This is a genomic window from Pseudomonas luteola NBRC 103146 (assembly GCF_002091675.1).
GTDB classification, from domain to species: domain Bacteria; phylum Pseudomonadota; class Gammaproteobacteria; order Pseudomonadales; family Pseudomonadaceae; genus Chryseomonas; species Chryseomonas luteola.
In genome coordinates this window covers 57,672-115,342 of sequence record NZ_BDAE01000002.1, presented here as the reverse complement: position 1 = coordinate 115,342, position 57,671 = coordinate 57,672, and the positions used below count along the sequence as shown (strand labels likewise).

The window sequence follows — 57,671 nt, the reverse complement described above, 5'->3', positions numbered from 1 at the left end:
CTGGTCGATCACGCCATATCCCAGCAGGATCAGCACAAGGCCACCTGCCCAAGCGATCAGCAGCGGTTTACGTGTCACGGTACAGACTCCTTTCCAGGGTGAGCGGCATTCAGCCCGATACCCGTCCCGTTGGCAATCACGGCGTACCGGGATGCGGCTCCGGGTAAGTACGCGTCACGCTGATCATGTCGGCATAGGGGCTATTCCACAACTGCTCATGGAGCTGGCGAATGCGCTCGGCCATGGCGTGATCCTGCATCACCACCTCCAGGTTGCGGGAGTTATCCAGATAACCGCCGAGCCAATTGCTGGTGCCTACCCAGGCCAGGCGTCCATCGATTTCCATCGTCTTGCTGTGAATCACCCGCGCAAAAGGAATGAAACCGCTCGGATCGGCTGGCAGCGTGACGATCTTGACCTGTACATTCGGTAGCACGGCCAGGCTTTTCAGGTAGTCGATCTCCGGTGCGCCCGTGTTCCAGTGAGACACCATCAGCTTGATGGATACCCCTCGGGCGGCCGCCGCGCGCAAGGCATTGTCGATCACCGGGTAATACGGGCGGGTCTTGTCCGGCCCGTAGGAAAGCGGCGCGTAGTCGAGCAACTGCACACGCACCTCATGCCGGGCCTGAGCGAGCAAACGCGGTAACTCTATCTGGGAGTCACGCACGTCGGGCGGGTTGTAGCGCGCAGGGCTGGCGACCAAGTAATTGCCAGCCGGAGTTGGCTGATCTGAGGAGGTATGCCGGGGCTGAGGTACGGGTTTACCTTCCGCCAGCGCTTCCTGCGCCTGCCAGTCCTGATTGAAGATGGCTTGAACCTGAGCAGCCACCGTGGGATCACTGATCCGCACGCCTGTTTCGTGGATATGCGTCAGAGAGCGCCAATCAAAGTTCTGGCTGCCCACAAAAGCCTCACGACCATCTATCACCAGATATTTGGCGTGAATGATCCCCCCGGTCAGCTGGCCATACGGCAATACATGCAAGGTCAGATTAGGAATGCTGCGTAAGCGGTCCAGCGTGGCAGGGTCCGACATCCGCAGCCCCTTCTCTTCCAGCAGGAAGCGAATCGTCACGCCGCGCTGCCCGGCCGCCTGCAAATGCTCGATCACAGTATCTAACCGTGAGCCCGGCTGGCCGGAGGCATAGAACTGGCCTATGTCGATGCGGTGCTGCGCCCGGTCGAACATCCCGCTCCAGACCTCGACCGGGTTACGCAGGTCATTCGTTGCTAGATCGGTCGCCACCGGCACGGTATGCACCAGCTCGAACCCTGGAATCTTGAAATCGGCCCAACTGAGCGTACTGGCGCTGAGTAAGAAAAACCCAAAACACAGGCGTCGAGCGCCACGGATCGGCAAACGGGACAATACAGGCATGGAGGTCTCAAACAAGAAGGAAAAGACTGGGCGAGGACCGACTGGCCCTCGCCGCAACCGATCAGGCAGTACGGTACTGCGCCATTGGCTCTACAGATTGAACGTGGGCTTCATCCACAGGCTGAGCACCCATGCTGGCGCGAATCAGCAGGATCTTGAGCTGATCGTTGATGCGCTCCAGGCGATCCTGGAAGAAGTTATGAAAGACCACGCAGCCCAGCGCGATGGCAATACCCAAACCGGTTGCAAACAGCGCCGTTCCGATGCCTGCTGAGATCTGACCCGGGTCGGATACACCCGCCGAAGCCAGCGCTTTGAAGGTATCGATAATACCGAGGATGGTCCCGAGCAGCCCCAGCAGCGGCGCTGCGGTCGTAATGGTTTCGATGATCCACAGACTACGGGCCAGCGGTGCGCGGGTTGCGAGGTACTGCGCCTCGATCGTCTCGTCCAGTTCCTTACGCGTTCCTCGCTGCGCCTTCTGCGCCAGTACCGGCCGCACCATGGTAAGCGGCAAGCTTTCGCGGCGGGTAAAGGACTCCGGCAGATCACGGTCGCTACGCACCTTGGCCGTCAGTAATGACTCCAGTTGACGCGCCTGCCTGCGGGTATAGGCAAAGTACAGGCTCCGCTCGATGATGACGAACAGGGCAATGGCGATAGCGCCGTACATAACATAGAAGGTGATGTCATGGAGCAGGTCGGTATTCATATTCAGCACACCTCGTTAAAGAAGGTTCGAAGGTCAGAAACTGGCTTCCAGGGACACCGTTACGGTCCGCTCGACGCCGACGATGTAAGCCGGATCGCCGTCGCGGTAACCGCCGTAGCTCGCTGCGTTGGTCTTGTAGGTGTACACACCGTCCAGATACTTCTTGTCGAACAGGTTGTCGACGTTCAGACGCAGGGTGGCGTCCTTGACGATGTGCTTGTCTACCGGCAGGTATATGCCAGCCCCAAGGTTGAAGATCGTCCGGCCCGGAATACTCTCGTCATTGGTCAGGTCACCGTAGAGCTTGCTCGTGTACTTGGCACCGAAGGTGCCGTAATAACGGCCGTCGTCATAACCGATATTGGCTGCCAGCATGTTCTTGGGCACGTTGGCAAACTGCTTGCCGCTGGTAGGCAGCTCCACCGCAACGCCATTGTTGTAAGCAGTAATGTCGTCCTTCTGCTTGGCACGGGTGTACGTGTAGGAGGTGTAGTAATTGAAGTTGTGCGGCAGCAGGCCGCTCCACTCCAGCTCAAGCCCCATGTTGTCTACGTCACCCGCATTGATATCGGCGTAGTCACCGTTCTCGTCACGCGAGGAAACCTGGCGATCCTTGAACTTTAGATAGAACAGGGTAGCCGACAGGGCCATGTCTTCCTGGGTGTAGCGCCAGCCCAGTTCGTTGCTCCAGCTGGTTTCAGGATTGAGATTGATCGAGCCCTCACCCTGATCGTACAGCACGTAGTTATACGGTATGCGCATGTTACGGGTCAGGTTATAGAAGAACTGGTTCTGCTCGTCGAAGCGGTAGCCGATACCAAAGGTCGGCAGCACCTTGCTGTAGTTCTGGTGACGCTTCTCCGGCAGCTCGGTCAGGCTGCCATGGTTGGTCCCCTTGCGATCGACATCCATGTAGGCCACGCCGGCGTTGAGCGTCCAGTCCGGGTTCATGTACCAGGTATCCTGTACCCAGACCTTATGGGCTGGCGTAACGGTGTAACGGTCGCGTCCCTGGATGATGTTGCCGTTGGCGTCGCGGGTCTCGTCCGAGTCCGACCAGACGCTCTCAGGCTTGCCACTGGACTTGAGTGCAATGAACGGCTGGGTCTGCCGCTGACGGGCGCGTTCGTACCAATAACCGAATTGCAGGCTGTGATCGCCCAGGTCCCAATTCAGCTTGGTCGTGATGCCGGGGCGCCAGGTCTGGGTACGAGACGGCCGATAGTAGACGCCGGTATAGGAGAGTCCATCATTGGCGTAGCTGCTGGCCGTAGGCAGATTGCCCAGGTCGTAGACACCATTGCTGCTGGTTCCGCGGTTGAGCGAATACGCGGTGCTGCCTACGCCGCTGCCGTCCCCCCAGTAATAATAGGGGATGACCGACAGGGACATGTCATCGCGCAGGCGGAATTGGGTATTGAGCACGCCGGTAAAGGTCTTGAACGGGTTCTGTGCCAGCTCGTAGTACTTGGAAATCTTGCCGTTGGAGCCCAGCGCAGGCGGATTGGGGTTAGGATCGTATTTGCGCCCGTACTGGGTGAATTCATTCTTGGTGAGCTGGCTATAGCTGTTGTTGTCCTGCTCATGGTACTTGAGGATCAGGTTGGCCGTATTGCCATCCCCGGCGTCGAAAAAGCTGTTCCATTCCACCTTGTCGGCCCGAACGGCACCGTGGCCTCGCCACATCTGACCTTCGGTATGCGAGGCAGACAGCCAGTTGGACAGGCCATTCCACTCGCCTGTATTCAGACGGGCAAAGGTCTTGTAAGTACCGTTGCTGCCTGCAGTCTGTTTAACAAATGCGCCGGTCTCCTTGGTTGGCCGGACGGTTGTCAGAGTAATGTTGCCGCCACTGGAGCCGATATGCGGACCGTCGGCATCCGAGGCGCCCTGCACCACGGAGATCTGGTCGAGGTTTTCCGGATCGCCCAGCAGGTTGGAATACAGCGCATAGTTGCCCGAGTCATTGATGGGCATCCCGTCAACGGACATGCCGACCTGATCGGAGTTAAGCCCCCGCAGGGTAAAGCGAAAACCCGAAAGGCCCGTGGCGTCTTCGCTGGAAATATTCAGTCCCGGCGTGTACTTGAGCCGGTCAACGGCATTGGCGGTTGCCGTCTGCTTATTCATGGCTTCGCGAGTAAGGGTGGAGCGCGACTTGGGGCTTTCTTCAGGGGTCATGTACCCGCTGCCCAGCGTGGCCTTTCCTTCGACGCCGATGGTGCCGACATCACGCTCACCGGTTTCCTGCGCCATGGCTACACCATGGCAAAGACCAGAGGCAACCAGCGCCAGGTAAATCCTTGTGTACTTCATTGGAATTCCTCGAATCGGATAATCACTGCATGCTGTAACTGAAGGTGGCGGTAAAGCGGAGCTGGTCCTTGCCGGCAAAGGCCTCGGACGGGAACGGCTTGACGCTCTTGATACGGTTCAGGCTGTTGGCGGCTGCACGATTGAGCAGCATGCTGCCAGCCTTGTCCTGTATGCCGGAGTCCAGTACGCGTCCGGCGCAGTCAACCAACAGCCAGATCACGACATCACCGTGTGGCCGCTCAAGCGATGCCTGGCGTCCGGTGGGGTACTGCTTGTAACGATCCAGCTCGGCGCGCAACCCCTGTACGTAGCCGCCTTCCAGTGCCTGGGCATTGACGGTCGGCTTGGGCGGTGTAGCCGGTGCCGGCTTGGCTGCGACCGGAGCAGGTGCCGAAGCAGGCGTCGGCTTGGCTACCAGTTGCTCGACCTTGGCCACGGCAGGCTTGGCCACTGGCTTTGGCTGTGGTTTCGGCTGAGGCTTGGGTTGCGACTTCGGCACTGGCTTGGGCTTAGGTTTGGGTTCCGGCTTGGGCTGCGGCTTGGGAAGTGGTGGCAAGGCAGCCTCCTCTTCCTCCACGACAGGCTCCGGTGGTGGCGCATCAACCGGTTCGGCTACAGGCTCCGGCGGTGTAACGACCGGTTCGGGTTCCTGAACAGGGTCCGGTTCAACCAAAGCCAATTCCACGGCCGACTCGTCGTATACCGGCTGAACTTTCAGCGGCGTACGCTGGGCATACAGGGCAATCAGTACTAGCGCAGCAAGCGCAGGTAGCCAGCCCAACACATGGCGGGAGCGATAGAACGTATACATGGATCAGGACTTGCGCGTGGCGATGGAGACGGAGGTAAAACCGCCTAAACGAAGGGTGTCCATCACCTCGACCAACCGGGCCACTTCCACGCCCTTGTCGCTGTTGACGATGATGGTGGTCTTGCTGTCTGGTTTCTCCTGCGCCTTGAGCGCCACGACCAGGGCATCGACCTGAATGTCCTGACCATCCAGCTGCAGCTCACCGTTAGCGCCCAGCGTCAGGATGGCCTTGTTCTGCGGTTTGAGCTGTTGCGCGCTGCTGGCGCTAGGGAGCTGGGTTTTCATTCCCAATGCCGGGATCACGTTCAGACTGACCAGTACAAAGAAGACCAACAGGAACATCATCACGTCGATCATCGGGATGAGCTCGATATGAGCCTTGCGCTTCTTGGGTTCTTCCCAGGTTCTCATGATGACTGCCCTCCAAAATGATGGGGGCACGCTAACAACCGAAAATGACAGCGGGGTTAAGTATTCTTGACCATTTAAAGCTCTAGATCGGGCTTTTTACTGAATAATCGATACAGCTGTTAACTATCGGATCAGTACAGTGGCCTCTTGCCTTGCTGCATTGGACTGGCCTGTGAGACGGTTCCACTCCCTCATCAAGGAGCAGAATCATGCGAACGCTAGGACTTCTTGCCGGCATGAGCTGGGAAAGCTCGGTCACGTACTATCGCCTTCTCAATCAAATCGCCCGACAGCGCCTTGGTGGTTTGCACTCGGCACCACTGCTTATGTGGTCGGTCGATTTTGCAAAGGTTGCCGAGCTGCAACATCACGGCGATTGGGACGGTTGCGCCAGACTTCTGGTAGACGCAGCACGCCGCCTGGAAACGGCAGGCGCCAAAGGTCTGCTCATCTGCACCAACACCATGCACAAGCTGGCCGAACCTATCCAGGCGGCAATTGATATCCCATTGATTCACATCGCTGACGCGACCGCAAAAGCGTTAACGAAAGCCGGTATGCAACGCCCCGCCCTACTCGCCACACGCTTTACCATGGAAGAGGATTTCTATGTCGGCCACTTGCGCGTCCACGGTCTGGACCCACGTATCCCGGACGCCCCAGGTCGCCAGCAGGTTCACCAGATCATCTATGAAGAGCTGTGCCAGGGCGTAGTTCGGGACGAATCCAGACAGACCTATGTGGCAGAAATCGGCAAGCTGGCCGACCAGGGTGCCGACAGCGTGATCCTGGGCTGTACGGAAATCGGATTACTGCTCAGCCAGAAGGATCTCGCCCTTCCTGTCTTCGATACGACCGAAATTCACGCCGAAGCCGCAATGGATTTTGCTCTAGGTAACGAGACGCTGCCGTAACGCACGGCAGCGTCTGCTCCCTCATTGCTGAAGCACAGAAGCCACGTTGTTCAAGCCATTCTGAACGACGGTTGCCGAGTCATTTCCGCTGTTAAAGTCGCCATTGACCAGACCGCCCTGCACCACCGTTGCCACGTTGCCGCTCAGGCTCTGACTGATACTGGCCTCGTTACCGCCGTTGCTCCAGCTTTGCGTCAGGCTGGCGCTGTTGAAGTCACCGCTTTGGGTGATTTCAGCCATGGCCGTCCCAGTGGGGTTGGCCTGGGTGATGTCGGCCTCATTGTCATTGCCAGTCTGGGTAATCTCGGCCTGCCGGCTGCCCCAGAACTGGTCAATCGAAGCAGTGTTGCGATCACCCTCCTGGGCAATCCGCGCCACACTGTCATATACCATAGGCCCACCACCACCTTGGGCGGCCGCGGCCTGGTTGGCATTACCGGTTTGACTGACATCGATCACGCTACGGTCTGCCTGTTGGCTTAGTGTTGCGCTATTGGTGGACCCTAGTTGATCGAGATTAATGGTGTTGGTAATCCCATCCTGATTAATCGAAACGGTATTCTCATCACCAATGGAACTGCCACGCACCGTGGCGCCGAGCCCACTCTGCGCGCTGGTCAGCTGGTTGGCGTTACCTTCCTGGCGGAAAATGAACGACGCATTCGAGCCTTGATCAACCGTCGCGGAGTTGCCATTACCTACTTGATCCAATGTCATCTCGGAAAGATAACGTGAGGTACTCTGAGTGACAGACGCCAGATTTTCGTTACCGTTTTGGGTAACCGTAGCAACAGCTCCCGAATCGCTACTGCCCTGCTCCAGGATAATCGTATTGTTATCGCCTAATTGGGTAGTCTGTCCAACACCATAGCCGGTCTGAGTCACCTGAGTGGCGTTGCCGTTACCCACGCTGGAAGTATTAACGGTATTGGCGTACCACTGTTGCTGGATGGTATGTGTATTGTTGTTGCCTTCCTGATAGACCGTGGCCTCGGAGCCCTGCCCATCCTGCTGATACAGCGACACGCTGTTGTCATCGCCTGCCTGGGTTACAGTAGCCGATTGTGAGCCGCTGTCCTGATAAAGATAGGCCGTGTTCCGGTTACCGGTCTGGCCCAGATCGATAGTGTTGGAAGAAAACGCAGTGTCCTGAACAGTCTCCGCGACGTTGTCATCGCCGTTTTGGACAATGGCAGATCGGCCGAAACTTCCCGTCTGTGTTTGCGTCGCCTGATTTCTTGCGCCCTGCTGCTCTAGCGTAGCCTCGTTGTTGTCTCCTGCCTGACTCTGGGTAGCGGTATTGCTTTCAGCATAGGCATGGCTGCCAATAACCAACATCAAGGCAACAGCCAAGGGTTTTAACCTGAACATATGCACGTCCCTCAATAGCGTTATTGTTGTTGTCCGGGCCTGTATCTCACAGGATCGGACAGGCGGTAACGCACGCCTGGACTACGGCAGTAATTTTCAGGCCCAGACGCTAGAACAACAGGTGCTGCCTCATTCAGGACAACACCTGCACCGTCGGTTATTGCTGAATAACCGAAGCCACATTGTTCATACCGGTTTGAGAGATAGTGGCTACACGCTCACCGACCACTACTTCGCCATTGAGCAGGCCGCCTTGAGTGATACTCGCTACATTACCTGCCACCTGCTGGGTAATTGTGGCCTCGTCGAACCCTACCGTGTCATGTTGAGTAATCGAGGCCTTATGGTTATCCCCAGTCTGCTGAATGCCGGCTGTTGTCCAACCCTCAATATTGCTGTGATCTATAGTCGCCTGGTTGGCTGCTCCGGCTTGCTCGATAAAACCTCTCGCTAAAGGCCCAAAGCTTTGGTTCAACACAGCGCTGTTTGCCTCTCCTTCCTGAAGGACATAGGCACTGCTGTTAGGCTCGTAATCACTAACGTAATCATCTTGCGTAATGGCAGTCTCGTTTCCTGTTCCGGTCTGACGAACAGACGCGGTATGACCAAGCCCTCTTTGAGAGACAGCTATACGGTTGTTATCACCGTTCTGCTCCAGCCATGCATTCAAGTATGTCCCCACTTGACTGGCTTCTATGACGTTGCCATTTCCAACCATGGCGCCGCCCAAAGAGCCTCGCCAGATGCCTTGGTCTGCAACCAGATCATTGCCAGTGCCATCCTGAACGAACTCAAGCGTTGCCATATCGGAACGTTGAGCCAAGTTGGCTGTATTGCCATCACCTACCTGATTCAGGATCAAGTCGATTTGCCCATACCGCGACGAGGTTTGATAAAGCGTCGCCGCCTGGTTTGTACCCTCTTGGTAGACCTCGATATTGCCCCCGGCGTAGCCTACACTTTGGGTCAGCTCAACCGAATTACCCTCGCCTCGCTGCTCAGCACGCGCAGGTCCGCCTCCATACTGCGTAGTGGTTGCGCTATTTCCATTACCCACACTCGTTACGCTTAATTCATTGCCGTAGCGCAGCTGCTGGATGTTATGGATGTTCCCATTCCCCTCCTGATACAAGCTAGCAACCGAGCCATTTCCGTCCTGTTGGTAAAGCGTTATGTCATTGCCATCTCCTCGCTGCAAAACAGTAGCCTGATGTCCGTATCCCAGGTTCTGTTGATTGAGCAGCGCGGTGTTCTGATTGCCAATCTGTTCAAGCCGCAGACTGTTTTCAGGGGTAGAAGCCTGTGATACCTGCTCGATTTGAGCTGAATTACCGTTACCAGTCTGCACAACTTCCGAGCGACTAAAGTCACCCCTTTGAATCTGGGCAGCGTTATTACCCTCACCGGCCTGCTCCAGAAGAGTATCGTTGTAGTTACCGTCTTGTGTTTGGATAGCAGTGTTATTTGCGGCAAGGGCATAACTGCCTGAGAGTATCAGCAGTGCCATAACCAAGGGCTTGAGCGTAAACATGTAGAAGTACCTCTATGAGGTCACACGAACGGGCGAACTCTGCCTTACCAGCCCAGTACTCAGGGCTGGCGCTAACCATGTCAGCGCCAGCTGCTTACATCACTGCTGGGTAATCCTGGCAATGTTTCCTGTACCGTTCTGTAGGACGGTAGCTGAGTTGCCGTTTACATCTACTGGCGTGGCCTGAGTAATGGCAACCTGATTGGAGAAGCCTATCTGGCTGACCGCAGCCAGGCTGTTGTTGCCAGACTGGTCGATTGTGGCGAGGTTACCGTCACCCTCCTGTACGAGATCTACACGAGCGAAATACAGGTCCTGGGTAATAGCAGCCACGTTGTCATTGCCCGTAGAGCGTCCTGTAATGGTGCCGCTGATACTAAACTGATCAATTGTCAGGTCGTTATTATTGCCCTGCTGGGCAAAATCAACCGTACTAAATCCACCGCTTTGATTGATCGTGGCGGTATTGGTATCACCTTCCTGCGCTAATGCCACACTGGTCGCAGGATAGCGACCTGAGCTTTGGGTAACGGAAGCCAAGTTTTCATTGCCGTTCTGCTGGATTGTGGCTGTACCACCTGAGGAGCCGCCAGTTTGATCCAGGTTGATAACATTGTTATCGCCTGTCTGTATCGCGTCTGCCTGCATTCCGTGCCGTTGTATAGCATTCAGAGCGTTGCCATTACCAACCGTACGGGCTTCAAGCGTATTGCCGCCATAGCCGTTCTGCTCGACATTGTGCGTATTGTTGCTGCCTTCCTGATACAGCGTAGCGACAGCGCCATTACCGCCTTGCTGATACAACGCTACGGTGTTTGTATCGCCCAACTGGGTAACAGTAGCGCTATGCTCTAGATCGAAGCTCTGCTGGTAGACCTGGGCTACGTTGCTATCTCCTGTCTGATAAAGATCAACCGTATTTCCAAGCCCCAGCTGCGTTGTTTCAGCCGCGTTGGTGGTCCCATTCTGAGTAATAGCCGAGCGATGTTCGTTGCCCTCTTGAGTTTGGGTAGCGGTATTGCCTTCGCCCGTCTGCTCCAGTGTCGTTTCGTTGTAATTACCGTCCTGCGTTTGGGTAGCGGTGTTGTTTGCAGCCAGGGCACAGCTGCCGGAGAGCATCATCAATACCACAGCCAAGGGCTTGAGTTTGAACATGAGAGATCCCTCTAGACGTATAAGTTAACCACTAAGGCCCATACCGAGCGCAGGGAATGATCCCTACGCTGGTTAGGTAAATGGGACCGCTACGCTTGGGCAGGCAGTAACAGCCCCAAATGCTCTACTGACTGCTACTGCTGGGTAATCCTGGCCACGTTGCCGGTACCGCTCTGCATGACGGTCGCTGCGCTCCCTTCACCGAACACACCAGCTATACCGGTTTGCGTCAGCGCAACCTGATTGGCAAAGCCCATTTGATTGACGGTTGCGATACTTCCACTACCGGCCTGGTTGATCGTGGCCAAATTGGCATCACCCTCCTGCACAAGGTCTACCTTCGTGTAGTAGTCACCCTGCATGATGCTGGCAACGTTGCTGTCACCGACTGAACGCCCGGAAATGGCTCCGTTAGTGCTGAACTGATCGACATTCAACTCGTTGTTGTTACCCTCCTGGGTAAACTCAACAACATCAAAGCCACCGTGCTGATTGACGTTCGATGTATTGGCATCACCGTCCTGCGTCAGCGTCACTCGCTCGGCGGGGTAGCGGCCGGAGGTTTGCGTTACAGACGCCAGGTTGCTATTGCCGTCTTGGGCAATCGTGGTCCAGCTTCCGCCCATACTGCCAGACTGATCCAAACTGATGAGGTTGTTGTCTCCGGTCTGGATAGTCTGTGCGAATACACCCTCATTTCGTTGAATGGCATCAAGCCTATTGCCGGTGCCTACCGTACGCGCTACCAGCTCTTTGAAACCTTCACCGTTCTGTTCAACGTCATGGATATTGTTGTTGCCCTCTTGGTACAAGGTTGCCACAGAGCCATTACCGTTCTGCTGATACAGCGTCACGTGGTTCGTATCGCCCAACTGGGTAACGGTAGCGCTATGCCCATACATAAAGCTCTGCTGGTAGACCTGAGCTATGTTGCCATCACCCGTCTGGTAGAGATCGACCGCATTTTCAATACCTAGCTGTGTCGTTTCTGCCGAGTTAATGGACCCATTCTGGGTAATGGCGGAGCGATGCGCTGAGCCAGTCTGGGTCTGCGTCGCAGTATTGCCCTGCCCGCTCTGTTCAAGGATAACTTCGTTGTTATCGCCATCCTGCGCCTGGGTGGCACTATGGCTGGCAGCAAAGGCGGTAGTACCAAGGGAGACGAGAAGAATTAATGCCAAAGGCTTGAGCGTAGACATGAGTACTTTCCTTGATTAGTCATAAGGCCAATAAGCTGAGCAAAAGGCAAAGCTGTAAAACCATTAACTACTCATGAAGGCACACGTGAAGGCGTGCCCGGTGACTCCTGTAGCAGTTGATCGGCAGGTTCGATGTCCAGCATCCCCAGCAACGGATCATCCTACTCACCCGTGCGAGCACGTACGGCAACGCCCCACGGTAACAACCTGATCTCCAGCCTGGAGATACGGAGGCGAAGATTCGTGCAAATCCGTCTTTACGAATATCCATCGAACGGTGTAATACGATGAATGGTATTCATCCTAGACACTTGCGCTGGTTTATAAGACAGAACTGTCAGGCACTCGAATCGCCTGGACTGATCTCCACCAACACAATTAAAAACAGGAGCCACCATGCAATTTGTAGTAACCGCCTACGACCATACCGATCCAGAGGCCTTTAATCGTCGACTGGAAAATCGCCAGGCTCATCTGGAAGGAATTCGAGCCATGGCCAAGGAAGGAACATTTATCAGCGGCGGGGCCATTCTGAACGATGAAGGTCGAATGGTAGGCTCGACCGTACATGTCGAATTCGAGAACCGCGAGGCATTGGACCTCTGGTTGAAGAGCGACCCCTATGTCACCGGTCGCGTCTGGAATGAGATCGATGTACGAGAAATCAAGCTCGTTAACATCACCACATGATGCAAAAAGGGCACCTTCCGGTGCCCTTTGCTCTTAGGCGTTTTTCTTTTTGCCGACCGCAATCAGCATAAGCGCACCCAGACAGCCGGACGTAATCGACCCCAGCAGTACACCGATCTTGACCGCATCCACCAGTTCTGGCGAATTGGGGAATGCCAGCAGGCCGATGAAGAGGCTCATCGTGAAGCCGATTCCGCACAGCAGGCCGATCCCGTACAGCTGCTTCCAGGTGGCATGTTCCGGCAGTTCGGCCAGTCCCAGGCGAATACTCAACCAGGCAAACGAGAATACGCCCACCTGCTTGCCAACCAAGAGGCCCAGCGCGATCCCCAGCGGAACCGAGCCCATCACGGAGGCAAGGCTCACGCCATTGAACGAGACACCAGCGTTGGCGAATCCAAAGATCGGAATGACCAGAAACGCGGAGTAAGGGTGCAATGTATGCTCAAGACGCTCCAGCGGCGGATGCTTCGAGCCGGTACGCAGCGGGATGGTCAGGGCCAGCGCTACCCCGGCCAGCGTCGCGTGTACGCCCGACTTGAACACGAAGAACCACAACACGATACCGACCAGCAGATACGGCAGGATTCGCGTTACGCCCAGCTTGTTCATGGCAATCAGCACCAGCAGGGTGACACCCGCCAGTCCCAACATCGGCAGGGACAGATCTGCCGTGTAGAACACCGCGATGATGCACACGGCGAACAGGTCATCGAGAATCGCAAGCGCGGTCAGAAAGATCTTGAGCGATACCGGAATACGCGAGCCCAGCAGGGAGAGTACCCCGAGTGCAAAGGCGATATCGGTCGCCGTGGGAATCGCCCAGCCTTGAAGTAAATGCGCATCGTCATGGTTGAGTGCCGCATAAATCACCGCTGGCACGACAGCACCGCCTAATGCCGCCAGCCCTGGCAGTGCACGCCGTCCCCAGGTGGACAACTGCCCGACCAGCATCTCACGTTTGATTTCGAGCCCGACCAGCAGGAAGAAGACGGCCATAAGCGCATCGTTGATCCAGTGCAGGACACTCATGCCCAGCATGTAGCGCTCCAGGGTGCTGAAGTACACACTGGCCAGCGGCGAATTCGCCACAATCAAAGCAATGGCTGCCACGGCCATCAGAAGCAATCCGCCTGAGGCCTCGCTTGTCAGAAAGGCCCTGTAAAAGGCCTGGAGGCCATTCGAGCCTCGGATCTTGTTGTCTTGCATCTTTTCAACCTCACTCCTGAAAATGTAATCGAAGCCTTAAGGGCTTTTCTCTGATGTGTTGTTATCGGATACGACCACGGCATCCCGCGGCCATGCGCTCCAGAGCGCCTTGAACAGGGTCGCCAGCGGGATCGCAAAAAAGATTCCCCAAAAGCCCAGCGTGCCGCCAAAAAAGAGAATGGCCAGGATAATGGCTACCGGATGCAGATTGACGGCACCTGAAAACAGCAGCGGTGAGAGAACATTGCCATCCAGTATCTGAATGATGGTGTAAGCCAGAATCGCATACAGGAACTGATCGCCCAGACCAAAGCTGAAGCCCGCCACAGCCGCAACGGGCAAGGTCGCGACGGCGGCGCCGATGAAGGGAATCAGCACGGACAGACCGACCACCAGCCCGAGCAGCATGGCGTAGGGCAATCCCAGGATATAAAACGTGGCGTAGCTGACCGCCGCCACGATCACAATCTCGATAACCTTGCCGCGCACATAGTTGGCGATCTGCTCGTCGACCTCCTTCCAGACTCGGGTCATCAGGGTCCGTTTACGGGGAAGTACGGACAGGAAGAAGCCCACCAGCAGGTTCTTGTCCTTGAGCATGAAAAACACCAGGATCGGCACCAGTACCAGAAACGTACCAAAGGCGATGATATTGCCCAGCGAGGTCAACGACAGCCGGACCGCTCGTTGCGCAAGGGCAGTCAGCTCACTGCCTGCCGTCCCGATCCAGCCCTGAATCTGCTCATGAGTAACGACACTGGGATAGCGCTGCTGAAGCTCATCCAAGAGGACCTGAGCCTGGGCAAACATCCGGGGCGACTCCTGCAACAACGTCACCAGCTGATCCCATACCAGCGGGAGCACAAACAACAAGAGGCCCAGGAATATGCCTAAAAAAGACAGGAACATGAGCGATATTGCCCAAAGCCTGGGTACTCTCCAGTGCTCCAGACGGCTGACGCCACCCTGTAGGAGAAAGGCGACGACCAGCGCCGTCAGGAACGGCGCCAGGGGCTTGCCCAACAACATGACCAGAGCAAAGCCCAGGATAAGCAAGACGCTGAGAACCACCGCTTCATCTTGGGAGAAATAGCGGGCAAACCACTGGGTAATGACGCGCCTGATCGCCATGACTAATGCCCTCCACGCTGGGCAGGTTCAGGTCGGCAACCTGAAAAGACAGCGATCAACGGTGAAGTGAATCTGCTTGGGAAGTCGAAGCCCTCAGGAAACAACTGGACGAATGCGGCTCCTGACATGTTTCTCCTTCGTCATCCTGTTTAACGAACACGATCGGCAAGGAAACCATATTTTTCAGCTTACTGCTCAACAGCTGTTTTTCACAAAATGTCCGAGCTAGTGCGTTTAGGCGCTTGAATTCTGATAATTCAGCCATACCACTAGCGCTTGCGGCAGTGTTTGTTGACCTCAGATACCTCCAAGTACTCTGCCTGAAAGAAAGACTTAATGATCCTGAATGCGTGGATAGGTCAAACTTATGAGATTGATGCCCACATTCAATTAAGTCTAATGTGCATAAGCGAGTATCTTATCTCTCGCCAATTCTTAACCCCTGATGGAGATTCAGTGATGTCTTTGATCAATTCCGAGATCAAACCGTTTAAAGCTACAGCGTACAAGGATGGCAAGTTCATCGATCTGACTGAAGCTGACTTCAAAGGCAAGTGGTCCCTGGTTGTTTTCTACCCAGCTGACTTCACCTTCGTTTGCCCGACTGAGCTGGAAGACCTGGCTGACCTGTACCCTGAATTCCAAAAGCTGGGCGTAGAGATCTACGGCGTATCGTGCGATACCCACTTCGCTCACAAAGCGTGGCACGACACTTCCGACGCTATCAAGAAGGTTCAGTACGCCCTGGTTGGCGACCCGACTGCAACTCTGGCTCGCAACTTCGACGTTCTGATCGAAGAAGAAGGCATGGCGCTGCGTGGTTCCTTCCTGATCAACCCGGAAGGCCAGATCAAGCTGTGTGAAGTACACGACAACGGCATCGGCCGCGACGCGTCCGAAATGCTGCGTAAGGTCAAGGCTGCTCAGTACGTTGCCTCCCACCCGGGCGAAGTTTGCCCTGCCAAGTGGAAAGAAGGCGAAGCTACTCTGAGCCCGTCTCTGGACCTGGTTGGCAAGATCTAAACGCCAACACACGGTTATCTGCGCTTAGGAGCCGGCTTCCGGCTCCCTCTAGTGCCCGAACGCCCGGGCGGAACACGTCCGGGCGTTTTTATTCCCGAAATTTGTCGAGAGGTAATGCCTCATGTTGGACGCCAGTCTTAAAACTCAGCTTAAAGCCTATCTGGAAAAGGTTACCAAACCCTTCGAGATCGTCGCGTCCCTTGATGACGGCGCTAAATCTCAAGAAATGTTGGGTCTGCTCCAGGACATCGTCAGCCTGACTGACAAGATCACCCTGCGCACCGATGGCAATGATGCTCGCACACCTTCGTTTGCCCTGAACCGTCCGGGTGAAAACATCAGCCTGCGCTTTGCCGGTCTGCCCATGGGCCACGAGTTCACCTCGCTGGTTCTGGCGCTGCTGCAAGTGGGCGGTCACCCGTCCAAGGCCAGTGCAGATACTCTGGAAGCGATCCGCTCGCTCAAGGGCGAATTCAATTTCGAAACCTACTTCTCGCTGTCCTGCCAGAACTGCCCTGACGTTGTTCAGGCGCTGAACCTGATGGCCGTACTGAATCCGAACATCCGCCACGTTGCGGTCGACGGTGCGCTGTTCCAGGACGAAGTTACCGAGCGCCAGATCATGGCTGTGCCCAGCATCTACCTGAACGGCGAACCGTTCGGTCAGGGCCGCATGGGTCTGGAAGAAATTCTGGCCAAGCTCGATACCGGCGCCAGTGCCCGTGACGCTGAAAAGCTCAGCGCCAAGGACGCTTTTGACGTGCTGGTGATCGGTGGTGGTCCTGCCGGTGCTTCCGCTGCGGTGTATGCCGCCCGTAAAGGTATTCGTACCGGTGTTGCGGCAGAGCGTTTTGGCGGTCAGGTACTCGATACTCTGGCGATTGAAAACTTCATTTCCATCAAGGAAACCGAAGGCCCGAAACTGGCCGTAGCCCTTGAAGAGCACGTGAAGCAGTACGACGTCGACATCATGAACCTGCAGCGTGCCGAGCAACTGATTCCTGCCACCGAGGCGGGCCAGCTGCACGAAGTCAAGTTTGCCAATGGTGCTTCGCTCAAGTCCAAGACGCTGATCATCTCCACCGGCGCTCGCTGGCGTGAAATGAATGTCCCGGGCGAGAAGGAATACCGTAACCGTGGCGTGGCCTACTGCCCGCACTGTGACGGCCCGCTGTTCAAGGGCAAGCGCGTTGCAGTTATCGGTGGCGGCAACTCCGGTGTGGAAGCGGCAATCGACCTGGCCGGTATCGTGGCACACGTGACCCTGATCGAGTTTGACAGCCAGCTGCGTGCGGATGCGGTACTACAGCGCAAGCTGCACAGCCTGCCGAACGTGACCGTGATCACCAGCGCCCTGACCAGCGAAGTGAAAGGCGATGGCCAGAAAGTGGTTGGCCTGACCTACAAGGACCGCAACTCCAGTGAGTTCAAGTCCATCGACCTGGAAGGTATCTTCGTCCAGATCGGTCTGGTCCCCAACACCGAATGGCTCAAGGGCACCGTCGAGCTGTCGCCCCGTGGCGAGATCGTTGTAGATAGCCGTGGCGAAACCTCGCTGCCGGGTATCTTTGCGGCCGGCGACGTAACAACCGTACCGTACAAGCAGATCGTGATCGCGGTCGGCGAAGGTGCGAAGGCTTCCCTGGCTGCATTCGATTATCTGATCCGCCAGGTGTAAGTTTGACTGTGTACCTCTCTGCCGGTACACAGCCTTCTCAAAACGCAGGGTATCTAAGATGCCCTGCGTTTTTATTGCTCGTTGATCAGTCTTTCTGGGTATTGCAGGCCGCAAGGCCTCCCTCGATGGAGACGACTTGGGTGTATCCCATGCGTTGCAGGCTTTCGGCGGCCAACGCTCCCCGGTTACCGCCACCGCAATAGCAGACGATCAGTGTGGCCTTGCTGGCTGCCAGCTCGCCGATGTGCATTTCAAGAATCCCCCGGCTCATGTGGGTCGCGCCGTCCAGGTGCCCCCGTTCGAACTCGTCCCGCTCCCGAACGTCCAGAAGCAGCGCGCCCTGATCGACCAGTTGCTCGGCTTCAACGGGCGAAACCTGTCGAATACGAGACTTGGCGTCGGCTGCAAGTTTGAGAAAATCGTCTGAATGGTTAGCCATAGTGCATCCTCTCTTCTGCAGCCAAGCTGCTCCTTGTCACATGAATACGACGTGCATTAACAACCCTACTGTTGCACAGGCTAGCAGCACTTCCATAACTGTGCGCTTGAACCGGAAGAGCGCTATCGCTGCCAGGAGTGTGATCAGAGCGGAGAGTAGGTCGAACGATCCGCTCAAGCCCTGCGGCCAGAATACGTGGTAGCCGAAGAACAAGGCCAGATTCAGGATTACGCCGACGACCGCCGCGGTAATGGCGGTGAGCGGAGCTGTGAAGCCCACCACATTATGGGTGGACTCCACCAGAGGCCCGCCGGCCAGAATGAAAAGAAACGAAGGCAGAAAGGTAAACCAGGTCACCAGCACGGCAGCCAATGCCCCGGCGGCAAACATGTGCTCGCTCCCTAACGCCGCCAGCCCATATCCGCCTAAAAACGCGACAAACGCCACCACCATGATCAATGGTCCGGGTGTGGTTTCACCCAGGGCAAGACCATCGATCATCTGGCTTGGGCTCAGCCAGCCGTAGTGTGTGACGGCACCCTGATATACATAGGGCAATACCGCATAGGCACCGCCAAAGGTCAGCAGTGCAGCCTTGGTAAAAAACCAGCCCATCTGGGTGAAGGTATGAGTCCAGCCAAACAGATAGACCAAGGTCAGCATCGGCACGATCCAGAGAAATATCCCCATGATTAACAGTTGCGCCAGCCGCGACCAGCGAAAACGGGCATGCGCTGGCGGTGGCGTGTCATCATCGATCAGCGCGGGTCCGAACGAAGCCGCCTGATTGGCATGCCCTCCCCCTACCCTGAACCGCTCCGGAGCGTACCTGCCTCCAATAAAGCCAATAACCGCCGCAGACAGTACGATCAGGGGAAACGGCACGTTGAAGGCAAACAAGGCGATGAACGAAGCCGCTGCAATGGCCCAGAGCCAATGGTTCTTCAAGGTACGTGTTCCGATGCGATGGGCGGCCTGCACAACAATGGCGGTCACCGCTGGCTTGATGCCGTAAAAGATACCTGCCACAACTGGAGCGTTGCCCCAGGCCAAATAGATCCATGACAGGGCGATCAGGATAAGCAGCGAAGGCAATATAAAGAGCGCTCCGGCGATAACCCCACCCCAGGTCCGGTGCATCAACCAGCCAATATAGGTCGCCAACTGTTGGGCTTCAGGTCCGGGCAGTACCATGCAGTAGTTGAGCGCATGGAGAAAGCGTCGCTCGGAAATCCAGCGCCGACGCTCCACCAGCTCCTGATGCATGATTGCTATCTGCCCAGCCGGTCCGCCAAAGCTGATAAAGCCCAGCTTGAGCCAGAATAGAAACGCCTGAAACAGGCCTACCGGGGCAGGAAGCGACAAGCGAGGCTCGGAAGAAGGCATGTTGAATCCTGTCGTTGACCAAGACCCGGTTATATCACTTGCCGCTGTCGCCTACCTCCTCAGCGTACCGGACAGATCCCGTCTCTGTTGATCTCAACCGTGATGTGGACAAGCTCTTCATGGACGGAAAGCTGCTGTTTGAAGTCTTCAGGCGAGGCATCACTGGTCGTGGCGATGCTGACGATGCAGGCGTACTTGCCCTTGCCTACCTTCCAGACATGCAGATCACAGATCTGGGCCTCGATAGGGCTCTCTGCGATCACATCCCTGACCTCCTGTACCACCGGATCGTCCATCTGCGCATCCAGCAGCACACGCCCGGTTTGCTTGATGAGCCCAACGGCCCAGATGGCGACCAGTATGCCGCCTACGATTCCCATGACCGGGTCGAGCCAGCTGGCCCCCCAAAGCATGCCGCCAATCAGCGCGACGATAGCCAGGACGGAGGTTGCCGCATCAGTAATAACATGGATGTAGGCCGAACGCAGATTCAGGTCCTGATGCTCACCGTGGCCATGATGATGATCGTGACCATGGCCATGATCATGCCCGTGAGAATCCTTGAGTAGCCACGCACACACCAGATTGACCAGCAATCCCAGAATGGCGATGGCGATGGCCTGCGTATAGTGAATCGGAGCAGGTGTCACGAGCCTGATCACGGATTCATACAGCATCAACAGAGCGATGCCTATCAGCGCCAGTGCACTGGTATAGCCAGCCAGCACCTCCATTTTCCACGTTCCAAAGGCAAAGCGAGCGTCGGTCGCATACCGTCTGGCCGCCGCATAGGCGAACAGCGAAAGCCCCAGCGCCAGCACGTGGGAACTCATATGCCAGCCATCCGCCAGCAGTGCCATGGAGTTGAAGGCCCAGCCGCCCGCAATCTCGACCACCATCATGATGGCAGTAAAAATCACGGCGCGGCGGGTCTTCTTTTCCGCCAGCGGGTTTCCCTCGTTGAAGACGTGCGGGTGAGAACAGGAATGCTCAAGCGAAGATCGGGACATCGGAATGCTCTATCCAGAAAGGCCAGGAAAACAGCGCTATCGTTTGGACCACAGCATCGCGATTTTCACCCATTTTTCCAGGTCCGGGCCTCGCGAGCCTCAATGAAAAGGCTCGCAGTAGCGAGCCTTCGTTTATTTGCTGGCGAAGTATTCTCGCGTCAGCCGGAGCACCACCGGACTGAGCAACAGCAGCGAGATCAGGTTAGGAATGGCCATCAGACCATTGAGCGTATCGGCCAGCAGCCAGGCGAAGTCCAACTGTGCAATCGCCCCAAAGGGAACAGCCAGTACGAAGATGATGCGGAACGGCAGAATGGTCTTGGTGCCGGCAAGAAACTCCCAGCAGCGCTCGCAGTAATAGCTCCACCCCAGGATGGTGGTAAAGGCGAATACCACCAGGGCGATGGTCAGGATGATGCCGCCAAAACCGGGCAGCGCCGTCTCGAAGGCCGCCGCTGACAAGGCCGCCCCACTCTGCCCGCTCGTCCAGACGCCGGAGCAGATAATGGCAAGACCCGTCATGGTGCAGATGATTAGGGTATCGATAAACGTTCCGAGCATACCGATCATGCCTGAGCGTACGGCGCTGTTGGTCGTACCGGCTGCCTGGGCGATACCGGCGGTGCCCAACCCGGCTTCGTTGGAGAAGACGCCACGCGCTACCCCGAAGCGAATGGCAGCCATGACCGCCGCCCCTGCGAAGCCGCCCGTCGCCGCCGCCGGCGTGAAGGCATGGGTGAAGACCAGGCTGAGCGCATGAGGAATTTCGGACGCATGGGTCACCAGCACGGCAATGGCTGCGATGATATAGCCTATGCACATGGCAGGGACCAGGGACGAGGCGACCGCCCCGATCCGCTTAATACCGCCCAGGATCACGAGCCCCACAACCACCATCGTCACGACACCGGTCAGCCACAGGGGCACGGAAAAGGTTGTCTCCAGGGCCTGCGCCATACTGTTGACCTGCACCATGTTGCCGATACCGAACCCGGCCAACCCACCGAACAGGGCAAAGGCGCCGCCTAGCCAGGCCCAGCGCTTGCCCAGGCCGTTGCGGATGGCATACATCGGGCCGCCGACATGCTCGCCGCGCTCGTCCTTTTCACGAAAATGCACAGCCAATACTACTTCGGCATATTTGGTAGCCATACCAACCAATGCCGTACACCACATCCAGAACAGCGCGCCGGGGCCACCCAGGAAGATCGCGGTAGCAACACCCGCGATGTTGCCGGTTCCCACGGTGGCAGCCAGGCAGGTCATCAAGGCCTGGAAAGGGCTGATCTCACCGCTTTCGTCGTCATCCTTGTTCCGGCCCTGCCACAACAGGCGAAAGCCGGTGCCCAGTCTTACGATCGGCATCAGTTTGAGGCGTAGCATCAGATAAAGACCCGCGCACAGGATCAGTACCAGCATGGGCACGCCCCAGACAAGGCCATTGAGGTCGTTGACCAGGGTATGGAGAAATTGCACGTAGAACTCCTTACATTCATTCAACGCCAGGAAACGGGCGCTGAGCCATGAGGTCTAGCCAATGAGCGTCGCGCGCTGGAAACCACGCCAGGAAAGCCGAGTACAACTCAGCGGGAAGAAACGTCTGTGCGGTGCTCAATGAGGCTAGCAATAATGCGGCACCCCGGATCAATGGGTTAAACGTCATCCGGAGCGTGGACGGATGCTAGCACGTGTCTTTCGGAACGGGTCGGAAATTAGCACGTCCGCCGCCCTCTCTTCATACCAGGAGCACGCCATGCCGCTTTCCGCTGAAGTCCGCTGGTTTTGGCCCGCACTGCCGGGTACTGATCTGATCGACTGGTTTCACCGGTCCGATCTGTGGGATCAGCCACCGGGAGGCGGAATACGCAAGATGCACCACTACCTCAGGGACGCCAGTCAATCCGACCTCGGTATCAAAACCCGTGGAGACTCAACCGTTGAGGTAAAGGGGCTGGTCATACCTGACTGGCATACTCTGGACGTCTCGCCGTTTAGGGGGCCTGTCGAGTTATGGCATAAATGGCATTCCGAGGCCTTGACGCTGACACCGCATCCTACGGTTGCCGTTCAGAAGCAACGCTGGCTTCGCCTGTTTACGGTCGAGCAGGCCGCTCTGCGTGAAATCGCATTGGATGAAAACGAATCCCCTTACGAAGCCATGCCGTCCGCAGGCTGTACCGTAGAACTGACTCAACTCTGGGTTGATGGCCATACGGCCGGCTGGACGCTGGGGCTTGAGGCCTTTGGTGATCGGCACGTTCTAGCAGCACATTTGAACGCGGTGGCAGCCTACCTGGGTACTCGCTGCCCACCGAGATGGTCCGAGGCTACACGCAACCATTATCCCGGCTGGCTGAAGCAGCAGGTGGAGCCTTGACGTTATCAACAGCCGGGCCCTCCAAACGCCCGGCTGTATAGTCTCGTTGAAGCGGTTTTACCGACCCGGACCGATTGCGGTACAGCTGGTGTCGTTCAGATGCTTTCTCAATGTGGGCCACTGCGGACGGCTTTGTCCATTGATAGGCTCGACGGACAGACTGTAATTACCCCAACCCGGACCGGCGGCCCAGTAGGTGGCCGGTACGCAATGCTGCTTGAGGTAGGTCAGCATGTTGTCCATGACCACATTCCAGCGGGAATCGTTATCCGGTACGCCAAACTCTCCAATAAAGCCCTTCTTGTTGTTCTGCTTGAGCCACTCCACAAAGGGCTTCACCCGATTGACGCCAGCCTGAGCAGACAAACTGTCAGCGCTCAGCTGGGTGTAGGAACCACCGCCATCGGCGTCGAAATAGACGTGCGCCTCATAGATCAACTTGTTGACAGGATCCTTCAAGTCCTTGAGAGAGTCGCTCCACACCGGCCACCGTTCGGCGCTGGCCCAGGCATTGCCTTCCACAAAGATCAGGTGAGCCTTGTCAGCCTGCCGGATCCCGTTGATGGCGTACTGCGCCGCTGTAGGCCAGTACGCCACGGCGCCGTTGGGCTCATTCATGATGTCGTAGCCATAAATGGCCGGGTGGCTACCCCACTTCTGAGCGATCCGGTTCCAGACATTCTCGAAGCGATAATACGGTACGCTGCTCGTACCGATGATATGGCCGCGATAGCGCGCATAATTATGCAGATCCAGAATGACCCGGATGTTGTATTTGTGGGCATAGTCCAGTGAACGGGAAATCAGTGAGGCGTAGGTCTGATCGAGGGAATATCCCAGCCCCGGCTGAAGCCGCTCCCACAGAATGGGAAAGCGGACCAGCCCTATTCCTCTTGCACTCCAGTTCTTGAAGGTCTCTTCCTTGGCAAAGATATAGTTCTTCTCATTAATACCCGGCAACACCGTACCTGCAAACTCGGCACCTGCCATATTAAGTCCAACGAGATTAACCTGCTCGGCCTGTACTGTTGTACTTCCCAGAGCCAGTAACGCACATATTGAAAGTGCCTTAGATACGCCTCGCGTTATACCAAAATGTTGGGTTACAGATAAAAAACTCATATTCACCAAATTGCCAGTAACTTTTTTACGCGCGAACAATGCCCTGACTCAAAAGAGCCATATAAAAAAGTCCCAATTGACCGGCTATATTATTTTAGCCGACGGTTATTTCATCCTTACGATGAACTTCCCGACCTCAACCCTGAGTGATGGAAGTATTTGCCAGCTAATCATCGAGCTGGCGACAACAATGAACGGCCTAAAAAGCCGCCATTGAGGGCATGCGTATCGGTGAACAGGCATTGCCCGCACAGTCGAAACGCAACTATTTGCCAATACCAGGAATGGCGAATAATGAACGGGGTATGAAAACGCCCGCCGAGAGGTATCGCATGGCATCGAAAACGCAGGATCGTTCAGTGCCTGCCACGCCTTTTACAGCACGTTGGCTGACCCGATAAATACCTTGCGCAGGCCAATATCGATACAGGAACCGGTCCTGGGAAAACCCAGCCAGCATGCGGCCTTTAGCCATCATCCGGGTCGTGTTAACCGGGGGACGCAACCATAAGCGTTTGCGCTGTGATCAGGGCGACCGCTCGTCGAGAGAAGGGAAATTTATCTACTGGATCAAGGATTTAGATCTGAACCCAAAAGGGCCCGACAGCAAAAAGCCCGGACCAGTAGGCCGGGCTTTTTCGAACCGTCATTATTTAAGCGGACCGTATGCGGTGCAGCTGGTAGTGTTAATGTACTTCTTCAGCGTCGGCCACTGCGGGCGCTCCACACCGTTGACAGGCTCAACAGCCAGGCTATAGCTGCCCCAGCCCGGACCTGCGGCCCAGTAGGTTGCCGGTATGCAGTTCTGCTTCAGGTAGGCCAGCATGTTGTCGACCAGGATATTCCAGCGCGGATTGTTATCCGGTACGCCGAACTCGCCGATCATGCCTTGCTTGCCGTTCTTCTTCAGCCACTCCACGAAGGGCCTCACACGCTCGACGCCATAATTCACGTCCAGCTTGTTTACATCAACGGTTTCGTAGGTGCCGCCAGCGTTTTCATCGAAGTAACTATGGGCTTCGAAGATAATCTTGTTGGACGGGTCTTTCAGACTCAACAGGGAGTCGTTCCACTGGGCCCAGCGTGTCGCTTCGGCCCAGCCGTTACCCTCTATCAGGATAGGCCTTACCTTATCGACTGCCCGGACGCCATTGATCCCGTACTGAGCAGCAGTAGGCCAATATGCCAATGCACCGTTGGGTTCGTTCATGATGTCGTAGGCATACAGTGACGATTGCCCACTCCAACGCTGAGCGATGCGGGTCATCACGTTCTGATAACTGCTGTACGGGACGCCGCTCGTACCAATGATCTGGCCGCGATAACGCGCATAGTTATGCAGATCCAGAATGACCTTCACGTTGTATTTCTGCGCATACGCAAAGGTCTGGTCGATCAAGCCTGCATAGGTTGCGTCCAGATTGCCATTGAGCGTTGGCTGCAAGCGCTCCCACAGGATTGGAAAGCGAATCAGCTTGATGCCCCTTGCGCTCCACTGCTGGAAATAGGACTCGGTTGGAAAGATGTAGTTAGTACCGTTCACGCCAGGCAAAACCTGTCCGGCAAAATCGGCACCGGACATATTGAGACCGACGAGATCAACCGGCTCAGCCTGGACAACCGAGCTGAACAACGCTCCTGCTGCCAGCACAGGCAGCACTTTTTTCAAGACACGAACAGACCTGATTGCATTCAGGACGGACAGAGATTTCATTAAGCTCACCATTACTGCTAGTGATGTTCAAGGCGCAGAAAGCCAGCCCCTGGATCGGGGAAGTCGACAAGATAAATCTGGCGTACGCCGTGAACCGGCCATGGGTGGCCGAGCCGAGTGTCATCCTTACGATGAAACTTTCCGGCACTCAGTCCTGAGCTGTGGAAAGTATTTGCCAGCGCGAACAGCCGCTGACGATAGCAACAGACAATCTAAAAAATTGCCCTGCCAGGCGGGTGTGATACAGCGGTACAACGCTGCTTCGTTACACCCTGGATGCCAATACCTGATGGCGAAATAACCGCTGGGGCCGCGTTGTAAGCAGCTTCAAGTGTTGAGAAAGCTGTCAGTTTTCCAGCGTTGACCCTTACTATTCAATGTCCATGCCAAACACTGCAATTTGGCCTGAGGCACCGCCTTATCAACGCCAAAAAATACTTGGGCTGAAGAATCGAGCCCTATAAAAAACGGGGACTTAAACGTCCCCGTTCTGTGTTCCCGGATCGGTTACTGGCTAACTACCGTCAGCGCGTTTGGATAACCAACGGCGGAACCGTTGAGAAGCGTCGGGGTGTCCAGGAAAACACTCATGTTGCTACCCACCATCTGTACTGACTTGATCTTGTAGACCTGCCCATTGGCCAACCGTACCGAAGCACCGGTCTTGAAGGCTGACGTGTTGGCTGTCGTTGCCGGAAGCGAAATCGCAGCCGCCTTGCGCATGACACCGTTCAGCCAATCAGTATTGGTGAAATTGTTCATCGTACTGGTCGCAACAACGGCCGGAGCGGTTGGCGCAGGCGTCGGTGCGGGTGCAGTCGGGGCTGGCGTCGGCGCAGGGGTAGTCGCCCCCGTACCTGCCGCGTCCGCCACGGTCAGCTTGTTCGGGTAACCCACAACGGCACCATCCAGTGCCGAGCTGTTTACCCAGACGCTCATGTTGCTACCCACTACCTGAACGGACGAGATTTTGGTTACGAGGCCATTCGCCAGACGTACCGAAGTACCTATCTTGAATGCTGCCGTGTTGCCTGATGTCGCCGCTACGGAGAAGCCTGCTGCCTTTCTGTATACACCGTTGAGCCAGTCTGCATTGGTAAAGTTGTTGATAGCGCTCGAATAGCCTGTGCTGGTTGAAGGCACGGTGGGTGTCGGAGCCGGAGTAGGCGTCGTCGCAACCGGTGCCGTGAACGGGCCAATCGCTGTACAGGTAGTGTTATCAATGTACTTCTTCAGGGTCGGCCACTGAGGACGATCCTGCCCATTGATCGGCTCGACCGACAGAAAGTAGCTGCCCCAGCCTGGACCTGCAGCCCAGTACGTAGCAGGAATACAGTTCTGCTTCAAATAAGCCAGCATGTTGTCCATGAGCAGATTCCAGCGCGGATTGTTATCCGGTACACCGAACTCGCCGATCATGCCCCTCTTGCCATTCTTCTTCAGCCACTCCACGAACGGCTTCACACGCTCGACGCCGTAGTTGGCGTCCAGCTTGTTCACGTCGATGGCGGTGTAGTTACCACCGGCATCCTCGTCGAAATACGAGTGCGCCTGGAAGATCAGGTTGTTGGACGGATCCTTCAGGTTCAGCAGGGAATCGTTCCACCATGGCCAACGGGTCGCTTCGGACCAGCCGTTACCTTCGATCATGATCGGCTTGACCTTGTCCACCGAACGAACGCCATTGATGCCGTACTGAGCCATGATGGGCCACTGGGTCATCGAATCATGCGGCTCGTTCATGATGTCATAAGCATACAGGGACGGCTGGCCGCTCCAGCGCTGGGCGATCAGGGTCATGATCTGCTGGTAGTGGTTGTAGCTCACGTTACCCGTACCAATGATGGTGCCGCGATACATGGTGTAGTTATGCAGGTCCAGGATGATCTTCATACCGTATTTGTTGGCATAGCCGAACGTACGGTCGATCAGCGCGGTATAGGTAGGGTCCAGTGCGCCACCCAGGGTCGGCTGCAGGCGCTCCCAGATGATGGGAAAGCGGATCAGCTTGATACCCTTGGCGTTCCACTGCTGGAAATAGGATTCAACCGGGAAAATGTAGTTGGTACCGTCGATACCTGGCAATACCTGGGCAGCAAAGCCTGCACCTGACAGGTTTAAACCTACCAGATCAACCTGTTCTGCATGAACAGCAGGGCTGGCCAAGGCTACGGCAGCAGCCAACGGAAGAACTTTCTTAAAAAAACGGGTGGAACTGATTTTATTTAAAACAAAAGAAGCAGAAGTTTTCATCTATTCACCAAACTGCTAGTGTTTTTTAGCACGAGCGTTTCCATAGCCCATTATTAAAGGGCTGGCGCAACAGTCGCGTTTCACGTTGAGTTGTATCTAGGCCGAGCCAATAACTGGCACGGGATTAACTTCATCCTTCCGAATGAACTTCCCTGCACTCAACCCTGAGCTATGGAAAGTATTTGCCGGTCAAAACCAGCAGCAACAATAAACAGCGTACTAAACCGTTATTGTCGGGCATTGCACTCTTATGAACTTTTTGCAAAATGCGAAAAGTTCAGTCGGCAATGAAATGCCAATACCAGGAATGGCGATGAAAACATTCTTCTTTAAACTAATTAACTGTGCCTTATTAATAATTATTAAACTTAATAAGGCTTCAAAAGTTGAATGTTCCCGGTGACCCTAACGCGGCGTCACGTCAGTACTTATTCAAGGGGCGTGCCAATTACCAAGAAACAGGCCAGCCAAAGCGATGACCGTTCGTCGCCCGTTTAATTGAGCGCCTCAAGGAAGGGGTTTAGCGAGGAGATGGAAGAAAAGAAGATAACCGGTTACTAAGGCCATTGAGCCGCAACCCATGATGGCATTATGGTTATTCCTGACGCTATTACTGCGTCATCATTCTGGCATTCTGCTCCTATGTGTCAGAATGCTGACTCCTTGCCAGCATGAGACGAAAAGCTCTTTCAAAAAGACCTTGAGCGTATAAGCTCTCAAGCATGGGACACGCCAATAAGCGGCGCTATATCGTTTCAGCTGTATCGACAGCTATCGTAGACGGCAGAGACATACTCTGCCGTCATTATGCTGTCACTCGCTTCGATGAATATTGAACCCGTTCCAGGCTTGGCAGGTCGCCATAAGCTCGATCCGATTGATATTGACATGCTTGGGCTGGTTCAAAGCCCAATGGATCGACTCGGCGATATCATCCGGTGTCAGTGGGTCAGTTCCGGCATATACGGCGTCGGCTTTGCTCTTGTCGCCACCAAAGCGCACCACGGAGAACTCAGTCTCGGAAAGCCCCGGCTCGATGTTGGTCACACGGACGCCTGTGCCCTGCAGATCGCAGCGCAGGTTCAAGGTAAACTGTTTGACGAACGCCTTGGTAGCGCCATAGACATGGCTACCCGGGTACGGCCAGTTACCGGCAACCGAGCCCAGATTGACGATGCCAGCGCCCGCACCGTAAGCAATCAGTCTGGGTAATAACAAGCGCGTGCAATACAGGACACCCTTGATATTGGTATCGACCATGGTGTCCCAATCATCCAGATCGCACTGCTGAGCAGGTGTAGTACCTAAGGCCAGCCCCGCATTATTGACCAGACCACGCAGGGTCGAAAACGCTTCAGGCAACCCGTTGACTGCCGCCTCGACAGCTGCACGATCCCGAACGTCCAGCACAATCGGATGCACCTTGGTGTGCGCGGAAAGCTCTTCTGCTAACGCGCTCAGGCGATCCTCGCGACGGCCAGTAATGATCAGGGACCACCCATCCTTGGCAAAGCGGCGCGCAGTAGCCGCGCCAAAGCCGGATGTTGCGCCGGTAATGAACAAAGTCGAAGTCATCGATGCAGCTCCTTGAAGTCGAAAGGAAATACCCGGAGAGTAACGCACTCTTTGTCGCTTGAGGCGGTACAGTTATAGCGAAACAGCTCTAAAATCAGCTATTGGCATCCTGGTTGTTTTTTGATCGACCTCTCAAGAGCCAGACAGTATAAGGGCTGTGTACAACCATTCAGATGTTATTCACAGGCTTACTCGCGTTAACCGTGCATAACGTTGAACCCAGCGATTTCTGCATGAAAAACCTGGCGTAGCGACCCTAGGAGCGTGGATAAACGGACGTACTCCAGCGTTGATCATTTTTTGAGCATGCCTCTAGAGAGACGGTGGTACATGGCGTCTGGCCATGTACCCCAAGGTTATACACAACCTTGCTCGCCGAAAACGTGTATAAAACCAGCATCCTGCATTTGAAAATAACCGCTCATTTTTTAACCAATTCTCGCTAGGCCTTGCCACATGCGGCTTGCGTGGAGTCTTCCAAATGTTATCAACAGGCTTGCTCATATTATTAGTGGGTATGTTGATAACTATCTGAGGTTGGTTACTACTACCCTCTGTACGATTGATCAAAAAGTAACCATCTATCTGTAAGCCTTATATTTTAAGGGCAGCAGACAGGTATCCTAGGGTTATCCACAAGGTGCTCCACGTGTAACGTGGGTAAGTCAGGACCTTGGCCCAATAGAGCAGACTTTAACTGCTAAAACATGGCGCTAAAGGGTGTTGTTCACAGGTCACATGTTATGCAGTAGGTACTGCGCAGCTAGCAGATCTTCTACCGCATAGCCTACGGATTTGAACAAGGTAATTTCCTGGTCATCGCTGCGTACGCCATCCCCTTGCAGAACGTGCCTCAATTCTGTGTTGAGATCGCTTTCCTGGATCACGCCATCACCAAGCGCGAACAGTAAATCGCCTGCCTCCTCCAAAGCACCCTCGCGGGTATCCACTACGATGCGTGCCCGCGCAACGGCTGCTGAATCGGTCTCACGCATAGAGGGAAGAAAGGCACCGACCAGGTCCAGGTGGCAGCCGGGGTTGAGCCACTCGCCCAACACCAGCGGCTCTCGAGAGGTGGTAACACACGTAACCACATCGGCATGCCCTACGCTCTGCGCCAGGTTATCGCTTGCTGAAACCGGATAGCCCTCCCCCTGCAGGCGCTCAGCAAAGGCTTTGGCCTTGCTGTAGTCACGCCCCCAGATTTCGATCCGGCTGTAATCACGCACAGCCGTATGGGCACGCACCATGTGGGCAGCTAGCGTTCCCGTACCTACGATGGTCAGGCTCAACGCATCCCGCCGGGCCAGATAGTCAGCCGCCAACGCCGATGTGCAGGCGGTACGCCGAGCCGTCAGTTCCGAGGCTTCCATCAAGGCCAAGGGCTGGCCTGTCACATCATCAAACAAGGCAAACACCGCCGCAACCGAAGGCAGATCGCGTTGGCTATTTTCCGGAAACACAGTCACCAGCTTGACGCCAATGCCCTGCCCTTTCTGCCAGACCGGCATGTTCAACAGCGATGCCTGTCCCTCGGGTAGCGCGTAAGCCTGCCGGTTGGGTGCAGTGCCAGGGTGGGCCAAGCCACTGCGAAGCGCATCGATCAGCCCGGCATAATCCAGAACAGCGGCCACCTCAGCATTGGTGAAAAAGCGGATGGATGACATGGGAACTCCCCTGTTGGAAACACATACTCGACGGCACGCGGCAACGGCCTGCGTCAGTACCATGGAGCCTGACGCAGGCTGAACGGCGGCTTAATGGCCGCCCAGGTAGGCTTCGCGCACCTGAGGATCAGCCAGCAGTTCCTGGCCGCTGCCCGTCATGCGGATCTCTCCCGTCACCATGACATAAGCCCGGTTCGATAACCGGAGCGCATGGTTGGCATTCTGCTCGACCAGAAAGATCGTCATGCCGGACTGCGCAAGCTCACGCAGGATCTGGAAGATCTGCTTCACCACGATAGGCGCAAGTCCCAGGCTTGGTTCATCAAGCAGCAGCAGCTTGGGTCGGCTCATGAGGGCCCGGGCAATAGCCAACATCTGCTGTTCGCCTCCAGACATAGTCATGGCCCGCTGGTTACGCCGCTCCTTGAGACGCGGAAACAGCTCGAACATACGCTGCATGTCCTCGTCCACATGCTTGGTACCGATGGGGATGGTGCCCATCAGCAGGTTCTCTTCCACACTCATGTCAGGAAAGACGTGCCGCCCTTCCGGTGATTGCGCGATACCGTTGGAGGCAACGAAATGGGCGCTTTTCTGGGTAATTTCCTCGCCTCGGTAGATGATCTGTCCGTTACGCGCCCGCGGCTGTCCAAAGATGGACATGAGCAACGTGGATTTGCCCGCCCCGTTGGCACCGATCAGGCTGACCGTTTCGCCCTCATTGATGTGCAGGGAGACGCCCTTGAGCGCCTGGATCGGCCCGTAGAACACGTCGACGTTTTTGAATTCCAGCAAGGGCGTAGTCATGCCACCTCCTCCTCATCCGCGCCAAGGTAGGCGGCAATGACCTTCGGATTATTCTTGATCTCATCCGGCAGGCCCTGGGCAATCACATTGCCGTGGTCCAGCACGACGATATGATCGGAAATGCTCATGACCATGCCCATGTCGTGCTCGATCAAGAGCACAGTGATCCTGTGCTCATCACGCAGATGCCGAATGATGGCCGACAGCTTCTCGGTCTCGGCAGGGTTAAGACCCGCAGCAGGCTCATCCAGACAGATCAGTTCCGGTCGGGTGCACATGGCACGCGCAATCTCCAGACGGCGCTGCTGACCGTAGGACATTTCCCCAGCAAGGCGGTTGGCGCACTCGGTCAGCCCCACCACCTCCAGCCAGTAAAAGGCTACATCGAGTGCCTTTTCCTCTGCCCGACGAAAACCCGGCGTATTGAAGACGCCCGCCAGCAGGTTGCGGTTGATCCACATGTGCTGGGCTACCAGCAGATTCTCGACCACGGACATTTCCTTGAACAGGCGAATATTCTGGAACGTCCGCGCAAGGCCGGCACGGTTCACCAGGTGCGTCCCGCCAAACATCTTGTACCAGAGGCGACTGCCGAACTGGGCAGGGTTGACGAAATCGGTGGGCTGAAACGGCTCCCCCATGATTCTGCCCACGTCCGTTTCGCGCCCGTCAGCGTTGCTTAACACGATACGGCCATCGGTGGCCTTGTAGAATCCGGTCAGGCAGTTGAAGACTGTAGTTTTGCCCGCCCCGTTGGGACCGATCAGGGCAGTAATGGAATGGCGGCGAATGCTGAAGGCCACATCGGAAAGCGCCTTGATCCCGCCGAAACGCATGCCCAATCCGTCAACGGTAAGAATGTTGTCGCTCATGGCGCTACTCCCTTGCGAATCGCGAATCCACTGCGGCTGATGCGGATCAACCCGCGTGGGCGCCACATCATCATCACGACCATCAACACACCAAACACGAGCATGCGGATGTCGCCGAACTCACGCAGCACCTCGAACAGCAGCGTCATGACAAAGGCCGAAATGACCACCCCGACGGTCGAGCCAAGCCCGCCGAGCACCACAATGGCCAGCACCAGAACGGACTCGAAAAAGTTGAATGACGCCGGATTGATAAACCCTTGGTAGGTAGCGAAAAACACCCCAGCAATCCCGGCCGTGGACGCACCGATCATGAAGGCGGAAAGCTTGACCAGAACATGGTTAAGGCCCATGGCGCGGCAGGCGATTTCGTCCTCGCGCAGCGCTTCCCAGGCGCGGCCAATGGGCATGCGGGTAAGACGATGCTTGATGTAAAGCACCAGTAGCACGATGAGAAACAGCACGCTGTAGATGAAAATCATAGTGGCGTTGGGGTTGTAGGAGATGCCCAGCAGCTCATGGAGAGGCACGCCACCTTCCTTGGCCCGCCGACCGAACTCAATACCAAAGAATGTCGGCGACGGTGCCGAAATTCCATTAGGGCCGTTGGTGAACTCCAGCCAGTTGTTGAGCACCAGACGGATGATTTCACCAAAGCCCAGGGTCACGATGGCGAGGTAGTCGCCGTGCATCCTGAGCACCGGAAAGCCAAGAATTGCCCCGGCCACCGCAGCCATGACTGCAGCAAGGGGAATCATCGTCCAGAAGCCCAACCCCAGGTATTGGTAACCCAGCGCCAGCCCATAGGCACCGATGGCATAAAAACCGACATAGCCCAGGTCCAGAAGACCGGCGAGCCCGACCACGATGTTCAGCCCCAGGCCAAGCAGCACGTAGATCATGCACAGGATGACCACGGTCAGCCAGTACTTGGTGGCCAGGAAGGGAAAGATCAGCGCGACCAGAATCACGACAGGCAGGATGTACCGCAGATTCGACTTGTGTCCGGGCGGCAGCACATGCACGCCCCCATCGTTGCGCTTGAACGACTCGATCCAGGTACGTCCCCTGGACGTCTGGCCGAACAGGCTGAGCAGAAAACGCCCCGCCATCACCACCGCCACCATGATGCCGACGCGCTGAGGCTCCAGGTTGAAGCCATAACCGTCGAGCACAATACCTACGATAGGCCCGAACAGGATGAGCGAGACCAGCCCGACCATGAAGGTATCACGCAGGATGACCTTGAAATCGAAGGAAGAAGTCTGGGTCATAACATCACACCTTTGCCACGTGCGGCTTTCCAAGCAGCCCCTGGGGCCGGAAGATCAGAATCAGCACCAGTAACGAGAAGCTGAAGACATCCTTGTAGTCGCTGTTTACAAGACCCGCGAATTGCGCCTCCGACACGCCCAGAATGATGCCGCCCAGCATGGCGCCCGGCAACGAGCCGATGCCGCCTAACACCGCCGCAGTAAACGCCTTGATACCAATGATGAAGCCGGCGTAGAAGTCGAACGTGCCGTAGTTCATGGTAATCAGTACACCGGCCAACGCCGCCATCGCAGCACCGATGATGAACACGTAAGAGATCACCCGGTCGGTGTTGATGCCCAGAATCTGCGCCATCTTGCGATCCTGCTGGGTCGCGCGACACATGCGGCCCAATGTGGTCTTCTGGATCACATAGGTCAAAAGGCCCATGCCCACAATGGACGCGACGATGATGAAGATCTTGGTATAGGTGATGATGACGAAGCCTTCACCGATATGCAGGCGCAGCGCCCCATCGAGCAGCGTTGGTACCCCTTGTTGGCGGGCGCCCTGTGCCAACTGCACATAGTTCTGCAGGATCAGCGACATGCCGATGGCCGAGATCAGCGGCGCAAGGCGAGTGGAGTTACGCAGCGGTTTGTAGGCGATTCGTTCGATTGCCCAACCATAAAGACTGGTCACCACTACACAGAATATAAGCGTGCCCAGGATCAGCACAGGAAAGGAATGCAGGCCGAAAAAGCTCAACAGGGCAATACCGATGGCCGCCAGATAGGCAGACACCATGTACACATCGCCGTGAGCGAAGTTGATCATGCCAATGATGCCGTACACCATCGTGTAACCGATGGCGATCAGCCCGTATACCGAGCCCAGGGTCAGGCCGTTGATGAGTTGTTGCAGGAAGATACCGTCCACGATGTCATTCTCGCGCAAGCGGTTGAGTAAAGACGCGCCAGGACATCACCTCCGGCTTGGTCAGCCGGAGGTGAAAGACGCATGAACGCAGAAAGGGAATCAGGGCAACTGGTTGTATTTGCCTTTATCGTCCCACTCGTACATTACGTAGTCGGAGACTTTGAGGTCGCCCTTGCCATCCCAGGACTTTTCACCCAGAACGGTAGGAACGGTATGACTCTTGAGCCATTCGGAGGCGGCTTCGCCATCCGTGCTGCCGGCGCCCTTGAAGGCAGCCGCCACGGCTTGCAAAGAGGCATAGGAATACAGCGTGTAGCCTTCCGGCTCATAACCCGAGGCGCGCAGCTTATCGACTACGCTTTTACCGGCCGGGCTTTTCAGCGGATCGGCACCAAAGGTCATCAACACCCCCTTGGTATATTGCGGGCCACCGGCGGTCGTTACCATGTCAGCCGAGACGATGCCATCACCTGAAACAAATTTGGCGTTTACGCCCTGCTCTCGCATCTGGCGGACCAGCGGGCCGGCTTCGGGGTGCAGACCGCCAAAGTAGACGACCTCGGCCCCAGAGGAGCGAATCTTGGTTACCAGGGAGTTGAAGTCCTTCTCACCGCGCGTCAGGCCTTCATAAAGCACTTCCTTCACGCCGCGCTTGGCCAGCTGAGCTTTCATGGCATCCGCCAGGCCCTGGCCGTAAGCATCCTTGTCATGGATAACAGCTACCTTTTTCGCCTTTAACGTATCCACGATGTAGTTGGCTGCCACGACCCCTTGCTGGTCATCACGGCCACACATACGGAATACGCCTGCCAGACCGCGCTCGGTGATTTGTGGATTGGTTGATCCAGGCGTGATGGAGATTATTCCTGCTTCATCGTAAATCTCTGACGCTGGCAGCGTATTGGAGGAGCAGAAGTGGCCGATCACCGCCTTGACTCCCTCGGAATCGACCAACCGGTTAGCCACCGCTACCGCTTGTTTGGGCTCACAGGCATCGTCGCCCTGTACCAGTTTGATCTTTTCACCATTGATACCACCCGTGGCGTTAATGTCCTCAGCCGCCAGTGTTGCACCTTTCCAGAACTGCTCTCCGTAAGCGGCGTTAGCGCCAGTAAAGGGACCTGCAACACCGATGATGATATCGGCCTGAGCCAAAGCGGAAAACGAAAGAGCTGAGCCAATTGCGAGAGCCAGAATGCCTTTTCTGTAAATCGTCGACATGGGAGATTTGCTCCAAAGGGTTAGGTTGGCCCTCTCCAGACAGCAATCCACATGCCAGCGCTCTGATATCGTTAAAAATCTTCAAAATCATAGGTTTTTGTGAAAAATCAGAGAATTTTGTAAGAAATCGGCGAAATGCTCCGCCAGCCTGCGACTAAAGCAGCGCTTGCCTATGTATAAGGTCACTCACGAAGCATCGTTCAGGACAGCGAAACGGCCTAGATGCACTGTCCTGATCTTGTCATCCTCACCTCTTGCACCAATAAGTAACACTACGAGTTACACCACAATTCGCAAACACTGCCCCGCGTGATAAAGACTAAAACCGGCTTCGTAGAGCGGGCTTCGCCATTGCCCTACCGGGTTGTGATCCCAGGGGACAAAGGGCATCGGTAGCACTTCGCTGTCACCGCTGCACAAGTAATGGGCAAAGGCCTTGCCTACAACGGTACCGGTCGTTACACCGCGCCCGTTATAACCGGTCATGGCGAGCAAACCGGGTGCCGGTTCGAACAGGCGCATCAGATGATCAGGCGTAAACGCGATGCATCCTGTCCAGGTGCATTCCCACTCGACCTTGCCAAGCGCAGGGAAATAATGCTGCTGAATGCGATCAGCCCAGGCCTCGATGAACCAGCCCGGACGGCTCGCCATATTGCCCAGGCTGCCCAGCAACAGGCGTCCCGCTGCATCGCGCCGGATACTGCTGAGCACCGTGCGGGTATCCCAGGAGCCCTGCGCGCCGGGCAGGATAAAATCGGCTTCAGGCCCCAGCGGCCTGGAGGCGACCTGATAGTAATACCCCGGAAAGAAATGATTGCGCAGGGTAGTCCACTCGCCTTCGGTATAGGCGTTGGAAGCGATAAGCACCTGCTCGGCCAGCACGGCCCCTTGCCTCGTCACGACGCACCACTGTGAGCCCTGACGCTCAAGGCGAGTAACCGGTGACTGCTGATGGAGCTGAACGCCCTGCGCTAATGCCGCGCGGGCCAGCCCAAGGCTGTAGCCCATCGGGTTGATCGTGCCGGCACGGCGATCCAGCAGCGCGCCGGAGACATGCGCCGTGCCACAGGCCTCGATGCAGGCAGTACCGGTCAGCAATTCAACCGGTGCGCCTCGCCGTTGCCACTGCTCGGCGCGGCGTTGCAGGTCAGCAAGGCCCTTGCCGTTATGCGCCATGTGCAGTGTGCCCTGGTGCTGCGCCTGGCAATCGATGCCGTGGCGCTCGATCAGGGAGAAGACCTCATAGGGTGCGTTCCCCATGACCTTGAGCAGCTTTTCCCCTACCGCGGGCCCAAGCGTAGCGACCGCCTCGTCCGGTGGAATCCACATACCGGCATTGACCAGCCCGACGTTACGGCCGGAACCGCCATGCCCCACTTCATAGGCTTCTATGATCGCCACTCGCTTGCCCTGTTCCGCCAGATGCAACGCAGCCGAAAGCCCCGTAATGCCTGCACCGATGATGCAGACATCAGCCCTGGATTCGCCTTTCAAGGGTGGTGCATTGAGGGTATTAGGTGACAGGGTTTCCCACAGACATTGCTGGCGGAGCGGCATAGGTATTCCTTCACACAATGACGATATGAACCGTTAACCTTGAGGGTGAGGGTTTCGATAGATATTGTCAGGGCCCAACCCATCCTACGAGACCGTACCGGCAGTCCCGCATCAACACCCTACAAAACTACCCGGTAGGGTAGATTGAGCGCAGCGATACCCATCACTTAAATCCCACCTCAATCAAACACGATCCCTTGCGCCAATGGCAGCTCGCGGGAGTAGTTCACCGTGTTGGTCTGGCGACGCATGTAGCTCTTCCAGGCATCGGAGCCGGACTCGCGGCCGCCGCCGGTTTCCTTCTCTCCGCCAAAGGCCCCTCCAATCTCGGCGCCGCTCGGGCCGATATTCACGTTGGCGATGCCGCAATCACTGCCCACCGCAGACAGGAAAGACTCGGCCTCGCGAATGTCCGTCGTGAAGATGCAGGACGACAAGCCTTGCGGCACCGCATTATTCATGGCGATGGCCTCGTTGAATTCACGGTAAGTCATCACGTACAGGATCGGTGCAAAGGTTTCAGTCTGAACCGACTCACTCTGCTCGGGCATCTCGACGATAGCCGGAGAGACGTAATAACCGTTCGGGTACTGATCCGCCAACTGACGCTCACCACCAAAGACCACACCGCCCTCACCCTTGGCCTGCTCCAGGATGCCCTGCATGGCCTGAAAGCTCTGTGCATCGATCAGCGGGCCGACCAGATTGCCTTCCAGCGGATGGCCGATACGCACCTTGGCATAGGCAGACTTCAAGCGTGTCACCAATTCATCCTTGATGGATTCATGGGCAATCAAGCGGCGCAGTGTGGTGCACCGTTGACCGGCCGTACCCACAGCGCTGAACAGGATGGCGCGAACTGCCATGTCCAGATCGGCACTGGGCCCAACGATCATGGCATTGTTGCCGCCCAGCTCCAGCAGCGAACGGCCAAAGCGAGCCGCCACACGTGGCCCCACTTCACGACCCATACGGGTGCTGCCGGTGGCGCTGACCAAGGCCACGCGTGGATCATCCACCAGCGCTTCACCGCTGGCTCGGTCCCCTACAATGACCTGGCTCAGGTAGTCCGGTGCATCGCCAAAGGCTTTGACGGCACGCTCAAACAGCGCCTGACAGGCCAATGCCGTCAGCGGCGTTTTTTCCGAAGGCTTCCATACCACGGAGTTACCGCAGACGATGGCCAGGGCGGTGTTCCATGACCAGACCGCCACCGGGAAATTGAACGCACTGATCACGCCCACGACGCCCAGCGGGTGCCAGGTTTCACGCATGTGGTGACCGGGACGCTCGGAAGCGATCGTCAGGCCATACAGCTGGCGGGACAGGCCGACGGCGAAGTCGCAGATATCGATCATTTCCTGCACTTCACCCAGCCCCTCCTGCGTGATCTTGCCCGCTTCCCAGGACACCAGCTCGCCCAGGTCGGCCTTGTGCTTGCGCAGCTCTTCGCCCAGCAGGCGGACCAACTCACCGCGACGTGGCGCTGGTACAGCACGCCAGGCCTGGAAAGCCTTGTCGGCCCGGGTGATCTTTTGCTCCACCTCGGCGGCGCTTTCCAGCGTGACAGCGCCAAGCCGGCTGCCGTCGATAGGCGTAAACACGGCATGGTTGCCGTTCTGGTAAAGGCTTGGTTCAACGCCGAGGCGGCTGAGCAGTGCATCAATCATGGCTGGCTCCTTAGGTCATTATGGGCTCAGTATTAGCTGGGAAGCGGCTGCTCAACAAACGACCTTTGCTCGGTTTATCATTCCTTTTTTTCATGAACGTTCTGCACGCAGCCTTAAATCTGCGCGCCGACTCAGGTTGGAGCTGTCATGTCCCGTCGCCACATGCCCTCGATTACCGCCATGCAATGCTTCGAGGCCGTGGCACGGCACCTGAGCTTTACCCGTGCCGCCGAGGAGCTGAACCTGACTCAGAGCGCGGTGAGCAAGCAGGTGGCTCAGCTCGAAGAACAGCTGGGCCATCCGCTTTTTCGACGCGTACGCCAGCGGTTGCAGATGACTCCAGCCGGCTCGCTGTACCTGTCTGAAGTCAGCAAGATTCTCACGCAGATCGAGATGTCGACCCATTACATGCGCTCCTATGGAGGTGAAACCGAGGTGCTGCGTGTAGCAACCCCTCCGACCTTTGGCGAGCGCTGGCTAATCCCACGCCTCAAGGGCTGGCGGCTACAGCATCCGATGATCCACCTGGACGTGCGTCATGAAGTCAAGAATATGGATGTCAACGAGCCGGCCTGTGACGTGGCACTGTTCGCCGGCCAGGGACGCTGGCCCGGTGCTGAATGTATTCCGTTGATGACTGAGGATATGGTGCCGGTCTGCGCACCCGGTCTCTGGCCCGAAGGGCACCTGAGCGATCCGACGCAGCTGGCCGATTACATTCTGCTCCAGAATGCAGCTCGCCCCGAGGCGTGGCACGAATGGTTCCAGAGCCAGGGCCTTCACACTGAACACAGCTACCACGGGCCGCGCTTCGATACCTTTACCATGTGCATCCGCGCGGCGCAGGTGGGCTGCGGTGTCGCCCTGGTGCCACGCTTTCTGATCGACGAGGAGCTGGCCGAGGGTAAGCTGGTCATTGCCTGGCCGCACAGCATGACCAGCCCACATACGTATTATCTCGGCTATCCCGAGCATGCAGCGGAAGTCCCCAAGATCCGAAAGTTCGTCGCCTGGATACGCGAGCGGATCGATACGCCTACCGTTTGAGTCATGCCGTTATTGGCACGGAGGTGTTGTGAAGGTCTTGAATGAGGCCGTGCAGGCCGGGGACAGAATGGGCCGAACGCACATCACCCCCGGCTCAGAAACCACTCCAGGTCCACCGGGTCGCCCGGCTTGAGCTGCAGGCGCCGGCGCAGATCGTCGAACAACGGATCGTAGTCGTTATGCCATGAAAAGACGCAGGCGGTGCGCGGCGCCAGTCCATAGCCCCGAAGGCGGCGGCTGATCACTGACAGAAAATTGCAGGCCACATCGCGGCGCAACTCGAACGTTTCGCGGACGGTCTGCTCACCTACTGTACCGTTGAGGTCGAACCTTACGACCTGTTCGCGCGACGGAGGCGTCACCTCATAGGTCAGGCTCAGGCGAAAGGCTGGCTGTTGCGGGTTACCCAGCCGCTGCACGTCAAGACGACCCGGCTCGTACATGATTTTCACTCCTCCCGCCGCTTGGCAGATTGCGTTCACATCAGACCGTTTGGCGGTCTTCTGGCTAGCGTAATGGATCTGCACGGCCAAACTATTTGCCGCAGAGCACTTCATTGCTTCAGGTCAATCCACAACGATCTATTGAGGCATTGATCTCCAATAGCGCGTGTTCAAACAATCGTTCGTCTCCTTGATCCAGGTCATTAGCCATTTTTCCTGCAGGTTCCTAATAGGCTCAAACCCGTAAGGAAATGCCGTCATGACCACAGCACAAACACAAAAGTTAAGGCTGGGCGCGCTGACTGCCCTCGTCGTGGGATCGATGATCGGGGGCGGCATTTTTTCACTGCCGCAAAACATGGCCCAAAGTGCCGGCGCAGGCGCTGTGCTGATCGGCTGGGCCATTACTGCTGTCGGCATGCTGACCCTGGCCTTCGTTTTCCAGACCCTCGCCAACCGTAAGCCCGAACTGGATGCCGGTGTCTACGCCTACGCCAAGGCAGGGTTCGGTGACTACATGGGCTTCTCCTCCGCCTGGGGTTACTGGATTAGCGCCTGGCTCGGCAATGTCAGTTACTTCGTGCTCCTGTTCAGTACGCTGGGCCTTTTCATTCCGGCGTTTGGCGAGGGCAACACGCCGCTGGCCATCCTGTGTGCCTCGGTCGTCCTGTGGGGCGTACATTTCCTGGTCCTGCGCGGTGTACATGAAGCCGCCTTCATCAACCTCGTTACCACAATCGCCAAGATCGTTCCGCTGGTGATGTTCATCGTGCTCGCGGGCGTAGCGTTCCGTCTGGATATCTTCACAGCGGACTTCTGGGGCACACCGGATTCAGGCAGCGTCATGAACCAGGTGCGAAACATGATGCTGGTGACTGTGTGGGTCTTCATCGGGATCGAAGGCGCCAGCGTGTATTCCGCACGTGCCGAGAAACGCCGTGATGTGGGCAAGGCAACCGTGATCGGCTTTCTTGGCACGCTGCTGCTGCTCGTGCTGGTCAACGTCCTGTCGCTGGGCGTCATGAGCCAACCGGAACTGGCCGGACTCAAGAACCCCTCAATGGCGGGCGTACTGGAGCATCTCGTTGGTCATTGGGGTGCGGTATTGATCAGCGTAGGGCTGGTGATCTCGTTGGCCGGGGCCTTGCTCTCCTGGACATTGCTCTGCGCCGAGATTCTCTATGCGGCCGCCCGCGACAACACCATGCCGCGTTTCCTGCGCAAGGAGAACGCCAACCATGCGCCCAGCAATGCACTGTGGCTGTCCAATGGGCTGATCCAGTTGTTCCTGGTGATCACCCTGTTTGCCGCCAGCACTTACACCAGCCTGCTGTACCTGGCCACCTCCATGATTCTGGTGCCGTACTTCTGGTCGGCGGCCTATGCCCTGTTGATCGGCGTACGAGGCGAGTCCTACGAGGCCGCCTCCCGTGAACGCAGCAAGGACCTGATCATTGCCGTCATTGCCACCCTCTACAGCGCCTGGCTGCTCTATGCCGGCGGCATGAAATACCTGCTGCTTTCCGCCCTGCTCTATGCTCCTGGCGCAATCCTGTTCGCCAAGGCCAAACACGAGCTGGGCCAGCCCGTTTTCACCGCTGTTGAAAAACTGATCTTCGCCGCCGTCGTGCTGGGCGCTGCCATAGCAGCCTACGGTCTGTACGCCGGCTTCCTGACCCTGTGACAAGGAGAACAGACATGACCGTTAACTCAACCCCGCTCGGCGTGCATTCGGAAGTCGGCAAACTGCGCAAAGTACTGGTCTGCTCGCCCGGACTGGCCCATCAGCGCCTGACCCCCAGCAATTGTGACGACCTGCTGTTCGACGATGTGATCTGGGTGAATCAGGCCAAGCGCGATCACTTCGACTTTGTCACCAAAATGCGTGAGCGTGGGGTAGAAGTGCTGGAGATGCACAATCTGCTCACCGAGACGGTGAAGAATCCCGAAGCGCTGAAATGGATTCTGGACCGCAAGATCGTGCCCAATCAGGTCGGCATAGGCTTGGTCAACGAAACCCGCGCCTGGCTCGAAAGCCAGGAGCCCCGCCATTTGGCTGAGTTCCTGATTGGTGGCGTGTCCGGCTCGGACCTTCCCGACACCAGCGGCAGTGAAATGGTCAAGATGTTCCGGGATTACCTGGGCCACTCCAGCTTTGTATTACCGCCCTTGCCCAACACCCAGTTCACCCGTGATACCACCTGTTGGATCTACGGCGGCGTCACGCTAAATCCGATGTTCTGGCCAGCCCGTCGCCAAGAAACACTGCTGACAGCGGCCATCTACAAGTTCGCGCCGGAATTCGCCGATCAGCACTTCAACATCTGGTATGGAGACCCGGATGTGGACCACGGCCTTGCCACCCTGGAGGGCGGCGACGTCATGCCTATTGGCAAAGGCATATTGCTGATCGGCATGGGCGAGCGCACCTCACGGCAAGCCATTGGCCAACTGGCGCAAAACCTGTTCAAGGCAGGCGCAGTGGAGCGGATCATCGTGGCCGGTCTCCCCAAATCCCGTGCGGCCATGCACCTGGATACCGTGTTCAGCTTTTGCGACCGCGATCTGGTCACCGTGTATCCAGAAGTCGCCAATGCCATCGTGCCGTTCAGCCTGAGGCCGGATGAAAGCAAGCCGGGCGGTATCGACATCCGCCGCGAACCCAAACCCTTCCTCGACACTGTGGCTGAAGCGCTGGGCCTCAAGGCGTTGCGCGTCGTGCTGACCGGTGGTGACAGCTACGAAGCTGAACGCGAGCAATGGGATGACGGCAACAACGTGGTCGCCCTGGAACCCGGCGTTGTGGTCGGCTATGACCGCAATACTTACACCAACACCCAGCTACGCAAGGCGGGGGTTGAAGTCATCACCATCAGCGCCAGTGAGCTTGGCCGGGGCCGGGGCGGCGGCCACTGCATGACCTGCCCGATCGTACGTGACCCTGTCGATTACTAATCCCACCCGCCCCTACCGGAACCTCAGGAGAAATCACATGGCTTTCAACATTCGCAACCGCAACCTGCTCAGCCTGGCCCACCATACTCCGCGGGAGATCCGCTACCTGCTGGACCTCGCCCGCGACCTCAAGCGCGCCAAGTACACCGGCAACGAGCAGCAGCACCTCAAGGGCAACAACATTGCCCTTATCTTCGAAAAGACCTCGACCCGCACCCGCTGCGCCTTCGAAGTAGCCGCCCATGACCAGGGCGCGCACGTCACTTACATCGACCCGACCTCCTCCCAGATCGGCCACAAGGAGACCATGAAGGACACTGCCCGTGTGCTTGGCCGCATGTATGACGCCATTGAGTATCGCGGCTTCAGCCAGGAGACGGTGGAAGAGCTGGCCAAATATGCAGGCGTGCCGGTGTACAACGGCCTGACCGATGAATACCACCCCACCCAGATGCTGGCCGACGTGCTGACTATGCAGGAAAACAGCGACAAACCGCTGCATGACATCAGCTACGCCTACCTGGGCGATGCACGCAACAACATGGGCAACTCACTGCTACTGATTGGCTGCAAGCTGGGCATGGACGTACGCATCGGCGCGCCAAAGGCGTTGTGGCCACACGAAGACTGGATCAAGGAGTGCAAGGCCATCGCCGAGGGGACTGGCGCACGCGTTACATTGACTGAAGACCCCAGGGAAGCGGTTCAGGGCGTCGACTTTGTGCATACCGATGTCTGGGTGTCCATGGGCGAACCCGTGGAAGCCTGGGGTGAGCGCATTCAGTTGCTCCTGCCTTACCAGGTCAACAGCGAGCTGATGAAGGCGACCGGCAGTCCACGGACCAAGTTCATGCATTGCCTGCCTGCCTTCCATAACGCTGAAACCAAGGTCGGCAAGCAGATTGCCGAAAAATACCCGCACCTTGCCAATGGTATCGAAGTGACTGATGACGTATTCGAGTCGCCCGCCTCCATAGTATTCGAGCAGGCAGAGAACCGGATGCATACCATCAAGGCCGTTCTGGTCGCTACTCTCGCTGACCTGTAAGGAGTCGCACCATGCGTATCGTCGTCGCTCTGGGGGGTAATGCCCTGCTTCGCCGAGGCGAACCCCTTACCGCTGAGAACCAGCGGGAGAACGTCAGGATCGCCACCGGGCAACTGGCCAAGATCGTGGACGGCAACGAGCTGGTCATTGCCCATGGCAATGGCCCCCAAGTCGGGCTGTTGGCCCTGCAGGGTGCGGCCTATACGGACGTAAGCCCCTACCCCCTGGATGTGCTGGGCGCGCAGACCGAAGGCTCCATTGGCTACATGATCGAGCAGGAGCTGGGCAACCTGCTTCCGTATGAGGTGCCGTTCGCCACGCTGTTGACTCAAGTAGAGGTGGATGCTGCCGACCCAGCGTTCCAACATCCCACCAAACCCATCGGCCCGGTCTATAGTCGGGAGCAGGCCGAACAGCTCCAGGCGGAAAAGGGTTGGACCATTGCCGCAGATGGCGACAAATTCCGCCGCGTGGTAGCCAGCCCCCAACCCAAACGCATTTTCGAGATTCGCCCGATTAAGTGGCTCCTGGAAAAAGGCACCATTGTCATCTGCGCAGGCGGCGGCGGGATTCCCACCTGCTATGACCACCACGGCCGCCTGAAAGGTATTGAGGCGGTCATCGACAAGGATCTCTGCTCATCCCTACTGGCGCAGGAGCTGGACGCGGACCTGCTAGTGATTGCCACTGACGTGGACGCAGCCTATATCGAATGGGGCAAGCCCGACCAGAAAGCGATTGCCCAAGCCCACCCCGAGGCCTTGGAAGCGCTCGGGTTCGCGGCAGGCTCCATGGGACCCAAGGTCCAGGCGGCCTGCGAGTTTGCCCGTAAGACTGGGAAGGCGGCTGTCATCGGCTCGCTGTCGGACATCGAGGCCATCACGCAGGGTCGCGCCGGAACACGAGTCACAATGGAGACGGAGGGCATCCTGTATCGATAAATCCTGCAGAAACGAAAAGGCCCGGATCAACCGGGCCTTTTCATGAGCGGAGCACTCAGCTGATGGTCATCAGGCTAGCGTTACCGCCGGCTGCTGCGGTGTTGACGCTTACCGCGCGTTCGATAAGCAGACGCTCCAGCGGAATCGCGGTTTCGCCCTGGGACAATCCCTGAACGCCCACGATCGGACCGCTACGCTGGGCTGCCTGCTGGCAGACCTGACGCAACTGATCGGAGTCACCGTGATGCAGGATGGCATCGAAGTGTTCCTCGTCCTTGGTCCAGTCGGACGTCGTTTGGATACGAGCCTGAACAGCCTTGGGCAAACGACCACGCAACGCACGGGACAGATCGTTCTGCACCCACAGCGCGGTGCTGCCGACTGCCAGTACCGCTGCCAGCTGGGCCATCAGATCCGTCTCGTCATCCGCCAGACAGAGCACACGCTCACGTGGCAGCAGGCTGTAGGTGTTGCGCTCACCCGTCGGACCGGCCAGCAGGCGAGTCACACCGCTGACGGTCTGCCTGGCGAATGCCTGGCACAGCTCGACCAAATCGGTGTTGTTCTGCTCGCCTGCCCACTTCTGCAACGCTTCGAGCGGCTTGCCCTGACGCTGTTCCATTTGGGTACGCAGGGTCAGGTCAGACGGACTTTCCTGATCGTCACGGGCAAACGCCTGGGCCACTCCGTCTACCGGACGGGTAGACAGGAGGCGGTACAGGTACACCGGACCACCGGCCTTCGGACCTGTACCAGACAGGCCTTCGCCACCGAAAGGCTGCACGCCGACCACCGCGCCTACCATGTTGCGGTTGACGTAGAGGTTGCCCGCCTGGGCCTTTTCCACAACCTGGGCAATGGTTTCGTCGATGCGGGTATGCACACCCAGCGTCAGGCCATAACCCGTAGCGTTGATCTGATCCATCAGGCGGTTCAGGTCCTGACGGGCATAACGCACCACGTGCAGCACCGGACCGAAGATTTCACGCTCCAGCTCATCCAGGCTTTCCAGCTCGATCAGCGTTGGCATTACAAAGGTGCCGCGATGGGTCGCGCCATCGTTGTTGCGTGCAATCTGGTAAACCGTACGGCCTTTGGCGCGCATGCCCTGGATGTGCTTGTCGATGTTGGCCTTGGCTTCGGCATCGATCACCGGGCCGATGTCTACCGGCAGGTTATCCGGATTGCCGATGCGGCATTCAGCCATCGCGCCCTTGAGCATTTCAAGAATGCGATCCGCCACGTCTTCCTGCACACACAGGACGCGCAAGGCGGAGCAGCGCTGACCGGCGCTGTCGAACGCTGATGCCACGACGTCGGTTACCACCTGCTCGGCCAGTGCCGAGGAATCCACGATCATTGCGTTCTGGCCACCTGTTTCGGCGATCAGCGGAATCGGACGGCCATGGGCATCCAGGCGACCAGCAATGTTGCGGGAAATAATGTTGGCGACTTCGGTCGAACCGGTGAACATCACGCCTTTCACACGCTCATCGCTGACCAGTGCCGAACCTACGGTATGGCCCTGGCCTGGCAGCAATTGCACCACGCCTTCCGGCACACCGGCTTCCAGCAGCAGGCGAACGGCCTGAGCCGCAATCAGTGGCGTCTGCTCGGCAGGCTTGGCCAGTACGGTGTTACCCGCCGCCAGCGCAGCCGCGACCTGACCGGTAAAGATCGCCAGCGGGAAGTTCCACGGGCTGATGCAGACCACCGGACCCAGCGGACGGTGGGTGTCATTGGCGAAATCACGACGCACCTGGGCGGCGTAATAGCGCAGGAAGTCCACGGCCTCGCGCACTTCAGCAATGGAATTCGCAAAGGTCTTGCCGGCTTCACGAACCAGCAGGCCCATGAGTGGCTGAATTTGCGCTTCCATCAGGTTGGCCGCGGTTTCAAGCACGGCGGCACGCTGGTCCGGCGGCGTGGACTGCCAGATCGGTGCAGCGGTCAATGCACTGCTCAGCGCATTGTCCACGTCCTGGACGCTGGCGTTCTGCACATAACCCACCACATCACGGTGATCGGCCGGATTCTGGATGGCCTGGGGAATGCCTACTTCAGCCGGGCAGCCCAGCATGGGCGCTGCACGCCATTCGGTATTGTTACCCGCCAGCAAGGCGCCTGACAGCGAACCCAGGCGGTGCTCGTTGGCAAGGTCGATACCGCTGGAATTCAGGCGGCCTTCGCCATACAGCTGACCCGGCAGAGGAATACGCGGATGCGGCAAGCCGAGCGTCCCTTCCTGCGCAGCGATCTGCTCGATCGTTACGACCGGATCGGCCACCAGCTCTTTCAGGGAGATGGAGTGGTCGGCAATACGGTTGACGAACGAGGTGTTCGCGCCATTTTCCAGCAGGCGACGCACGAGGTAGGCCAGCAGGGTTTCATGCGTTCCCACCGGTGCATAGATGCGGCACGGGCGGTTCAGCTTGCCATCGGCCACCTTGCCGACGACCTGCTCGTATAGCGGCTCGCCCATGCCGTGCAGGCACTGGAATTCGTACTGACCAGGATAGTAGTTCTGACCTGCGATCTGGTAGATCGCCGCCAGGGTGTGGGCATTGTGGGTAGCAAACTGCGGATAGATCGCTTCCGGCACGGCCAGCAGCTTGCGCGCACACGCCATGTAGGACACATCGGTGTACACCTTGCGGGTGTAAACTGGATAACCTTCCAGACCTTCAACCTGGGCACGCTTGATCTCGCTGTCCCAGTACGCGCCCTTCACCAGACGGATCATTAGACGGTGACGGCTGCGGCGCGCCAGATCGATCACATAGTCGATCACGAACGGGCAACGCTTCTGGTAGGCCTGGATGACAAAACCAATCCCGTTCCAGCCAGCCAGGCTGGACTCGAAGCACAGGCGCTCCAGCAGATCGAGGGAAATTTCCAGGCGATCGGCTTCTTCCGCGTCGATGTTGATACCAATGTCGTACTGCTTAGCCAGCAGGGTCAAATTCAGCAGGCGCGGATACAGCTCGTCCATGACGCGCTCGTATTGCGCACGGCTGTAGCGCGGATGCAGGGCGGACAGCTTGATGGAGATGCCCGGGCCCTCATAGATGCCACGGCCATGAGAGGCTTTGCCGATGGAGTGAATGGCCTGCTCGTAGGACGCCAGATAACGCTGGGCATCCTCCTCGGTCAGGGCCGCTTCACCCAGCATGTCGTAGGAGTAGCGGAAGCCCTTGGCTTCAAGCGCGCTGGCATTGGCCAGGGCTTCGGCAATGGTTTCGCCGGTGACGAACTGCTCGCCCATCAGGCGCATCGCCATGTCTACACCCTTGCGGATGACCGGCTCGCCGCTCTTTCCGATGAGGCGATTGAGCGAGCTGGAAAGACCCGCCTCGTTGTGGGTGGAGACCAGCTTGCCCGTTAGCAACAGACCCCAGGTCGCTGCGTTGACGAATAGCGACGGGCTGTTGCCCAAGTGTGGCTGCCAGTTGCCCTTGCTGATCTTGTCGCGGATCAGGGCATCACGGGTGCCCTTGTCCGGGATACGCAGCAGCGCTTCGGCCAGACACATCAGCGCCACGCCTTCCTGAGAAGACAGAGAAAATTCGCGCAGCAGGCTCTGGACCATGCCGGAGCGGCCACCAGCGCCCTTCTGGTTACGTAGCTTTTCAGCAATGCTGTACGCAAGCTTGTACGCGGCATCGGCAGTAGTTGCAGGGAGACGCGCCTGCTCAAGCAGCATGGGCACCATCTCTTCTTCCGGACGGCGATAGGCGGCCGTCACGGCAGAGCGCAGTGCAGACTGCGGCAGAATGCTTTCGGCAAATTCAAGGAATGGCTGATAGACCGGATCAGCCAGGGCTTCTACTACTTCATTGTCACCTTCGCCCAGTCGTGCTGCAATATTCTGCAACTCGTCGACACTTACACCTTTTTCCAATGTTTCCAGGTACGTGTAGATTGCCTGTTTGATCAACCAATGGGGTGTACGGTCGATAAGGCGAGCGGCCTCTTTCAAACGTTCACGGGTGGCTTCGTCGAGTTTCACGCCTAGCGTAGTAGTAGTTGCCATTGAACAGCCTTTTTTAATTGGAAGTGCTACACGGTGGCGGCAAGCATAGAGGCTACCTCTGCATGGTGCAACCAGGTGCAACCCAGGAAACCGACAAAGGCGCAACCGTCTGTCTCTTGACCGCCGGAAGACGCCGGCTCATCTCGTTAGAACCTGTCTACATCAAGGCTTCAAGCCTGCCAGTACAAAATAGCCTGCTCACTCTTGCGTTATGTTGATTTGCCGCTTTTATGCTGAGCCAGACGAGCCGCAAAGGCCGGGTTGCACCTAAGCCTGCTTTGACATTCTGGAAAGCACTGGTGGTAGCGACAATACCCCTACGATGTATAAGAAAATACGTGACTTGTATATTGTCTGCCCGCATTATTCGATGATCATGACGAAACCGTTTCTCATTCAATGAATAAAAAACAGCAGGTTGCAGTCGATACGACCGATATGGAAGAAAGCAGCGAAATCAACTCGCCATTTCTGGACGAGGTGATCGGCTATGCCCTGCGTCGGGCTCAGCTGAAAGTCTTCCAGCATCTGATCAATGAGTTGGAAGCCTATGATCTTCGCCCCGCCCAGTTCACCGCCCTTACGCTGATCGAGCAGAACCCGGGCCTCATGCAGGCCGAGCTGGCGCGTGCATTGGCCATCGAGCCACCGCAGATGGTTATCATGCTGAACAAGCTGGAAGCGCTGGGCCTTGCGCTACGTATACGCTGCAAGGCCGACAAGCGCTCCTATGGCATCTTTCTGAGCAAAACCGGCGAGACCCTGCTCAAGCAGCTCAAGGAAGTGGCTATCCGCAGTGATAACGAGGCCACCGCCGCCCTGAGTACCGAGGAGCGGCAGCAACTGCTGCACTTGTTGCACAAGGTCTACCGGTAGCCCGGCGCATTACATTTACGCGGGCTGCTTGTGGGTGCGACGGGGCAGGAAGGAACCGGCCTTCAGTGACCGCTCGATGTCTTCCAGGCTTCGTCCACCCGTTTCCGGGACCAGGAAGAAGATGAAGACCCAGCCCAGGACATTGAGTCCGGCGTAAACCCACATCGCACCGCCTACACCCAGCCATTGCGTCATGGTCAAGGCAGTCCCGGTCAGCAATAGATTGGACCCCCAGAGCATGGCGGCATGAGCACCTGTTGCCTGATCCCGAATAGCCAGCGGATAGATTTCCGATCCGGTCAGCCAGCCTACCACCTGGATGCCGCCTGCGTTGAAGATCATGAAGACGATCAGGCACCCCACTACCCACCAGCCCTGCGAATCGCCCGCCAAATTGAAGTGCAGCACGGCGCCCAATACCAGAAGCGCCACCACTGCCCCCGGAATCATCGCCAGGCTCAGCGTTCGCCGTCCGACCTTGTCGACAATCAGCTTACCGATTACCGTCATGACCAGATAAGTGATTGCCACGCCAAGGGCTGACCACAGCGCAGCGGACGCGCCAAAGCCGGCATCCCTCAGAAACGTCGGCGTGTAATAGATCATCATCTCGATACCGCTGAGCTGGGTAAACGCCGCTACGCCCAGGCCGGCCACAAGCGCCGGTCGTAACCACGGTTGGCGCATGGCCCGCCAGCCTGTTACCGAATGCTCCTCCTTCTTGTCCACAACTTCCTGGATATCCGCAATCTCTTCGCGCACCTCCCCCGTGGTATCCCGTACCTTGGACAGCTCATGCCTGGCCTCTTTCGGACGGTCCTGCTCGACCAGCCACCGCGGACTTCTCGGCATTCGGGTCATGCCAAACAACAGTACCAGCGAAGGTACAAGCGCAACCCCAATCATCCAGCGCCAAGTAAAGAGGTTCTGGCCAGCCACACCCACAATTGCAGCCAGGAGAATCCCTACACCAATGGAAACGTTGAAATAGGTCACCAGGCGACCCCGCTTTTCGGGAGGTGCCAGTTCAGCGATGTAGGTGGGGACAATTTGCGTCGAGCCGCCGACTGCAAAGCCCAGCACCAGGCGAGACAGCCCTAGGCACCAGACATTGGGAGAGATGGCAGCAGCAACCACCCCCACACAATAGATACCCGCCACGATCACGATGGTCAGCCGACGCCCAAGCCTTGCCGACATACGTGTCGAACTCAGGGCACCGATTACCGCACCCAGCAAGATGGCAGCCGTGACAAGCTCCTGGGCGCGGTGATTAAGCTCGAAGTCCTGGGCAATTTGTGGAAGGGCACCGGAGATGATGCCCGTATCATAGCCGTACAACCCTCCGGCGATGGCTGCAACGGTAGCCACCATTGCCATATAGGCCTTGGGCTTAATATGGCTCTCGGTTGCGGAGCTAACAGCGTCTGCCATGAAGTTACCTGTCATATGGGAGGGATATGAAGGTATGGAGAGAGCCGTTACCCATGTGGTTCCGCCTGCCGCATGACGCTTGCGGTCAGCCTTGACTCGATCAAGGTCTTACAACCGCTCAGACATGGCGCTTTCAGCGCTCAAGGGCCATAAAACGATAAACAACCCCTACAAAGAAAAGCTGACGAAATGCCTGCCATCGCCCCATTATACCTGCCGTTTTCACACCAATTACTGCCAGATCCCGACCGTTTCGCCACTATCTCCTATAAAGCAGGTAAAGGTGCCCGACTCACCTTGATAGCGTCCGCGGTCTGCGCAACATTGAGCAGCAGATAGTCAAACGCGAAGCGGGCCGTTTCGCTTTTGGTTCTATAAAATGCATCTTCCTGACGGGACTCGGTCAGCCGAGCCGTACGTGCCCAGACAAATGCCAACCCTAACCAGCCCTGCAAGCGCAGATAATCCAACGCAGCGCGGTAGGGCCATTCCGAATCGCTGGAACTCATCAAGTCCGCTGTCACCTGCCAAGTCTGGTCGCAGGCCTGTCTTAACGCCGCACCATAAGACTTGCACGAAGGCGTTGCCAAACACCGCTCGGCTTCTGCCTGATAGTGCTCCAGAAGCCTGCCCAGTGCTGCTCCCCTGTCGCCGATGACCTTGCGCACGAGCAGGTCATTGGCCTGAATTTCGTTGGTGCCCTCATAGATCATGGCGATCCGGCTGTCGCGCAGGGTCTGCTCAATGCCAAAGTCTGTCACGTAGCCATAACCACCCAGCACCTGCAGCGCCGCACTGGCCTGCTGAAACCCCTGCTCGGTAAAGAATGCCTTGATGACCGGTGTCAGCAGCGATGCCAGTTGATGGGCGCGGGCGCGCTCATCGGCCTCTGTCGCATGCTCGGCCAGATCCAGCAGATGCGCTCCCCAATACCCCAGCGCCCGCATCCCTTCACTACAAGCCCGTAGTTCCAGCAGAACGCGTCGCATGGCCGGATGATGGACAAGCAGATCGGCTGCTTCAGCCGTCTCTTCAGAGCGCTTCGGCGCGCGCATTTGCCTTCTTTCCGAGGCATAGGCAAGTGCCTGTTGATAGGCCGACTCGACATGTCCCAACCCTTGCAACCCTACATGCAGGCGTGCCGAATTCATCATGACAAACATTGCCGCCAATCCCCGATGGGGCTCGCCAATCAACCAGCCGCAGGCCCCCTCGAAACGCAAGGCACAGGTTGCACTGCCCTTGATACCCATCTTGTGCTCCAGGCTCTCGCAGTACACGCCATTAGCCGTGCCCTTAAGCACCTTGGGCACCAGGAACAGGGACAACCCGCGGCTACCGACAGGCGCATCAGGAAGGCGAGCCAGTACGAGATGCACGATGTTGGATGTCAGATCATGTTCGCCACCCGAGATGAACAGCTTGCTGCCGTCGAGCAGATAGCGTCCCCTCTCTATCGGCTCTGCCCGGGTACGAATCAGGCCAACGTCACTGCCAGCCTGGGGCTCGGTGATGCACATGGTGGCAAGCCACTCGCCACTTACAAGCTTGCCAAGGTAGGCATCCTTGAGCGCTTCTGAGGCATGGGCGCGCAAGCATTCGTATGCACCATGGGCAATACCGGGATACATGGCCCAGGCATGGTTGGCGGAAACCAGCATTTCCTGAAGCGCCGCGTCCAGTAACTGTGGCAGGCCCTGCCCTCCCCAGGCCGGGTCACAAGCCAAGGCGGGCCAGCCACCCTCGACATAGGCCTGATAGGCCTCGGCAAACCCGGACGGCGTCGTCACTTGTCCATCCTGCAGCTGGCAGCCCTGACGATCGCCCGATGCGTTAAGTGGCGCCAACCTGTCGGCACTAAAACGCCCCGCTTCCTCCAGAACCTGCATGGATAGATCAGCATCTATTTCACTAAAGGCTGGTATTGCAGGCCATGTCGAAGGAGCATCGAGCCATTCATCAATAACGAACCGTATATCGCGCAGCGGAGGGTGATAGGTCATGGCATCCTCTTAACGATAGTTCGAGTTTTCAATCAGCACCGCCATGCCTTGCCCGCCGCCCACACACGCGGCGGCAATGCCATAGCGTTCGTGGTTGGCCTGTAGCTGTCGTGCCAGGGTAAGCGTCAGGCGCAGGCCGGTTGCGGCCAGGGGATGTCCCAGCGCAATCGAACCGCCACAGGTATTCAGCCTTTCCGGATCGATATCCAGTTCACGCTGGACAGCCAAGACCTGTGCGCCCTGCGCCTCGTTGATCTCGATGCGCGCAATCTCCGCCAGCGTCAGCCCGCTGCGTTCGAGCAGCAGGCGGATGGCCGATGCCGGACCGATGCCCATTACTTCTGGAGCAACCCCGACCGCGGTAGCGGCCAACAGGTTGGCTAGCGGTGGCTTGTCTGTCCGGTTTGATCTTCTGGCCACGACCATCGCCGCAGCACCGTCAACCACTGCACAGCTGTTGCCTGCCGTCTGCACACCGCCCTCGTGAATCGCGGCGAGCCGGGCCAGTGCGTCAAGTGACGTGGGCCGCGGATGACTGTCGACAGCGACAGAAGCGATACGACGTGGCAGTTGAATACCCCGCGTGCGATACCCTTCCAGCCGAAATTCTTCTGTTTGCACAGGGACAATTTCATCCGCAAACCAACCGGCCCCCTGTGCTGCCAGCGCCCGATTGAAGCTTGCCAATGCATAAGTATCAACCTCGGCACGCGTAAGGCTGTAGCGACGGGCCAGATTTTCAGCGGTACCAATCATGTCGATACCCGGTGCCGGGTCCATCAGGGCCTCCCAGAGAAAGTCCTTGAACTCCACCGAGGCTCCCAGGCGAAAACCGCTCCGGTGCGTATAGGCCGCAATGGGATTGCGAGACATGGACTCGCTGGCGACGCACAAGGCGATCTCGGCCTGACCCAAGCCAATCTGTTCACCTGCCTGACGCAGCAACTCGAAACCGGTGCCACAGATACGCTGGACCTGCAGGGCCGGCACCTCTAAGGGAACGCCTGCATAAAGGCCGATGTGTCGGGGTAACAGGTAAGCATCGAAACTGGCCTGAGCGACAGACCCTGCCAGAACGCTATCAACCTGATCCGGCGCCACGCCACTGCGCGCCAGTACCTCGCGCGCGACCTTGATGCCCAGGTCAATCGGTGAAACCTGCCCCAGCGCGCCGCAGTAATCTACCCAAGGTGTACGGACACCCCCAAGCAGCACCACGTCGTCGAATGCAGAATACAAGCCCTGTTGTCGCGCCATGGCAGTTCCCTATTTGAGACGGTACACGCGAATCAGTACGGCATTGCGCTGCAATGGTGCCCTTTCGACGGTTCCGGCATAAACGTAGCGATTCAACCAGCCGTAAGGGCCGTCCGGAGCGGTAATGGTCAGTGTCGAGAAGGCATAGGGCTTGGTATCCAGCTCGTGGATCAGGGCCTGATTGTGGATCGTCAGGATCGCGCCATCATGGGTGCGCATCTCATACAAGGCATCGAGCTGCTGGACGCCATCGGCACGGACCAGCTGCCGATCCGCCCCGCCCGGCAAGACCTTGCCACGCAGCCTGGGACCAACGAAACGTCCGCCGGTAATCGGTACGATACGACGCTCCCCCAGGGGGCCTTTTCCCAGGGGCACAGTATCGGCAATCTCCACGGTCGCCTCGTAAACCAGCTCCGTCTGGGGAGCCACACCGGTGGCCGCTTGGGCAGTGGTCATTATCGATAACAGCATCCATCCGGTGACGAGACCCATCACAGTACGCGCCTTGATCCCCACAGAATTGTTCATCGCGCTGCCTCCATCGCCTCGAAACGAACAACCGAGGCGTCATTGCCCTGGCAGATTGTCGTGATCCGATCCGCTCGCCACTGCAACACGGCGCGCTGGTTGATCGAACCCTTGTCCGTGATTTCACCTCGATCGATAGAGGGCGGCTCATCGAGCAGGCAGGCCCACTCCACCCGGCTGGCACTGCCGGTTGCCTCCCGATTGAGCCGCCTGAGCAGCCCGGCAAGCCAGGCGCGTACTGAAGGTGAGGCCAGCACATCGGCGGACGAGGCATCATTACCCAGGCCGGACAAGGCTCGGCACTCAGGCAGACGGGGAAAGATCAGCAGGCCAAGGCAGTCGTGGTCCGGGCCGACAATGACCGCATCCTGGACATAGGGCGCGCCTTCCAGCACCACGCGTGTGCGTAACGGCCCCACACTGACGAACACACCGGACGATAGCTTGAAGTCTTCGGCGATCCGCCCATCGAACATCAGCCCCAGGTGCGGCTGCTGTGGGTCCGCGAACTTGAGCGCATCTCCGGTACAGTAGAAGCCCTCTTCGTCAAAGGCCTGGGCGTTGTGCTCTGGTGAGCGCCAATAGCCCGGCATCACGTGCGGTCCACGAAAGCGTGCCTCGAGCTTGCCATCCACCGGCACCAGCTTAACCTCACAACCCGGCGCCGGTAGCCCGACATAGCCCGCCATGGACAGTGGCCCAGTGGTAAAGGTGCAGGACGGCGCCGTTTCGGTCATGCCAAGCCCGGCCATCATGCGGATACGTTCGCCGCAATGCCGCTCCGCCACACGATCCAGACGGTCCCAGACACTTTGGGAAAGCCCCGCGGCGGCAAAGAAGAACAACTTTATCTTGGCGAAAAATCGCTCACGCAACTCAGGATCACTTTCCAGCGCAGTAACCAACTCCTCCCAGCCCTTGGGTACGGTCAGGTACGCGGTAGGTGAAATCTCCCGCAGATTGCGCAAGGTTTCAGCCATGCCCTGCGGCGTAGGCTTGCCCTCATCCAAGTAGAAGCTGCCGCCGTTGTACAGCACGATGCCGATGTTGTGGCTGCCGCCAAAGGTATGATTCCACGGCAACCAGTCCACCAGCACAGGCGGTTCCTCGCCAAAGGTGGGAAAGGTTTGCAGCAGCATCTGCTGATTGGCGCAGAGCATTTGCTGAGTAGTGACTACCGCCTTTGGCAGCTTGGTAGAGCCAGAGGTGAAGAGAAACTTGGCAATGCTGTCCGGCCCTGTGGCCTCAAAAGCCGCATCCGCCTCGGCGCCGCCGGGCTGGGCGAGCAACTCCTCGAACGCAATACAGAGCCGCCCATCAAGATCGCCCCGCGTCAGGATCACGGGCACCTCCGCTGGCACACGCGCCTCGATGGCGCGGCGGTACAGCTCACCGTCACAGGCGAACACCATGCCAGGATCAAGCAGATCGATTACATGCTTGAGCTTGCCCAGATCCTGGGAAAGCAGCGAATACCCTGGTGAGACCGGGCAATAGGGAATACCTGCATAGAGCGCGCCCATGCACAGCTGAAAATGTTCAAGATCGTTCCCGGACAGGATGACCAATGGGCGCTCGGCAGAAAGCCCAAACCCCAGCAGGGTCTGTGCGATGGCACGTGCGCGCTGGAGCATGTCGGCGTAGGTGATGCGCCGCCACTCCCCGCCCTGTTCACGTGCCGCTACAAAGGTTTGATCGGGCCGTA

At 57.4% G+C, this 57,671-nt stretch carries 45 protein-coding genes and 1 pseudogene (2 of these 46 cut by a window edge); 11 read left to right on the top strand and 35 right to left on the bottom strand.

Features of this window, described 5'->3' with window-relative positions; genetic code table 11:
- The 6 genes from PLU01S_RS02900 to PLU01S_RS02875 all read right to left on the bottom strand — a co-directional run.
- Positions 1-78: the beginning of a phosphatase PAP2 family protein gene (locus tag PLU01S_RS02900; protein WP_074821944.1), read on the bottom strand. 546 nt of this gene lie to the left of the window's left edge; only the first 78 of its 624 coding nucleotides appear in the window; the start codon lies at positions 76-78; its stop codon lies beyond the left edge, outside the window.
- 58 nt (positions 79-136) lie between these two features.
- Positions 137-1,381, bottom strand: coding sequence for a phospholipase D-like domain-containing protein (locus PLU01S_RS02895; RefSeq protein WP_074821941.1), 1,245 nt, complete (start codon positions 1,379-1,381; stop codon positions 137-139).
- A 61-nt stretch (positions 1,382-1,442) separates the two neighbouring features.
- Complete coding sequence (locus tag PLU01S_RS02890) at positions 1,443-2,093, bottom strand: MotA/TolQ/ExbB proton channel family protein (RefSeq protein WP_010795867.1); 651 nt, start codon at positions 2,091-2,093, stop codon at positions 1,443-1,445.
- Positions 2,094-2,126: 33 nt separating this feature from the next.
- A complete protein-coding gene (locus PLU01S_RS02885) occupies positions 2,127-4,409 on the bottom strand; it encodes a TonB-dependent receptor (protein WP_074821938.1) in 2,283 nt (760 codons plus the stop codon).
- Positions 4,410-4,431: 22 nt separating this feature from the next.
- The gene (locus PLU01S_RS02880; protein ID WP_074821935.1) at positions 4,432-5,220 is read right to left on the bottom strand and encodes an energy transducer TonB family protein; all 789 of its coding nucleotides are present in this window, start codon (positions 5,218-5,220) and stop codon (positions 4,432-4,434) included.
- Positions 5,221-5,223: 3 nt separating this feature from the next.
- Positions 5,224-5,631: an ExbD/TolR family protein gene (locus PLU01S_RS02875; RefSeq protein ID WP_010795870.1), complete on the bottom strand. Its 408-nt coding sequence runs from the start codon at positions 5,629-5,631 to the stop codon at positions 5,224-5,226.
- Between the two features lie 209 nt (positions 5,632-5,840).
- Here PLU01S_RS02875 and PLU01S_RS02870 point away from each other — a divergent pair, with 209 nt between their 5' ends.
- Complete coding sequence (locus PLU01S_RS02870) at positions 5,841-6,545, top strand: aspartate/glutamate racemase family protein (RefSeq protein WP_074821932.1); 705 nt, start codon at positions 5,841-5,843, stop codon at positions 6,543-6,545.
- Between the two features lie 21 nt (positions 6,546-6,566).
- Here PLU01S_RS02870 and PLU01S_RS02865 read toward each other — a convergent pair whose 3' ends face one another.
- The 4 genes from PLU01S_RS02865 to PLU01S_RS02850 form a co-directional block, all read right to left on the bottom strand.
- On the bottom strand, positions 6,567-7,916 hold the full coding sequence (locus PLU01S_RS02865; RefSeq protein WP_074821929.1) for a hypothetical protein: 1,350 nt from the start codon (positions 7,914-7,916) through the stop codon (positions 6,567-6,569).
- 157 nt (positions 7,917-8,073) lie between these two features.
- Positions 8,074-9,447, bottom strand: a complete 1,374-nt coding sequence (locus tag PLU01S_RS02860; protein WP_074821927.1) for a hypothetical protein — start codon at positions 9,445-9,447, stop codon at positions 8,074-8,076.
- Between the two features lie 99 nt (positions 9,448-9,546).
- Positions 9,547-10,602 (bottom strand): hypothetical protein, encoded by a 1,056-nt coding sequence (locus PLU01S_RS02855; protein ID WP_074821924.1) that lies wholly within the window; start codon positions 10,600-10,602, stop codon positions 9,547-9,549.
- A gap of 134 nt (positions 10,603-10,736) precedes the next feature.
- Positions 10,737-11,801 (bottom strand): hypothetical protein, encoded by a 1,065-nt coding sequence (locus PLU01S_RS02850; protein ID WP_074821921.1) that lies wholly within the window; start codon positions 11,799-11,801, stop codon positions 10,737-10,739.
- Between the two features lie 396 nt (positions 11,802-12,197).
- On the opposite strand from PLU01S_RS02850, the gene PLU01S_RS02845 reads away from it, so the two are divergent.
- On the top strand, positions 12,198-12,491 hold the full coding sequence (locus tag PLU01S_RS02845; RefSeq protein ID WP_010795876.1) for a YciI family protein: 294 nt from the start codon (positions 12,198-12,200) through the stop codon (positions 12,489-12,491).
- Positions 12,492-12,524: 33 nt separating this feature from the next.
- Here the strand turns inward: PLU01S_RS02845 and nhaA are convergent, their stop codons facing one another.
- Positions 12,525-13,700: a Na+/H+ antiporter NhaA gene (nhaA, locus tag PLU01S_RS02840; RefSeq protein WP_074821918.1), complete on the bottom strand. Its 1,176-nt coding sequence runs from the start codon at positions 13,698-13,700 to the stop codon at positions 12,525-12,527.
- 36 nt (positions 13,701-13,736) lie between these two features.
- On the bottom strand, positions 13,737-14,825 hold the full coding sequence (locus PLU01S_RS02835; RefSeq protein WP_216822598.1) for an AI-2E family transporter: 1,089 nt from the start codon (positions 14,823-14,825) through the stop codon (positions 13,737-13,739).
- 465 nt (positions 14,826-15,290) lie between these two features.
- On the opposite strand from PLU01S_RS02835, the gene ahpC reads away from it, so the two are divergent.
- Together ahpC and ahpF are read left to right on the top strand one after the other, a co-directional pair.
- Positions 15,291-15,854 (top strand): alkyl hydroperoxide reductase subunit C, encoded by a 564-nt coding sequence (ahpC, locus tag PLU01S_RS02830; RefSeq protein WP_010795879.1) that lies wholly within the window; start codon positions 15,291-15,293, stop codon positions 15,852-15,854.
- 121 nt (positions 15,855-15,975) lie between these two features.
- Positions 15,976-17,532, top strand: coding sequence for an alkyl hydroperoxide reductase subunit F (gene ahpF / locus PLU01S_RS02825; protein WP_010795880.1), 1,557 nt, complete (start codon positions 15,976-15,978; stop codon positions 17,530-17,532).
- A gap of 85 nt (positions 17,533-17,617) precedes the next feature.
- Here the strand turns inward: ahpF and PLU01S_RS02820 are convergent, their stop codons facing one another.
- The 4 genes from PLU01S_RS02820 to PLU01S_RS02805 form a co-directional block, all read right to left on the bottom strand.
- Positions 17,618-17,971 carry a rhodanese-like domain-containing protein gene (locus PLU01S_RS02820; protein WP_074821913.1) on the bottom strand — a complete coding sequence of 118 codons (354 nt, stop codon included), beginning with the start codon at positions 17,969-17,971 and terminating at the stop codon, positions 17,618-17,620.
- Between the two features lie 36 nt (positions 17,972-18,007).
- Entirely contained in the window at positions 18,008-19,357 is a 1,350-nt protein-coding gene (gene chrA / locus PLU01S_RS02815; RefSeq protein WP_074821910.1) for a chromate efflux transporter, read from the bottom strand.
- A 59-nt stretch (positions 19,358-19,416) separates the two neighbouring features.
- Complete coding sequence (dmeF, locus tag PLU01S_RS02810) at positions 19,417-20,367, bottom strand: CDF family Co(II)/Ni(II) efflux transporter DmeF (RefSeq protein WP_074821907.1); 951 nt, start codon at positions 20,365-20,367, stop codon at positions 19,417-19,419.
- Positions 20,368-20,499: 132 nt separating this feature from the next.
- Complete coding sequence (locus PLU01S_RS02805) at positions 20,500-21,786, bottom strand: alanine/glycine:cation symporter family protein (RefSeq protein ID WP_139208690.1); 1,287 nt, start codon at positions 21,784-21,786, stop codon at positions 20,500-20,502.
- Between the two features lie 334 nt (positions 21,787-22,120).
- Between PLU01S_RS02805 and PLU01S_RS02800 the strand changes: the two genes are divergently transcribed.
- A complete protein-coding gene (locus PLU01S_RS02800; protein ID WP_074821900.1) occupies positions 22,121-22,744 on the top strand; it encodes a hypothetical protein in 624 nt (207 codons plus the stop codon).
- A 57-nt stretch (positions 22,745-22,801) separates the two neighbouring features.
- Here the strand turns inward: PLU01S_RS02800 and PLU01S_RS02795 are convergent, their stop codons facing one another.
- From PLU01S_RS02795 to amaB, 12 genes and pseudogenes are all read right to left on the bottom strand, one after another.
- On the bottom strand, positions 22,802-23,734 hold the full coding sequence (locus PLU01S_RS02795; RefSeq protein WP_233432110.1) for a glycoside hydrolase family 5 protein: 933 nt from the start codon (positions 23,732-23,734) through the stop codon (positions 22,802-22,804).
- Between the two features lie 787 nt (positions 23,735-24,521).
- A pseudogene (locus PLU01S_RS02785) lies at positions 24,522-25,580 on the bottom strand (glycoside hydrolase family 5 protein); the annotation flags it as partial.
- A 507-nt stretch (positions 25,581-26,087) separates the two neighbouring features.
- On the bottom strand, positions 26,088-27,833 hold the full coding sequence (locus tag PLU01S_RS02780; RefSeq protein WP_083397820.1) for a glycoside hydrolase family 5 protein: 1,746 nt from the start codon (positions 27,831-27,833) through the stop codon (positions 26,088-26,090).
- A gap of 813 nt (positions 27,834-28,646) precedes the next feature.
- Entirely contained in the window at positions 28,647-29,408 is a 762-nt protein-coding gene (locus tag PLU01S_RS02775) for an SDR family oxidoreductase (protein ID WP_074821886.1), read from the bottom strand.
- Between the two features lie 734 nt (positions 29,409-30,142).
- Complete coding sequence (gene lhpI / locus PLU01S_RS02770; RefSeq protein ID WP_074821884.1) at positions 30,143-31,075, bottom strand: bifunctional Delta(1)-pyrroline-2-carboxylate/Delta(1)-piperideine-2-carboxylate reductase; 933 nt, start codon at positions 31,073-31,075, stop codon at positions 30,143-30,145.
- Positions 31,076-31,165: 90 nt separating this feature from the next.
- Positions 31,166-31,882: an ABC transporter ATP-binding protein gene (locus tag PLU01S_RS02765; protein WP_074821881.1), complete on the bottom strand. Its 717-nt coding sequence runs from the start codon at positions 31,880-31,882 to the stop codon at positions 31,166-31,168.
- Complete coding sequence (locus PLU01S_RS02760) at positions 31,879-32,754, bottom strand: ATP-binding cassette domain-containing protein (protein WP_074821877.1); 876 nt, start codon at positions 32,752-32,754, stop codon at positions 31,879-31,881. Before PLU01S_RS02760 ends, PLU01S_RS02765 begins: the two co-directional genes overlap by 4 nt.
- Positions 32,751-34,028 (bottom strand): high-affinity branched-chain amino acid ABC transporter permease LivM, encoded by a 1,278-nt coding sequence (gene livM / locus PLU01S_RS02755; protein ID WP_074821874.1) that lies wholly within the window; start codon positions 34,026-34,028, stop codon positions 32,751-32,753. Before livM ends, PLU01S_RS02760 begins: the two co-directional genes overlap by 4 nt.
- A gap of 4 nt (positions 34,029-34,032) precedes the next feature.
- Positions 34,033-34,947 (bottom strand): ABC transporter permease subunit, encoded by a 915-nt coding sequence (locus tag PLU01S_RS02750; protein ID WP_010795894.1) that lies wholly within the window; start codon positions 34,945-34,947, stop codon positions 34,033-34,035.
- A gap of 99 nt (positions 34,948-35,046) precedes the next feature.
- Positions 35,047-36,168, bottom strand: coding sequence for a branched-chain amino acid ABC transporter substrate-binding protein (locus tag PLU01S_RS02745; RefSeq protein ID WP_010795895.1), 1,122 nt, complete (start codon positions 36,166-36,168; stop codon positions 35,047-35,049).
- Positions 36,169-36,447: 279 nt separating this feature from the next.
- The gene (gene amaA, locus PLU01S_RS02740) at positions 36,448-37,728 is read right to left on the bottom strand and encodes an L-pipecolate oxidase (RefSeq protein WP_074821872.1); all 1,281 of its coding nucleotides are present in this window, start codon (positions 37,726-37,728) and stop codon (positions 36,448-36,450) included.
- A gap of 179 nt (positions 37,729-37,907) precedes the next feature.
- Positions 37,908-39,398 (bottom strand): L-piperidine-6-carboxylate dehydrogenase, encoded by a 1,491-nt coding sequence (gene amaB / locus PLU01S_RS02735; protein ID WP_074821869.1) that lies wholly within the window; start codon positions 39,396-39,398, stop codon positions 37,908-37,910.
- A 147-nt stretch (positions 39,399-39,545) separates the two neighbouring features.
- On the opposite strand from amaB, the gene PLU01S_RS02730 reads away from it, so the two are divergent.
- The gene (locus PLU01S_RS02730; protein ID WP_074821867.1) at positions 39,546-40,445 is read left to right on the top strand and encodes a LysR substrate-binding domain-containing protein; all 900 of its coding nucleotides are present in this window, start codon (positions 39,546-39,548) and stop codon (positions 40,443-40,445) included.
- A gap of 83 nt (positions 40,446-40,528) precedes the next feature.
- On the opposite strand, the gene PLU01S_RS02725 is transcribed toward PLU01S_RS02730, so the two are convergent.
- On the bottom strand, positions 40,529-40,888 hold the full coding sequence (locus tag PLU01S_RS02725) for a DUF5064 family protein (RefSeq protein WP_074821864.1): 360 nt from the start codon (positions 40,886-40,888) through the stop codon (positions 40,529-40,531).
- 259 nt (positions 40,889-41,147) lie between these two features.
- Here PLU01S_RS02725 and arcD point away from each other — a divergent pair, with 259 nt between their 5' ends.
- The 4 genes from arcD to arcC are packed head-to-tail and all read left to right on the top strand — an operon-like array spanning position 41,148 to position 45,832.
- A complete protein-coding gene (gene arcD, locus PLU01S_RS02720) occupies positions 41,148-42,572 on the top strand; it encodes an arginine-ornithine antiporter (protein WP_074821862.1) in 1,425 nt (474 codons plus the stop codon).
- Positions 42,573-42,586: 14 nt separating this feature from the next.
- The gene (gene arcA, locus PLU01S_RS02715) at positions 42,587-43,843 is read left to right on the top strand and encodes an arginine deiminase (protein ID WP_074821859.1); all 1,257 of its coding nucleotides are present in this window, start codon (positions 42,587-42,589) and stop codon (positions 43,841-43,843) included.
- Between the two features lie 37 nt (positions 43,844-43,880).
- Positions 43,881-44,891, top strand: coding sequence for an ornithine carbamoyltransferase (locus PLU01S_RS02710; protein WP_074821853.1), 1,011 nt, complete (start codon positions 43,881-43,883; stop codon positions 44,889-44,891).
- Between the two features lie 11 nt (positions 44,892-44,902).
- The gene (gene arcC / locus PLU01S_RS02705) at positions 44,903-45,832 is read left to right on the top strand and encodes a carbamate kinase (RefSeq protein ID WP_074821851.1); all 930 of its coding nucleotides are present in this window, start codon (positions 44,903-44,905) and stop codon (positions 45,830-45,832) included.
- A 55-nt stretch (positions 45,833-45,887) separates the two neighbouring features.
- Here the strand turns inward: arcC and putA are convergent, their stop codons facing one another.
- The gene (gene putA / locus PLU01S_RS02700) at positions 45,888-49,865 is read right to left on the bottom strand and encodes a trifunctional transcriptional regulator/proline dehydrogenase/L-glutamate gamma-semialdehyde dehydrogenase (protein ID WP_074821847.1); all 3,978 of its coding nucleotides are present in this window, start codon (positions 49,863-49,865) and stop codon (positions 45,888-45,890) included.
- Positions 49,866-50,303: 438 nt separating this feature from the next.
- Here putA and PLU01S_RS02695 point away from each other — a divergent pair, with 438 nt between their 5' ends.
- Complete coding sequence (locus tag PLU01S_RS02695; RefSeq protein ID WP_230382266.1) at positions 50,304-50,741, top strand: MarR family winged helix-turn-helix transcriptional regulator; 438 nt, start codon at positions 50,304-50,306, stop codon at positions 50,739-50,741.
- A gap of 15 nt (positions 50,742-50,756) precedes the next feature.
- Here the strand turns inward: PLU01S_RS02695 and PLU01S_RS02690 are convergent, their stop codons facing one another.
- The 5 genes from PLU01S_RS02690 to PLU01S_RS02670 form a co-directional block, all read right to left on the bottom strand.
- Positions 50,757-52,175 carry a sugar porter family MFS transporter gene (locus PLU01S_RS02690; RefSeq protein ID WP_074821845.1) on the bottom strand — a complete coding sequence of 473 codons (1,419 nt, stop codon included), beginning with the start codon at positions 52,173-52,175 and terminating at the stop codon, positions 50,757-50,759.
- A gap of 266 nt (positions 52,176-52,441) precedes the next feature.
- Positions 52,442-54,178, bottom strand: coding sequence for an acyl-CoA dehydrogenase family protein (locus PLU01S_RS02685; protein WP_074821842.1), 1,737 nt, complete (start codon positions 54,176-54,178; stop codon positions 52,442-52,444).
- Positions 54,179-54,187: 9 nt separating this feature from the next.
- Entirely contained in the window at positions 54,188-55,435 is a 1,248-nt protein-coding gene (locus PLU01S_RS02680; protein ID WP_074821840.1) for a thiolase family protein, read from the bottom strand.
- Between the two features lie 9 nt (positions 55,436-55,444).
- Positions 55,445-55,966, bottom strand: coding sequence for a DUF3237 domain-containing protein (locus PLU01S_RS02675; RefSeq protein WP_083397818.1), 522 nt, complete (start codon positions 55,964-55,966; stop codon positions 55,445-55,447).
- Positions 55,963-57,671 carry the 3' portion of a feruloyl-CoA synthase gene (locus PLU01S_RS02670; protein WP_233432109.1) on the bottom strand. It continues 190 nt past the right edge of the window, so the window shows 1,709 of its 1,899 coding nt (coding positions 191-1,899); the start codon falls outside the window, past its right edge; its stop codon occupies positions 55,963-55,965. The genes PLU01S_RS02675 and PLU01S_RS02670 overlap by 4 nt, the downstream gene beginning before the upstream one ends.

Excerpts from the sequence above, each read along its gene's own strand:
- PLU01S_RS02895 (WP_074821941.1), bottom strand. The coding sequence starts at position 1,381 with ATGCCTGTATTGTCCCGTTTGCCGATCCGTGGCGCTCGACGCCTGTGT.
- PLU01S_RS02890 (WP_010795867.1), bottom strand. The coding sequence starts at position 2,093 with ATGAATACCGACCTGCTCCATGACATCACCTTCTATGTTATGTACGGC.
- PLU01S_RS02885 (WP_074821938.1), bottom strand. The coding sequence starts at position 4,409 with ATGAAGTACACAAGGATTTACCTGGCGCTGGTTGCCTCTGGTCTTTGC.
- PLU01S_RS02880 (WP_074821935.1), bottom strand. The coding sequence starts at position 5,220 with ATGTATACGTTCTATCGCTCCCGCCATGTGTTGGGCTGGCTACCTGCG.
- PLU01S_RS02875 (WP_010795870.1), bottom strand. The coding sequence starts at position 5,631 with ATGAGAACCTGGGAAGAACCCAAGAAGCGCAAGGCTCATATCGAGCTC.
- PLU01S_RS02870 (WP_074821932.1), top strand. The coding sequence starts at position 5,841 with ATGCGAACGCTAGGACTTCTTGCCGGCATGAGCTGGGAAAGCTCGGTC.
- PLU01S_RS02865 (WP_074821929.1), bottom strand. The coding sequence starts at position 7,916 with ATGTTCAGGTTAAAACCCTTGGCTGTTGCCTTGATGTTGGTTATTGGC.
- PLU01S_RS02860 (WP_074821927.1), bottom strand. The coding sequence starts at position 9,447 with ATGTTTACGCTCAAGCCCTTGGTTATGGCACTGCTGATACTCTCAGGC.
- PLU01S_RS02855 (WP_074821924.1), bottom strand. The coding sequence starts at position 10,602 with ATGTTCAAACTCAAGCCCTTGGCTGTGGTATTGATGATGCTCTCCGGC.
- PLU01S_RS02850 (WP_074821921.1), bottom strand. The coding sequence starts at position 11,801 with ATGTCTACGCTCAAGCCTTTGGCATTAATTCTTCTCGTCTCCCTTGGT.
- PLU01S_RS02845 (WP_010795876.1), top strand. The coding sequence starts at position 12,198 with ATGCAATTTGTAGTAACCGCCTACGACCATACCGATCCAGAGGCCTTT.
- nhaA (WP_074821918.1), bottom strand. The coding sequence starts at position 13,700 with ATGCAAGACAACAAGATCCGAGGCTCGAATGGCCTCCAGGCCTTTTAC.
- ahpC (WP_010795879.1), top strand. The coding sequence starts at position 15,291 with ATGTCTTTGATCAATTCCGAGATCAAACCGTTTAAAGCTACAGCGTAC.
- ahpF (WP_010795880.1), top strand. The coding sequence starts at position 15,976 with ATGTTGGACGCCAGTCTTAAAACTCAGCTTAAAGCCTATCTGGAAAAG.
- PLU01S_RS02820 (WP_074821913.1), bottom strand. The coding sequence starts at position 17,971 with ATGGCTAACCATTCAGACGATTTTCTCAAACTTGCAGCCGACGCCAAG.
- chrA (WP_074821910.1), bottom strand. The coding sequence starts at position 19,357 with ATGCCTTCTTCCGAGCCTCGCTTGTCGCTTCCTGCCCCGGTAGGCCTG.
- dmeF (WP_074821907.1), bottom strand. The coding sequence starts at position 20,367 with ATGTCCCGATCTTCGCTTGAGCATTCCTGTTCTCACCCGCACGTCTTC.
- PLU01S_RS02805 (WP_139208690.1), bottom strand. The coding sequence starts at position 21,786 with ATGCTGGTACTGATCCTGTGCGCGGGTCTTTATCTGATGCTACGCCTC.
- PLU01S_RS02800 (WP_074821900.1), top strand. The coding sequence starts at position 22,121 with ATGCCGCTTTCCGCTGAAGTCCGCTGGTTTTGGCCCGCACTGCCGGGT.
- PLU01S_RS02795 (WP_233432110.1), bottom strand. The coding sequence starts at position 23,734 with ATGGCAGGTGCCGAGTTTGCAGGTACGGTGTTGCCGGGTATTAATGAG.
- PLU01S_RS02780 (WP_083397820.1), bottom strand. The coding sequence starts at position 27,833 with ATGAAAACTTCTGCTTCTTTTGTTTTAAATAAAATCAGTTCCACCCGT.
- PLU01S_RS02775 (WP_074821886.1), bottom strand. The coding sequence starts at position 29,408 with ATGACTTCGACTTTGTTCATTACCGGCGCAACATCCGGCTTTGGCGCG.
- lhpI (WP_074821884.1), bottom strand. The coding sequence starts at position 31,075 with ATGTCATCCATCCGCTTTTTCACCAATGCTGAGGTGGCCGCTGTTCTG.
- PLU01S_RS02765 (WP_074821881.1), bottom strand. The coding sequence starts at position 31,882 with ATGACTACGCCCTTGCTGGAATTCAAAAACGTCGACGTGTTCTACGGG.
- PLU01S_RS02760 (WP_074821877.1), bottom strand. The coding sequence starts at position 32,754 with ATGAGCGACAACATTCTTACCGTTGACGGATTGGGCATGCGTTTCGGC.
- livM (WP_074821874.1), bottom strand. The coding sequence starts at position 34,028 with ATGACCCAGACTTCTTCCTTCGATTTCAAGGTCATCCTGCGTGATACC.
- PLU01S_RS02745 (WP_010795895.1), bottom strand. The coding sequence starts at position 36,168 with ATGTCGACGATTTACAGAAAAGGCATTCTGGCTCTCGCAATTGGCTCA.
- amaA (WP_074821872.1), bottom strand. The coding sequence starts at position 37,728 with ATGCCGCTCCGCCAGCAATGTCTGTGGGAAACCCTGTCACCTAATACC.
- amaB (WP_074821869.1), bottom strand. The coding sequence starts at position 39,398 with ATGATTGATGCACTGCTCAGCCGCCTCGGCGTTGAACCAAGCCTTTAC.
- PLU01S_RS02730 (WP_074821867.1), top strand. The coding sequence starts at position 39,546 with ATGTCCCGTCGCCACATGCCCTCGATTACCGCCATGCAATGCTTCGAG.
- PLU01S_RS02725 (WP_074821864.1), bottom strand. The coding sequence starts at position 40,888 with ATGTACGAGCCGGGTCGTCTTGACGTGCAGCGGCTGGGTAACCCGCAA.
- arcD (WP_074821862.1), top strand. The coding sequence starts at position 41,148 with ATGACCACAGCACAAACACAAAAGTTAAGGCTGGGCGCGCTGACTGCC.
- arcA (WP_074821859.1), top strand. The coding sequence starts at position 42,587 with ATGACCGTTAACTCAACCCCGCTCGGCGTGCATTCGGAAGTCGGCAAA.
- PLU01S_RS02710 (WP_074821853.1), top strand. The coding sequence starts at position 43,881 with ATGGCTTTCAACATTCGCAACCGCAACCTGCTCAGCCTGGCCCACCAT.
- arcC (WP_074821851.1), top strand. The coding sequence starts at position 44,903 with ATGCGTATCGTCGTCGCTCTGGGGGGTAATGCCCTGCTTCGCCGAGGC.
- putA (WP_074821847.1), bottom strand. The coding sequence starts at position 49,865 with ATGGCAACTACTACTACGCTAGGCGTGAAACTCGACGAAGCCACCCGT.
- PLU01S_RS02695 (WP_230382266.1), top strand. The coding sequence starts at position 50,304 with ATGGAAGAAAGCAGCGAAATCAACTCGCCATTTCTGGACGAGGTGATC.
- PLU01S_RS02690 (WP_074821845.1), bottom strand. The coding sequence starts at position 52,175 with ATGGCAGACGCTGTTAGCTCCGCAACCGAGAGCCATATTAAGCCCAAG.
- PLU01S_RS02685 (WP_074821842.1), bottom strand. The coding sequence starts at position 54,178 with ATGACCTATCACCCTCCGCTGCGCGATATACGGTTCGTTATTGATGAA.
- PLU01S_RS02680 (WP_074821840.1), bottom strand. The coding sequence starts at position 55,435 with ATGGCGCGACAACAGGGCTTGTATTCTGCATTCGACGACGTGGTGCTG.
- PLU01S_RS02675 (WP_083397818.1), bottom strand. The coding sequence starts at position 55,966 with ATGAACAATTCTGTGGGGATCAAGGCGCGTACTGTGATGGGTCTCGTC.